The organism is Pseudomonas sp. RW409, from assembly GCF_003184125.1.
Taxonomy (GTDB): domain Bacteria; phylum Pseudomonadota; class Gammaproteobacteria; order Pseudomonadales; family Pseudomonadaceae; genus Aquipseudomonas; species Aquipseudomonas chlororaphis_I.
Map to the genome: position 1 here is coordinate 1,386,742 of NZ_QHHP01000041.1, position 57,671 is coordinate 1,444,412.

Annotated in this window: 47 protein-coding genes (1 of these 47 running past the window's edge); 14 read left to right on the forward strand and 33 right to left on the reverse strand. The window is 64.3% G+C overall.

The annotated features are described in order from the left end of the window. The 6 genes from DK261_RS26710 to DK261_RS26735 all read right to left on the reverse strand — a co-directional run. Positions 1-589, reverse strand: partial view of an HlyD family type I secretion periplasmic adaptor subunit gene (locus DK261_RS26710; protein ID WP_009049217.1) — the 5' portion only. The gene continues 728 nt to the left of window position 1, outside the view; only the first 589 of its 1,317 coding nucleotides appear in the window; it begins with the start codon at positions 587-589; the stop codon falls past the left edge of the window. Between the two features lie 14 nt (positions 590-603). Continuing rightward, a complete protein-coding gene (locus tag DK261_RS26715) occupies positions 604-2,421 on the reverse strand; it encodes a type I secretion system permease/ATPase (RefSeq protein ID WP_110176924.1) in 1,818 nt (605 codons plus the stop codon). A 238-nt stretch (positions 2,422-2,659) separates the two neighbouring features. Continuing rightward, entirely contained in the window at positions 2,660-3,043 is a 384-nt protein-coding gene (locus DK261_RS26720; protein ID WP_009049219.1) for an AprI/Inh family metalloprotease inhibitor, read from the reverse strand. A 105-nt stretch (positions 3,044-3,148) separates the two neighbouring features. Then, positions 3,149-4,597, reverse strand: a complete 1,449-nt coding sequence (locus tag DK261_RS26725) for a serralysin family metalloprotease (protein ID WP_009049220.1) — start codon at positions 4,595-4,597, stop codon at positions 3,149-3,151. Between the two features lie 299 nt (positions 4,598-4,896). Continuing rightward, positions 4,897-5,997, reverse strand: a complete 1,101-nt coding sequence (locus DK261_RS26730; protein WP_110176927.1) for a P1 family peptidase — start codon at positions 5,995-5,997, stop codon at positions 4,897-4,899. A 9-nt stretch (positions 5,998-6,006) separates the two neighbouring features. Then, positions 6,007-7,371, reverse strand: coding sequence for an APC family permease (locus tag DK261_RS26735; protein ID WP_016705116.1), 1,365 nt, complete (start codon positions 7,369-7,371; stop codon positions 6,007-6,009). 230 nt (positions 7,372-7,601) lie between these two features. Here DK261_RS26735 and DK261_RS26740 point away from each other — a divergent pair, with 230 nt between their 5' ends. Continuing rightward, positions 7,602-8,405, forward strand: a complete 804-nt coding sequence (locus DK261_RS26740) for a helix-turn-helix transcriptional regulator (RefSeq protein ID WP_009049223.1) — start codon at positions 7,602-7,604, stop codon at positions 8,403-8,405. Between the two features lie 169 nt (positions 8,406-8,574). Here DK261_RS26740 and feaR read toward each other — a convergent pair whose 3' ends face one another. From feaR to DK261_RS26760, 4 genes are all read right to left on the reverse strand, one after another. Continuing rightward, the gene (feaR, locus tag DK261_RS26745; RefSeq protein ID WP_041983590.1) at positions 8,575-9,513 is read right to left on the reverse strand and encodes a transcriptional regulator FeaR; all 939 of its coding nucleotides are present in this window, start codon (positions 9,511-9,513) and stop codon (positions 8,575-8,577) included. Positions 9,514-9,661: 148 nt separating this feature from the next. Beyond that, positions 9,662-10,183, reverse strand: coding sequence for a DUF3156 family protein (locus tag DK261_RS26750; RefSeq protein WP_110176928.1), 522 nt, complete (start codon positions 10,181-10,183; stop codon positions 9,662-9,664). A gap of 37 nt (positions 10,184-10,220) precedes the next feature. Further along, a complete protein-coding gene (locus DK261_RS26755) occupies positions 10,221-11,747 on the reverse strand; it encodes an APC family permease (protein WP_053269164.1) in 1,527 nt (508 codons plus the stop codon). A gap of 235 nt (positions 11,748-11,982) precedes the next feature. Beyond that, positions 11,983-13,470: an aldehyde dehydrogenase gene (locus DK261_RS26760; RefSeq protein ID WP_016703853.1), complete on the reverse strand. Its 1,488-nt coding sequence runs from the start codon at positions 13,468-13,470 to the stop codon at positions 11,983-11,985. Positions 13,471-14,061: 591 nt separating this feature from the next. Here DK261_RS26760 and DK261_RS26765 point away from each other — a divergent pair. The 6 genes from DK261_RS26765 to DK261_RS26790 all read left to right on the forward strand — a co-directional run bounded on the left by DK261_RS26765 (position 14,062) and on the right by DK261_RS26790 (position 20,967). Further along, positions 14,062-15,396 carry an aspartate aminotransferase family protein gene (locus DK261_RS26765; RefSeq protein ID WP_009049228.1) on the forward strand — a complete coding sequence of 445 codons (1,335 nt, stop codon included), beginning with the start codon at positions 14,062-14,064 and terminating at the stop codon, positions 15,394-15,396. Positions 15,397-15,557: 161 nt separating this feature from the next. Further along, positions 15,558-16,247 carry a LuxR C-terminal-related transcriptional regulator gene (locus DK261_RS26770; protein WP_016703851.1) on the forward strand — a complete coding sequence of 230 codons (690 nt, stop codon included), beginning with the start codon at positions 15,558-15,560 and terminating at the stop codon, positions 16,245-16,247. Positions 16,248-16,338: 91 nt separating this feature from the next. Then, positions 16,339-17,154: a molybdenum cofactor biosynthesis F family protein gene (locus DK261_RS26775; protein WP_110176930.1), complete on the forward strand. Its 816-nt coding sequence runs from the start codon at positions 16,339-16,341 to the stop codon at positions 17,152-17,154. A 225-nt stretch (positions 17,155-17,379) separates the two neighbouring features. Next, on the forward strand, positions 17,380-18,762 hold the full coding sequence (locus DK261_RS26780; protein ID WP_016703849.1) for an aspartate aminotransferase family protein: 1,383 nt from the start codon (positions 17,380-17,382) through the stop codon (positions 18,760-18,762). Further along, complete coding sequence (locus DK261_RS26785) at positions 18,759-19,523, forward strand: SDR family oxidoreductase (RefSeq protein WP_016703848.1); 765 nt, start codon at positions 18,759-18,761, stop codon at positions 19,521-19,523. The genes DK261_RS26780 and DK261_RS26785 overlap by 4 nt, the downstream gene beginning before the upstream one ends. Positions 19,524-19,764: 241 nt before the next feature. Continuing rightward, the gene (locus tag DK261_RS26790) at positions 19,765-20,967 is read left to right on the forward strand and encodes a CynX/NimT family MFS transporter (RefSeq protein ID WP_110177001.1); all 1,203 of its coding nucleotides are present in this window, start codon (positions 19,765-19,767) and stop codon (positions 20,965-20,967) included. A 44-nt stretch (positions 20,968-21,011) separates the two neighbouring features. On the opposite strand, the gene DK261_RS26795 is transcribed toward DK261_RS26790, so the two are convergent. Genes DK261_RS26795 through DK261_RS26810 form a run of 4 tightly spaced genes read right to left on the reverse strand, consistent with a single transcriptional unit; the run spans position 21,012 to position 24,811 of the window. After that, positions 21,012-22,106, reverse strand: a complete 1,095-nt coding sequence (locus DK261_RS26795; RefSeq protein WP_110176932.1) for a polyamine ABC transporter substrate-binding protein — start codon at positions 22,104-22,106, stop codon at positions 21,012-21,014. Between the two features lie 47 nt (positions 22,107-22,153). Further along, a complete protein-coding gene (locus DK261_RS26800) occupies positions 22,154-22,495 on the reverse strand; it encodes a cupin domain-containing protein (protein ID WP_096374420.1) in 342 nt (113 codons plus the stop codon). 42 nt (positions 22,496-22,537) lie between these two features. After that, positions 22,538-23,944, reverse strand: a complete 1,407-nt coding sequence (locus DK261_RS26805; RefSeq protein ID WP_101282586.1) for an FAD-binding oxidoreductase — start codon at positions 23,942-23,944, stop codon at positions 22,538-22,540. A 51-nt stretch (positions 23,945-23,995) separates the two neighbouring features. Next, the gene (locus DK261_RS26810) at positions 23,996-24,811 is read right to left on the reverse strand and encodes an AraC family transcriptional regulator (protein ID WP_110176934.1); all 816 of its coding nucleotides are present in this window, start codon (positions 24,809-24,811) and stop codon (positions 23,996-23,998) included. Positions 24,812-25,088: 277 nt separating this feature from the next. Between DK261_RS26810 and DK261_RS26815 the strand changes: the two genes are divergently transcribed. Continuing rightward, a complete protein-coding gene (locus DK261_RS26815; RefSeq protein ID WP_007924808.1) occupies positions 25,089-25,358 on the forward strand; it encodes a DUF1652 domain-containing protein in 270 nt (89 codons plus the stop codon). 61 nt (positions 25,359-25,419) lie between these two features. Here DK261_RS26815 and DK261_RS26820 read toward each other — a convergent pair whose 3' ends face one another. After that, positions 25,420-27,879, reverse strand: a complete 2,460-nt coding sequence (locus DK261_RS26820) for a UvrD-helicase domain-containing protein (RefSeq protein ID WP_110176936.1) — start codon at positions 27,877-27,879, stop codon at positions 25,420-25,422. 277 nt (positions 27,880-28,156) lie between these two features. Between DK261_RS26820 and DK261_RS26825 the strand changes: the two genes are divergently transcribed. Next, on the forward strand, positions 28,157-28,852 hold the full coding sequence (locus DK261_RS26825) for a pirin family protein (RefSeq protein WP_009049239.1): 696 nt from the start codon (positions 28,157-28,159) through the stop codon (positions 28,850-28,852). A gap of 204 nt (positions 28,853-29,056) precedes the next feature. On the opposite strand, the gene pgm is transcribed toward DK261_RS26825, so the two are convergent. Beyond that, complete coding sequence (gene pgm / locus DK261_RS26830; protein WP_110176938.1) at positions 29,057-30,700, reverse strand: phosphoglucomutase (alpha-D-glucose-1,6-bisphosphate-dependent); 1,644 nt, start codon at positions 30,698-30,700, stop codon at positions 29,057-29,059. 237 nt (positions 30,701-30,937) lie between these two features. Continuing rightward, positions 30,938-31,960, reverse strand: coding sequence for a zinc-dependent alcohol dehydrogenase family protein (locus DK261_RS26835; protein WP_016703842.1), 1,023 nt, complete (start codon positions 31,958-31,960; stop codon positions 30,938-30,940). Positions 31,961-32,229: 269 nt separating this feature from the next. Between DK261_RS26835 and DK261_RS26840 the strand changes: the two genes are divergently transcribed. Beyond that, positions 32,230-33,144, forward strand: a complete 915-nt coding sequence (locus tag DK261_RS26840; protein WP_038632710.1) for a LysR family transcriptional regulator — start codon at positions 32,230-32,232, stop codon at positions 33,142-33,144. 364 nt (positions 33,145-33,508) lie between these two features. Beyond that, complete coding sequence (locus DK261_RS26845; protein WP_053275419.1) at positions 33,509-34,669, forward strand: IS30 family transposase; 1,161 nt, start codon at positions 33,509-33,511, stop codon at positions 34,667-34,669. A gap of 56 nt (positions 34,670-34,725) precedes the next feature. Here the strand turns inward: DK261_RS26845 and DK261_RS26850 are convergent, their stop codons facing one another. The 12 genes from DK261_RS26850 to DK261_RS26905 form a co-directional block, all read right to left on the reverse strand. Further along, positions 34,726-35,148 (reverse strand): hypothetical protein, encoded by a 423-nt coding sequence (locus DK261_RS26850; RefSeq protein WP_053268915.1) that lies wholly within the window; start codon positions 35,146-35,148, stop codon positions 34,726-34,728. 123 nt (positions 35,149-35,271) lie between these two features. Beyond that, complete coding sequence (locus DK261_RS26855) at positions 35,272-36,921, reverse strand: BatD family protein (protein ID WP_101282350.1); 1,650 nt, start codon at positions 36,919-36,921, stop codon at positions 35,272-35,274. Then, positions 36,918-38,678 (reverse strand): VWA domain-containing protein, encoded by a 1,761-nt coding sequence (locus tag DK261_RS26860; protein WP_028682264.1) that lies wholly within the window; start codon positions 38,676-38,678, stop codon positions 36,918-36,920. The genes DK261_RS26855 and DK261_RS26860 overlap by 4 nt, the downstream gene beginning before the upstream one ends. After that, the gene (locus DK261_RS26865; protein WP_101282351.1) at positions 38,675-39,751 is read right to left on the reverse strand and encodes a VWA domain-containing protein; all 1,077 of its coding nucleotides are present in this window, start codon (positions 39,749-39,751) and stop codon (positions 38,675-38,677) included. Before DK261_RS26865 ends, DK261_RS26860 begins: the two co-directional genes overlap by 4 nt. Continuing rightward, a complete protein-coding gene (locus DK261_RS26870; protein ID WP_009048743.1) occupies positions 39,744-40,238 on the reverse strand; it encodes a DUF4381 domain-containing protein in 495 nt (164 codons plus the stop codon). Before DK261_RS26870 ends, DK261_RS26865 begins: the two co-directional genes overlap by 8 nt. After that, the gene (locus DK261_RS26875; protein WP_009048744.1) at positions 40,235-41,179 is read right to left on the reverse strand and encodes a DUF58 domain-containing protein; all 945 of its coding nucleotides are present in this window, start codon (positions 41,177-41,179) and stop codon (positions 40,235-40,237) included. The genes DK261_RS26870 and DK261_RS26875 overlap by 4 nt, the downstream gene beginning before the upstream one ends. 5 nt (positions 41,180-41,184) lie before the next feature. Then, a complete protein-coding gene (locus DK261_RS26880; RefSeq protein ID WP_009048745.1) occupies positions 41,185-42,144 on the reverse strand; it encodes a MoxR family ATPase in 960 nt (319 codons plus the stop codon). A gap of 221 nt (positions 42,145-42,365) precedes the next feature. Further along, positions 42,366-43,058 carry a formyl transferase gene (locus DK261_RS26885; protein ID WP_232788615.1) on the reverse strand — a complete coding sequence of 231 codons (693 nt, stop codon included), beginning with the start codon at positions 43,056-43,058 and terminating at the stop codon, positions 42,366-42,368. Between the two features lie 534 nt (positions 43,059-43,592). Continuing rightward, on the reverse strand, positions 43,593-44,933 hold the full coding sequence (locus DK261_RS26890; protein WP_028682262.1) for an MFS transporter: 1,341 nt from the start codon (positions 44,931-44,933) through the stop codon (positions 43,593-43,595). 63 nt (positions 44,934-44,996) lie between these two features. Beyond that, positions 44,997-46,190, reverse strand: coding sequence for an L-2-hydroxyglutarate oxidase (lhgO, locus tag DK261_RS26895; protein ID WP_101282353.1), 1,194 nt, complete (start codon positions 46,188-46,190; stop codon positions 44,997-44,999). Positions 46,191-46,304: 114 nt separating this feature from the next. After that, entirely contained in the window at positions 46,305-47,015 is a 711-nt protein-coding gene (locus tag DK261_RS26900) for a FadR/GntR family transcriptional regulator (protein ID WP_016704681.1), read from the reverse strand. A gap of 119 nt (positions 47,016-47,134) precedes the next feature. Next, positions 47,135-47,488: a hypothetical protein gene (locus DK261_RS26905; protein ID WP_016704682.1), complete on the reverse strand. Its 354-nt coding sequence runs from the start codon at positions 47,486-47,488 to the stop codon at positions 47,135-47,137. A gap of 507 nt (positions 47,489-47,995) precedes the next feature. Here DK261_RS26905 and DK261_RS26915 point away from each other — a divergent pair. Beyond that, entirely contained in the window at positions 47,996-52,867 is a 4,872-nt protein-coding gene (locus DK261_RS26915; RefSeq protein WP_028682258.1) for an NAD-glutamate dehydrogenase, read from the forward strand. Positions 52,868-53,162: 295 nt separating this feature from the next. On the opposite strand, the gene DK261_RS26920 is transcribed toward DK261_RS26915, so the two are convergent. The 3 genes from DK261_RS26920 to DK261_RS26930 form a co-directional block, all read right to left on the reverse strand. Further along, complete coding sequence (locus DK261_RS26920) at positions 53,163-53,585, reverse strand: cupin domain-containing protein (protein ID WP_016704684.1); 423 nt, start codon at positions 53,583-53,585, stop codon at positions 53,163-53,165. A 97-nt stretch (positions 53,586-53,682) separates the two neighbouring features. Next, on the reverse strand, positions 53,683-53,964 hold the full coding sequence (locus tag DK261_RS26925; protein WP_009048752.1) for a putative quinol monooxygenase: 282 nt from the start codon (positions 53,962-53,964) through the stop codon (positions 53,683-53,685). Between the two features lie 181 nt (positions 53,965-54,145). Next, a complete protein-coding gene (locus tag DK261_RS26930) occupies positions 54,146-55,579 on the reverse strand; it encodes a PLP-dependent aminotransferase family protein (RefSeq protein ID WP_009048753.1) in 1,434 nt (477 codons plus the stop codon). A 328-nt stretch (positions 55,580-55,907) separates the two neighbouring features. Between DK261_RS26930 and DK261_RS26935 the strand changes: the two genes are divergently transcribed. Then, on the forward strand, positions 55,908-56,348 hold the full coding sequence (locus tag DK261_RS26935; protein ID WP_038632106.1) for a carboxymuconolactone decarboxylase family protein: 441 nt from the start codon (positions 55,908-55,910) through the stop codon (positions 56,346-56,348). Positions 56,349-56,384: 36 nt separating this feature from the next. Continuing rightward, positions 56,385-57,014: an FMN-dependent NADH-azoreductase gene (locus DK261_RS26940; RefSeq protein ID WP_110176940.1), complete on the forward strand. Its 630-nt coding sequence runs from the start codon at positions 56,385-56,387 to the stop codon at positions 57,012-57,014. Between the two features lie 119 nt (positions 57,015-57,133). On the opposite strand, the gene DK261_RS26945 is transcribed toward DK261_RS26940, so the two are convergent. Beyond that, on the reverse strand, positions 57,134-57,481 hold the full coding sequence (locus tag DK261_RS26945; RefSeq protein ID WP_110176942.1) for a hypothetical protein: 348 nt from the start codon (positions 57,479-57,481) through the stop codon (positions 57,134-57,136). Between the last annotated feature and the right edge of the window lie 190 nt (positions 57,482-57,671).

Genomic DNA, 57,671 nt, shown 5'->3' on the forward strand with positions numbered 1-57,671 from the left:
GCTGTTGGCGCAGGGATTCGGCCTGGTTGTTGAGGTCGGTGCGCGCCCGGCGCATCCCGGCCAGTTGCGCAGTGGCGCCTTCGATACTGGCGCGGATCCCCGCCTGCTCGCGGGCGAAGGCCTCGCGCCGGCTGCTGAACAGTTGCCGCTGGCCTTCCAGGACCAGGGCCAGGCGTGGGTCGGGATCGGCGCTCAGGGCCTCGGGAAAGTTCACCTGCTTGAGGTTGTCACGCTCGCTCTGCCAGCGTGCCAGGCTGGCCCAGGCCATGCGGTACTGCGCTTGCAGCGACTGCACATCGGCCTCGACCTGGGTCTGGTCCAGGCGGAACAGCGGCTGGCCCTGTTTCACCGCCTCGCCTTCACGCACCAGGATCCGGCTGACCACGCCACCGCTCATGGATTGCACGGCCTTGCGCTTGCCCGAGACCACCACCGTGCCTTGCACCGGGATGCCCTGGTCCAGTGGCGCCAGGGCCGCCCAGAGGAAAAAGCTGCCGGCGCCGGCCAGCGCCAGCACCCAGCCCATACGCGCGAAAAACCGCGCATCGCGCTCGGGACGCTCCGGCGCATAACCTTGTTCGATCATCATTTCGCTGTCCTTGCTCATACGCCTGGGTTCCGTGTCGGGGCCTGATACTGGCGGCTCATGCTCAAGCCGCCCGGGGCCGTCGGGGCCGAGGTTTTTTCCCGCTGCTGCTGTTCCTGGGGCTGGGCCTGGTGTTGATTTTGTGCCTGAGCCTGGGCACCACTGGACAGCGCCTTGAGCACTTCCTGGCTCGGGCCGAAGGCCTGCAGGCGCCCTTCGTTGAGCACCAGCAGCTTGTCGGCCTGGGCCAGCGCCGAGGAACGATGGGTGACCAGGATCACGCTGGTGCCCTGGGCCTTCATCTGCGCAATGGCGGACGCCAGGGCGCTTTCGCCCACGGTGTCGAGGTTGGAGTTCGGCTCGTCGAGCACCACCAGCCGCGGCTGGCCATACAGCGCCCGGGCCAGGGCCACGCGCTGCTTCTGGCCGCCGGACAGGCCGCTGCCGTCATCGCCCAGCAAGGTGTCGTAGCCCTGGGGCAGGCGCAGGATCAGTTCGTGCACGCCAGCCTGTTGCGCGGCCTGCACCACCTTCTGCGGGTCGGCCTCCTGAAAGCGCGCGATGTTCTCGGCGATGCTCCCGGAAAACAGCTCGATGTCCTGGGGCAGGTAACCGATGTAGGGCCCCAGTTCGTTGCGGTTCCAGCGATGGATATCGGCGCCGTCCAGGCGCACCGTGCCGGCCAGGGTCGGCCATACGCCCACCAGCACCCGGGCCAGTGTGGATTTGCCGGAACCGGAAGCGCCGAGCACCCCCAGCACCTCCCCCGCCCCCAGGTTGAAGCTGACCTGCTGCAAGGTCGCCATGCGTTTGCCTGGCGGGCCGGCGCTGACCTGTTCGAAACTCACCTGGCCCTTGGGCGCGGGCAACGACATCGCCGTGTCGCTCGGCGGAAAGGCCTGCAGCAGCGAGTCCAGGCGCTGGTAGGCCAGCTTGGCGGAACTCCACTGCTTCCACACGGCGATCAACTGGTCGATCGGGCTCAGCACCCGGCCCATCAGGATCGAGCCGGCGATCATCATGCCGGCGGTCATGTCGCCCTTGATCACCAGCAAGGCGCCCAGGCCGAGCACCAGCGATTGCAGGCACAGGCGCAGGGTCTTGCTCAGCGAGCTGATGACCGCGCCGGTGTCGCTGGCCTGGTTCTGCAGGCCGAGAAAGCGCGAATGCACCTCGAACCAGCGCTTGCGCAGCGCGCCGAGCATGCCCATGGCCTGGATGGTCTCGGCGTTATGCAGGTGGCTGGTGGCCAGTTGCGTGGACTTCTGCGAATAGCCGCTGGCCTCGCCCAAGGGCTTCTTGGTCATGGCCTCGTTGAGGTACGCCAGGGCAATCAGCAAGACCGCGCCCGCAGTGGCGAACACCCCCAGCCAGGTATTGAACAGGAAGATCACGAACAGGTAGACGGGGAACCAGGGCGCGTCGAAGAAGGCGAACAACGCAGGTCCGGTGACGAACTGGCGGATATGGGTCAGGTCGCCCAGGGACTGCCCGGCATGCCCTTCGCCACGAAACAGGTTGCGCTCGAACGCCGCCTGGTAGACCCGCAGGTTGAAACGCCGCTCCAGCTGACTGCCGATGCGGATGACGATGAAGCTGCGCACCACCTCCAGCAGGCCGATGAACGCGAAGAACCCGACCACCATCAGCGACAGCATCGCCAGGGTGGTTTCGTTCTGCGAGGAAAGTACCCGGTCGTAGACCTGGAGCATGTAGATCGAGGGGACCAGCATCAGCACGTTGATCAGGGCGGTGAAACACCCGACGCTGATCAGAATGCCTTTGTAATCGCCCAGTGCCTTGAACAGCGGTGCAGTGGTCTTCGCCATCTTCATTGGTCTTTCCTGAGCTGTATATCCCGTGCCAGGGGCGCAGGACAAATAAACCGCCCGTACTTGAGTCGGGACATTATTGGATTATTGTGGCGGACAGGCGAAAGGACTCTACCGCCAGACGAAACGGAGTTCTAGTTATTTAGTTGTCTTTAATCGAACGAAGGACATCGCGTATATGGCACTGCCTTATACGCTTATCCATACAGATACATTTAAAGATGCATACAGCCGCGATTGTTCAGGGGGCTCGCTGCAATATAATCGTTATGCCTGATTTCAAAGTGCCTTGATATAAGCCTTCTTTCTGGCGACTTAAAAAGATGATCTTCGAGCCCTCTTTGCCGGTCACGGCAATACCGTCCGGCTCGGGAAACCAGCCGATGGCCGAATCGCCCAGCCAGGCGGAAAAACACTCGGCGCCGGCGCCCAGGGTGCCGTTCAGCTCGAGGTCCAGGGCACAGTGGCTGGCAGGTTGTGCCGGCTGCGACAGTTGCCAGTGTCCGGCCAGTTCCGCGGGGTCCGCCAATCTCAGGCTGCTTGCCATGCTTGTCTCTCCATAAAACATCATCAGCGTCGCGATCAGGTACGCGCCGGCCTTAGCGATCAAGGCAGTTCGAATCATAAGGGGGTCGCTCCGGGGCACAGCCTCAGGCAGTTCGCCAGTCAATGCAAGGTCGGAGGGCGACGCCTGGGCGCCACCCTCCTTCCTTTACTTTACCGCAATGACTCAGGCGACGATGTCGGTGTAGGCCGCCTGGCCGACGGTGCTGACCAGGAAGTCCGCCACGCCGTGCCCGGAGAAGTCCACCGACAAGGTGCTGTTGCCAGCCGAGGTGCTGAGGATCGCGTCGCCGGCATTACCGGTGAACGCGTTCACGAAGTGCAGCCCGGCGCCCTTGGTGATGCCGGTCAGATCGATCTTGTCCAGGCCGCTGACAAAATCCAGGATCTGGTCGGCGGCACCCGGAGCGGAGTCCGAGCTGGCACCGAAGACGAAGGTATCGGCACCCGAGCCACCCCAGAGTTTGTCCGCCCCACCACCGCCGTAGAGGATGTCGTTGCCGGCACCGCCCTTGAGCTCGTTGGCCACCTTGTTGCCGATCAGCAGATCGCTGCCGGAACCGCCGATGGCGTTCTCGACGGTGACGCCCTTGGCAATGGACACGTTGCCCACCAGGCCGCCAACGTCGGAGAACGAGGTTTCATTGAGGTTGATCTTCTGGTTCTGGGTAAAACCGGAGAAGTCCAGGGTGTCCTTGCCGCCCGCGTCCCATACCGAGAACACCAGCTTGTCCGCCGACGAGGTCGCGCTGAGGAAGTCGCGGCCGGTGTTGGAGTTGAAGCCGTAGGTGGTGTCGCCGGTACGGGTGGTGGTGTTGGCCCCGTAGAGCTTCTGGATCGCCGCGATATCGTCCATCAGCGGGCCGGACGAATAGGCTTCGACGCCGGCCTTGCTGAAGTTCTGGCTGGTATTGCTTTCGCTCCAGTAGCTCATGACGCTGTAACCGCGCGTGTCCTGTCCGTAGGTCGCGTCGTTATAGGTCGGGTTGCCATTCCCGGCGTTGTAGTCGCCAGGGTGAGCCAGGCCCAGGGTGTGACCGATCTCGTGGGTCAGCGTCTGCCGGCCGTAGTTGTTCAGATCGGGGTTCTTGTTCTGGGTGTAGCTGCTGTTGATCAGGTACCAGGACGTCCCGTCGTAGCCGGCACCGGTGCCCGGCAGGTAGGCGAAGGCCGCCGCGCCGTCCTGGCCGCCGCTGTAGTTGCCGAAGGTCATGTGACCGTCACCACCGGAAGCCTTTTCGGTGAAGGTGACATTGGCCACATCCGCCCAGGACTGCATGGACAGCACGGCCTGGGCCTTCTGCTGGGCGCTGAACTGGCTGAACCCGGAGATGCCATGTTTGTACAGGGTGCTCGAGGACGCCGAGGTCAGGAAGGTATAGGTCAGTTCGATCTTGCCGCTGCCGTTGAGGTCCTGGTACGCAGCACCGTCGCGCAGTATCTGGGTAGCGGCTTGATCGACCGTGTAGGAGGGTTTGCCATTGACCGTCAGATTGCCGCCCCGGTCATACTGATGGCTGAAGCTATTGATCTGGTTGTAAGCCGAACTTGCCGCGGCCAAAGGCACGAGTTCTTGTTCGGCGGTCACAATAGCTTTCGATTTAACTTTCGACATAAACACACTTCCTTGTAATCAATGGAACAGTTTTTGTCCGATAGCGACAATCCCTGGCGAGATCGTCCTATCACTCGCCCTATCCGGGCGTAAGCAACCTGACACAATTTGAAATCAGGCGTCCACTACTTTTTGACGCCTGATTTTCGCTGTTCCAGCAAACTCCCGAAAACAATGACTGGTGAGTCGAAATATTCTTTAAGCCTCAATACCCGTTGATAATTGTCCGACAATCTCGAATTTAAATATTAAATAACAGTACAGATAGTTTTGCCGACTACGTCGCAGTTTTTAGTTCATCAAAGTTTGTTCCATCCAGTTAGTTTCATGGCTTCCAACAAGGTTTCCCCGGTCAGTGCCGGAACGCTCGCGCCACTGTCCGCGGTCATCGGTTCGCCGGCCAGCAAGGCGTTGACGATGGCCTCCTCCACCGCTTCGGCGGCGGCGCTGAACAGCGCCGAGATGTAATCGTTGTTGAGCATCGCCAGGGGCGTGCTGAAGGGCACGCCCTCGCGCCCATAGGCAGAAGGCAGCAGGTCGCGGTTGCCGGTGGCGAAAGCCAGGAAGATATCGCCGCTGGAATCCTCGGTGCCGCCGCCGGTGCGGGCGATGCCGATCGACGCGCGCTGCGCCAGGCGCTGGCACTGGTGCGGCAACAAGGGCGCGTCGGTGGCCAGGATCACCACGATCGAGCCCATGCCCGGCGTACCGCGCTGGGCGAAGGGCGACGGAATGCCAGTCAATTGCCGCCCCACCGGATAACCGTCGACCCGCAACTCCTCGCGCTTGCCGTGGTTGGCCTGCACCAGCGCGCCGACCGTGTAGCCGCCCTGCTCCCCCGGCACCCGGCGCGAAGCCGTGCCGATCCCGCCCTTGAACTCATGGCAGATCATGCCGGTGCCGCCGCCCACCGCGCCCTCGCGCACCGGCCCGGACTCGGCATTGGCCAGGGCCTCGCGGACCTGCTGCGGGCCGACATGCTGGCCCCAGATGTCGTTGAGCAGGCCGTCGTAGGTCTCCATCACCACCGGCATGCACCAGTATTCCGAAGGGTCCGCCAGGCTTGCATGCTCCTCGGCGATCAGCGCGTCGCGCACCACGCCGACGCTGTGGGTGTTGGTGATGGCCAGCGGCGTGGTCAGCAGGCCCGCCTCGCGGATCCACTCCAGCCCGGTGGCATCGCCGTTGCCGTTGAGCACATGGCAGCCGGCGAAACAGGGTTGCAGCCGGGCAAAGCCTTCGCGGGGCTGGATCAGGGTCACCCCGGTACGCACCTGCTTGCCGTCGACCGTGGTCCTGAGGGTGCTGTGGCCTACCCGTACCCCCGGAACATCGGTGATGGCATTGAAGGGGCCGGGAGTACCCAGGCCCAGGCTGATCCCCAATTGACGTGCGCGCATGACTTCTCCTTAGAGTTTCTGGAACGCCGGGCTGAACCGGCCGTTGGTGCCATACAGGATCACCGACAGCGCCAGCAGGCCGACGATCACCATGATGTCCCTGAGCGAAGCGTCCAGGAACAGATTGAACAACAGATAACCGGCGCCGATCACCGCCAGCAGCGCCGGTAACGGCCACAGCGGCATGCGGTACGGGTGGGCGCGATCGCGCAGCAACACCCGGCTCATCAGCGCGCTGAGGGCGACGATCAGGTACACCAGCATGATCAGCAGCACGCTGAACGAGGTCAGGTCGGCCAGGTTCGAGCTGAAACTGAGCACCGCCGAGGGAACGGCCAGGAACAGCGTGGCCAGCCATGGCGAGTCCCAGCGCGGATGAATGCGCGTGAACAGGCGATTGATGCCCGGCGTCCACAAGGCATCGCGGCCACTGGAGAACACCACCCGGCCGATCTGGATCACGATGGCGACAATCGCATTGAACACCGACAGGAAGATCCCGGCGCTGACCACCCGCGACAGGGTTTCGTTGCCGTGGCTGGTGAGCAGATAGCCAATGGGATCGGGGCTGGCGAGCATGGCGCTGAGGGACGGCGCGCCGATCAGCAGCGCGGTCAGCGGCACCAGTTCGATGATCACCACCAGCGCCAGCGACCAGAGCACCGCCTTGTGCACGCCCTGCCCCTTGCATTTCATGTCTTCGGCCAGCAGCACCGCCGGGCCGTAGCCGTTGTAGGAAAACAGGCCGATGCCCACCGCGCCGATCACCAGGGCCCAGGGCGCCATGTGCAGCACGCCGTTCTCGACGATCTGCGGCTGCAGCAGGATGCTCGCCGGCTGCGAGGCGTTGCCGAAGCCCAGGAACACGATCACCAGCAGCGCAGCGATCTCCAGCAGCAGACAGGTGCCGGTGATCCACGCATTGAGCTTGATATTGAGGATGCCCAGCGCATAGCTGCAGATCACGATCACCAGGGCCACGGTCTGCGAATCGAAACGCGTGCCCAGGGCATTGTTCAGGTAAGTCGCCGCGCCGGTGGCCAGCACCGGCGGAATGAACAGCAGCATCACCAGCACCGTGAGAAAGGTCGCGTACCCGGCCATGCCGCCGAACACCCGCTTGGCGTACACATATTCGCCGCCGGCGCTGTTGTGGGCGCGGCCCAGTTCGGCGTAGCAGAAGGCGAACATCAAGGCCAGCAGCCCGGCCATGACAAAGGCCAGGAACACCCCGCTGCCGGCCTGGTGAATGGCGAACGGCGCGATGACGAAGACCGAACTGGCCGGGGTCACGCCCGACACGGTAATGGCCACCACATCGAACACGCTCAGCGTGGGTTTCAGGGCGCCTTGCGGCGCGCAGGGAGAGCTCATGTCGTTATCCTCGTGGTTATTTTTGGTTTGAGGCAGAAACGAAGAACGTCAGGCGGATGCGCTCTGGGTCGCACTTGATGGAGGCCACTTTAGGCAGCCGGGGGTACAGGGCCAATTCCCCTATTGGCGTACTCCCCCTTGACGTGGCCGGGCAAATCGCCGAAACCGTGCTTCCAGCTGGCGCAAAGCAGCACGCCAGGCCATAGCAGCATCGACGCGGAGCCACCTATTTGATCACTCTGTTCAGGGAAATCGGCATGCATGCCGGACTCGGGCGCACCCTCTCGCAGATCGGCGGCGAGCGCTTCTGGAAGCAACTGGTGCTGTTGCTGCACCAGGCCTTGCCGTTCGATAACGCCCTGGCGATCTTCTATCCCCACAACGGCCTGCCCATCGCCCTCGAGGAATACGATGCCGAGCCCTCGGACAAGCCAGCGTCGATGCTCACCTACCTCAACGGCCTGTACCTGCTGGACCCGTTTTTCCAGGCCTGCCGCGAGGGCTACCCCAACGGCCTGTACCGCCTGGAAGAAGTGGCGCCGGACCATTTCCGGCAGACCGAATATTTCTCCAGCTACTTCCACGACAACGTGCTGGAGGACGAGCTGCAGTTCATCCTGCAGATCCCGGAGGCCGGCACCCTGTCCCTGTCGCTGGGCATGCAGCGACCCTTCAGCGCCGAGGAAATCGGCCAGCTCACCACCTTCTCGGCCTGGGTCCTGCCGCTGATGCAGCAGCACTGGCAGCAAAGCAACCAGCGTCCGCCAGCGCCCGCCGCGGAAGAAATGGCCAGCCAGATCCGCGACGCCCTCAGTCATTTCGGCTGTGGCGTTTTGTCGGATCGGGAAGTGGAGATCGCCCGGCTGATCCTCCGCGGTTTTTCTTCCAAGGCCATGGCCGAGCGGCTGAAGATCTCGCCGGACACCATCAAGGTGCACCGGCGCCATCTCTACGCCAAGCTGGACATTTCTTCACAGCCGGAACTGTTCTCGCTGTTTATCCAGTCCCTGGGGCACGACTTGGAGAATCCGTAAGGCATCACCGGTTTTGTCGCGAGCAAGCTCGCTGGCTCCTACAGGCAAACCAGCCCAACTGTAGGAGCGAGCTTGCTCGCGATGGCAATCCTGCGGGCGACAACCCTGTTGAATGCACCGGCCCTATCGCGAGCAAGCTCGCTCCTACAGGATTGGGGTTGATCGGACCTCAGGCGTTCAGCGAACGGGCCCGGTAATCCCGTGGCGACTGCTCGAAATGCTTCTTGAAGGTGCGGCTGAAGTGCGCCGAGTCGGTGAACCCCCACTTGAAGGCAATGTCGGTGATCGACGCGTGGCGCAGGCGCGGGTTGCTCAGGTCCGCCGCGCTGCGGTCGAGGCGCGCGCGCTGGATGAACCGGCAGACGCTGTCGCCCTGCTCTTCGAACAGCCGGTACAACTGGCGCACCGAGATATTCATCTGGCTGGCCAGTGACACCGGGGTCAGGTTGGGCTCGGTGAGGGACTGGTTGATCAACTGCCGGGCCTGGCTGCGCAGGCAACCGCCGTGCTGGCTGTCGTAGCCGTCGAGGCTCGCGCCGGGCGTCTGACGCAGGGTCGGGCCGAGCAAGGCGATCAGCGCTTCCTGCAACGCCTGGCCTTCCTGCTGGGCGGCGCAACCTTGCAGTTCGTCGCCACAGATCTGCTCCACCAGCAGGCGCATCAAGCGGCCACTGGCGCAATTCTGCGAGAGCTTGCCGAACTTGCGCTGCTGCGCCGGCAGATGGCGATACACCTCGTCCCGGGACAAATGCAGCGAGGCATGTTCGATCAGGCCGTGAGGAACGATTTCACAGGCCCCGGCCGAATCCAGCAAGGCCATTTCCCCCGGCGCCAGCTCGATGCGCTCGCCGCCCTGGCTGATCTGGGCATGGCCGCTGCGCTGCATGATCAAGAAGCAGAAGCGGTCGTCTTCGTGATCGACGCTGGTGCTTTTGCGCGAGATCAGTCCGGCATTGGTGCGGATCTGCGCCACTTCGAGCCCGGCGTAGTCGCGCAAGCCGACTTCACCGATGAACAACGCCGAGTTCAACGCCTGGCGGGCGTCGAAGCGACCGCAAACCCCCTGCAATGCGTCAATCCAGGAACCGAAACTTTGCGAAGCAAGCACTGTGCACCTCCAGAAGCCGGCTGAAACCGCCTTTGTTGTTATGGCGATATCATTAACATGTTATCTATTTGCCGGGCAAGGAAGCGCGGCGCAATGGATAGTCTGTTATAGCCTAAGCACGGGCTGTGCCAGCACGGGTGGGCATGGTTCAGTGATTGCGCAACAGTGAATGCAGGCGCTTGAAAGCCGCCAGCAAGGCGCCACGCTGCTCGGCGCTCAGGCGGATATAACGGCGGAAACCGGGCAGCCGGTTGACCACCTCGCTGGCGCCGAAATGCTCCAGGCGCACCAGCCAGCCCTGCTCGTCGCGCTGCAGTTGCAGGCGCTTGAAGTCCAGCGGCAGCAACGCCGCTAGCAGTTGCGGATCGCTGTGCAACTGCTGCAACAGCCCCGCCCACTCTTGCTTCGCGCCCTGCTTCAGGCCTGCAGCGACGCCCTGGCGACGGATTGCGCCGGTATGGCGGATATCGATCCGCGCCTGCGGCCCCGGCGAACCGGGGACGCGCAGGCGAAATTCGCAGACCACCAGGTGCATCAGGAATTGCGCCTGTGGCAGCTCCTGGACCTCGAAGCCCAAGCCCTCCTCAGCCCAGGTGAAGTGCACCAGCCCGGGGGCCTGCGCGGCACAGTCGAGCCCTGGCAGGTCGCGGCGCAACTGGTTCAGGGTCACCCCCGGGCGATAACCCGAGGGTGGCCGCCGCCAGAACTCAGAGAGGTTTTGCCGCCAGCTTGTACTGCTCATCGGGCTTGGCTCCAGGCAGGGTCTGCGCTTGGGTTTCAGGGGATTGCAGGTTGAAGGCATTCTCCAGCACCTCCTCCACCGGCACCGGGCGGAACGGGTTGACCTTCTGCACGAAGACCGTCCAGACCAGCGCATAGATCGCCGTCAGGCCGAGCATGCTGCCAAAAGGCACGTAGATGTCCCGCGGGTTCATCCCCGGCGGCGTGATGAACCACATGCCCAGGAGGATGCCGATCGACGAGACGATCTGCGGCAGCGGGAACCAGGGCGACTTGTAGGCCCGCGGCAAATCCGGGCGGCGGATGCGCAGCACCACCACCGCCAGGGTCACCAGCAGGTAGGCGGTGCTCCAGGCACAGACCGCGGCCAGCACCAGGTGCATGATGTTGTCGGTGCTGCCGCCCAGCCACCAGGCGTGCAGGCACGGGATCAGCACCGCCACGGCGATGCACAGCAGCGGCGTCTTGAAGCGCGGGTGCAGGTAGGTGAAGGCCTTGGGCAGCGCGCCGTCCAGCGCCATGCCATAGAGGATGCGCGGCAGCCCGGCCATCAGCGTGTTGATGGTCGCCGCCCCGGCGAACAGCAGGCCGACGCCCAGCCAGATCCGCCCGTACGGCCCCATCACCTGCTCGGCGAACTGCGGGATGGCCATCGGCGTGTCCAGCAGGTGCACGCTGCCGTCTTCGCTCAGCGCACTGTTCGCCACCTGGCGCTTCATCGCCGCGCCGTAGATGAACATGCAGGTGGCCACGCCTACCAGGCCCAGGGCCATGGCCCGGGGGATGGTTTTCGCCGCCTTGCGCACCTCCGGCGTCAGCGGCGTGACGAATTCGCAACCGACGAACATGAACATGGCCATGCCCACCAGCGAAAGGATGGTGGTCAGGTCGGTGCCGACCATCGACTCGCCGAACCAGCCGTTCAGCTCCACCGCCGGCGCCTTGAACACCCCGACCACGCCGAAGATGATCAGGGTGGTCCACATGCCGAAGGTGAGGATCACCTCGGCGCGGCTGAACGCGGTGATGCCCACGGCGTTCAGCAGGCCGAAGAAGATCACCAGCCCGACACCCACCAGCCAGGCGCTGCCGCTCTGTTCCAGCAGGGTGTTGAGGGACTCGAAGTTCACCAGGGCCATGACGCCGCTGAGGATGGTTTCCGCCGTGCCGGCGAACACATGCACGATCAGGTAGGCGGAAATGGTCCCGGTGATCGCGAAGAAGCGCCCCAGGCCGCAGGCCAGGTAGTCATACACCGAGCCGGTGGTGGGAATCATGCAGGCCGCTTCGGCGAAGGTCGTCGATTGCGCGAGCATCATCAGCATGGCGATCAGCATGGCCGCGGCGAACGCCCCGCCGCCGATGCCGAAGCCGGTGGTGGCGGTGAGGATCACCGGGCTGGCCATGATCAGGCCGACGGCGCTGGCCAGGGCCGTGGGAAAGCCGACCACGCCCTGGTTCAGGTGGCGGGTGAGTCTGTCGTTGAAAGACATGGTGCTGGACCTCGAAAGCATGGGTGATGTTGTTGTTCTAGGCATTTCAAGGGCACGCCGGGCGGGCGTGTTTTACTTGGCTGTCTGCGCAGCCTGGAGTCGCCGGATGACTGCATCCGACTGTAGCCGCTGCCGCAGGCTGCGATAAGGCCGAAGGCCTTCGGCGATCTTGAGATCTTGCGCACCCTGCGGGCGCGATCGCAGCCTGCGGCAGCGGCTACAGGTCAGCTACAGGTCAATAGGCGATGCACACCGACTTGTTCTCGGTATACGCCTCGATCGCCGCATGGCCCATTTCGCGACCGATGCCCGATTGCTTGTAGCCGCCAAACGGCATCGACGGGTCGAGCATGTTGTGGGTATTGACCCAGACCGTGCCGGCCTTGATCCGCGGGATCAGGTCCATGACCTTGGCCAGGTCGTTGGACCAGATGCTCGCCCCCAGCCCGTACTGATTGTCGTTGGCCAGCGCCACCACCTCGTCGATAGCGTCGAAAGGCGTGGCCACCACCACCGGGCCGAAGATTTCCTCGCGCACCACCTGCATGCCCGCGTGCACGTCGGCCAGTACCGTCGGCCGCACATAGAAGCCCTGCTCGCCATAGGCGACCCCGCCGCACAGCACCCGGGCGCCGTCGGCCACGCCCTGGCCGATCATGTCCAGCACGCGCTTCTGCTGCTTGGCGGAAATCAGCGGGTTGATCTGCGCCTGTTCGTCCAGCCCGGGGCCGATGCTCAGGGAGCCGGCGATGGCCGCCAGGCGCTCCAGCACCTGGTCGAAGATCGCCCGCTGGATATACAGGCGCGAACCGGCGGTGCAGACCTGCCCCTGGTTGAAGAAGATCGCCCCGGCGGCGCCGGCGGCCGCGGCCTGGGGGTCGCAGTCATCGAGCACGATCACCGGCGACTTGCCGCCCAGCTCCAGGGAAAACCGGGTCATATTGTCCACCGCCGCATGGCCGATGACCTTGCCGATCTGGGTCGAACCGGTGAACGCCAGCTTGTCGATGCCCTTGTGCGCGGACAAGGCCGCGCCGGCCTGGGCGCCGCTGCCGGTGACCACATTAACCACCCCCGGGGCGATCCCGGCGTCCAGGCACAACTGGCCCAGGCGCAAGGCGGTCAGCGGGGTTTCGTCGGCCGGTTTGAGTACCACGGTGCAGCCGCAGGCCAGGGCCGGGACGATTTTCCAGATGGCCATCAGCAAGGGGAAATTCCACGGCACGATGGCCCCGACCACACCCACCGGCTCCGGCACCGTGTAGGCACGGTAGCGGGCGCCCGGGACGGCGGCGATGGACAGGTCGAGGCTCTTGCCTTCGATCTTGGTCGCCCAACCGGCCATGTAGCGGGTGAACTCGGCGGCGGCGCCAACTTCCAGGGCCCGGGCCAGGTGGATCGACTGGCCGTTGTTGAGGGTCTCCAACTGCGCCAGCTCCTCGCCGTGGGCTTCCAGCAGATCCGCCAGCTTCAGCAGCAGGCGCTCGCGATCCGCCGGACGCTGCGCCGCCCAGGGCCCCTCGAAGGCCCGCCGCGCGGCGGCCACGGCCAGGTCGATATCGGCGTCGGCGCCGGCGGCGACGCGGGTCAGCTCTTCGCCAGTGGCCGGGTTGAACACCGGCATCTGCGCGCCGGACAACGCCGGCTGGCTGCGCCCGTCGATCAACAGGCCGTGCTGGCTGTCGATAAAGGCGGCGACACGTGGGTCGATGGCAATACTCATGGGCAATCCTCGTTAGTTGGCCTCATGGATCGAACTCTGAGACCAACGCCGGCCAGCGTCTTGATCCTGGCTGCCGCGAAACTTGCCACTGGCTGCCAGGGAAACCGCGACACACGCTTTTGCCGCCACTGGCGTATCTATCCAGATAGACCGCGGACTCAGCATTTGCGATTGCTTCGCAACCGATCGCAGCCTCGCAGGCTCGGCAGCGGCTACACAAGCGCCGCGTACCCTGTAGCCGCTGGCGCAGCCTGCGATCGGCGGCGCAGCCGTCGCCAAACCTGCCAACGCGTTTTTCCAGACAGATTGCGGACTCAGGATTTACGGTTGCTCCGCAACCGTTCGCAGCCTCGCAAGCTCGGCAGCGGCTACACAAGCGCCGCGCACCCTGTAGCCGCTGGCGAAGCCTGCGCTCGGCCGCGCAGCGGTCGTAAATCCTGCCAACACGGTTTTCCAGGTGGATAGCGAAATCAGGGACAGCGGATCGATGGCAGTGGCGATCAAGTACCTGGCACACAGAGGCAAGCACGCATCCGGTAAAGGGCGCACTACTATGTCCCACGCTGTCCGTGCGTTTTCAGGAGACTCAACGTGAGCGAACCAAGCCGCTTCTGGCATCCCATGCTGCACCCCAACGAAATGCAACAACGCGAGCCGATTCGTATTGTCCGCGGCGATGGCTGCTATGTGTACGACGACCAGGGCCACCAACTGGTGGATGGCGTCGCCGGGTTGTGGAACGTCAACGTCGGCCACAACCGCAAGGAAGTGAAGGCGGCGATCACTGCCCAACTGGACGAACTGGAATACTTCCAGCTGTTCGACGGCGTCAGCCATCCGCGCGCCGAAGAGCTGTCGCGGGTGGTGATGAACCTGCTGGAACCCGAGGGCATGCGTCGCGTGGCCTTCAGCTCCGGCGGCTCGGACGCCATCGAGACCGCGCTGAAACTGGCCCGCCAGTACTGGAAACTCGAAGGCCAGGCCGATCGCACCAAGTTCATCTCGTTGCGCCAGGGCTACCACGGCACCCATTTCGGCGGCGCATCGGTCAACGGCAACACGGTGTTCCGGCGCAACTACGAGCCGCTGCTGCCCGGCTGCTTCCACGTCGACACCCCGTGGCTGTACCGCAACCCCTACAGCCAGGACCCGGAAGAACTCGGCAAGATCTGCGCCGACCTGCTCGAGCGGGAAATCCAGTTCCAGAGCCCCGACACCGTCGCGGCCTTTATCGCCGAGCCGATCCAGGGCGCCGGCGGCGTGATAGTGCCGCCGGCCAACTACTGGCCGCTGATCCGCGAGGTCTGCGACAAGTACGGCGTGCTGCTGATCGCCGACGAAGTGGTGACTGGTTTCGGCCGCAGCGGCTCGATGTTCGGCAGCCGCCTATGGGGCGTGAAACCCGACATCATGTGCCTGGCCAAGGGCATCACCTCCGGCTACATCCCGCTGGGCGCCACGGTGGTCAACGAGCGGATCGAGTCGGCGTTCAGCAAGAACGCCAACTTCACCGGCGCGATCATGCACGGCTACACCTACTCCGGGCACCCGGTGGCGTGCGCGGCGGCCCTGGCCAGCCTCGACATCGTGGTCAAGGAAGACCTGCCGGCCAACGCCGCGAAAATGGGCGATTACATGCTCAATAAGCTGCTGCCGTTCGCCGAACGCTTCGACAGCGTCGGTGAAGTGCGCGGCAAGGGCCTGATGATTGCCCTCGACCTGGTGGCCGACAAGAGCACCCGCGAGCCGATCGACCCCATGGGCGGTTATGCCAACCAGGTGGCGCAGATCGCTCGCGACAACGGGGTGATGGTGCGTCCGGTGGGGACCAAGATCATCCTGTCGCCGCCGCTGGTGATCCAGCCACCGCAGATCGACGCCATAGTCGCGGCCCTGGAGCTGGGCTTCACCCAGGCCCGCCGCTGAGGCCCTGATAGCCGCTGCCGTGTCCCTCGCCTCCCGGGCGTTGGAACCGGCAGCGTTTTTTTGCCCTCCGACATTCCCGACAATGTCCATACTGCATCGCGACCTGCCCGCTTCTTCTGCCCATTGACGCGAAGCCGTCAGTATCCGCCAGGAGCCCTTCGATGATCAGTACCCATAGCCTCAACAGCCCCCTGCCCAACGCCCATGAACTCGGCCAGCGCTGCATCGGCGCCTTTACCCGGGTGGTGCCGGCGACCCTGTGCGCCTTCTACCGCATCGACGCGCAGCTGCAGGCCGAGCATTTCTCGCTGTATCACATGAGCCAGCAGATGCATGAGGCCTACCTGCAACGCTACCGGCACTACGACCCACTGCGCCCGCGTAACTGCGTGGCGGCGGGCCGCCCGGTGCTGTCGCTGCACATGGGCATGGCCCAGCAGGGTCGGCATGAAACCGAGGTTTACCAGGGCTTCCTGCAACGCCATGGGGTGCTGGATGTGGTGGAGATCCTCGCACGCAATGCCAGCGGCAGCCCGATCGCCGGCCTGTCCCTGCTGCGCGACGCCAGCCTGGGCCCGTTCCAACCTGACGAACTGAGCACCCTGCATGTGCTGCAAGGCCTGCTGGAAATCGCCGCCCAGGCGCCCTATTCGCGCCACGACGAACGCCTGGAGGCCCTCACGCCCCGGGAGCGGCAGATCGCCTGGCTGCTGCGCGACGGCGCCTGCAACAAGACCATCGCCCAGCAACTGGCGCTGGGCCTGCCGACGGTCAAGACCCACCTGATCAACCTGTTCCGCAAGGTCGGGGTGAACAACCGCACCGAGCTGGTGAGCGCGCTGTTCCTGTAAAAAACCGTCGCGCCTCAACCATTCGGTTGATGGGCAACAAGGGCTTGCACGCTGAACATGAGGTTCTCCTTCATCGACAAGAACCGCCCTCATGAACCTGCAACCCGAATGGATTACCGTTGGCGCCCTGGCCGAAGGCTTTGCCGCCGACAACCATGTCCTGCCCAGCCTGGATGACCTCAACGGCCGCAGCCTGACCCTGCATTTCGCCAACGGCTGGCGCATCGAACACCTGTTCGGCTCACAGACGCTGCATTGGCGGGACACTGAAAGCCAAGCCTGCGGCGAGGCTATTTATCGAGCTACTTCAATACGTTCCGGAATTTACCTGGTGGACTTTCTCAAGTCGGAGAACGACCAGGTCCACTCGGTGAGCCTGATCCTCGACCTGGGCCGGAACCTCTTCACCGCGGTGATCGGGCTGCTGCCGAGCCAGGCCGAGACCCGGGTCGATCTGTTCAGCCGCGCCCTGTCCGGCCGCGAGCTGACCAGCGTCCAGGCCCAGTTCATCCATGGCAGCATCGACGCACCGCACAGCGCCAGCAACGCGCAACACGCGCAGACCGAAGAGCTGGTCGGCTTGCGCAACCAGTACATCTACAGCGCCACCGAGGCCTACGAGCACGTTTACCTGAACCGCAACTTCTACAGCTGGCAATGCCTCAAGGGCGTCGAGCAGGGCCTGGCGGACACCGATCGCTGCCATTGCTACAAGATCGCCGAACAGCTGTACCTGTTCGTCTGGCGCGAAAAGATCGTGCCGACCCTGGGCCTGGTGCTGATCGACCTACAAGCGGGCAGGACCGACGGCAAGATCTTCGGTTACCAGGGCAGCGACTTCGCCACCCCCAGCAACTTCCCGGTAGGCGCCCTCGCCCATGTGCTGAACCGCACCGATTACACCTGATGCCGACCTGTAGCCACCTGTAGCCGCTGCCGAGCTATAGCGAGGCTGCGATCGATCTGGGCGGCACTCCGACGCAGCGGGCGCAATCCGGGCAACGCGTTCCGCCTGACGCACCGCAAGCGCAGGTTTCGCGGCAACTGCGTTGCCGATCGCAGCCTCGCTATAGCTCGGCAGCGGCTACCCAGGCACCCGCCTTCCTCCTCTAAATCCCACAGGACTCCAATCATGACCCTCGGCCTCAACCTCGACCGCGTCGCCAGCCGTTACCAATCCGAGCTGCAGCTGTTCGCCGAACGCCACCCGCGTTCCGCCGGCTTCTACCGGGAAAACCTCAAGCACTGGCTGTACGGCGCGCCGCTGCACTGGATGCAGCAATGGCCGGGGCTGTACCCGATCCTGGTGGCCGACGCCCAGGGCGCGACGCTGACCGACTGCGACGGCAACCGCTACGTCGACTTCGCCCTGGGCGACACCGGCGCCATGTTCGGCCATGGCCAGCCCGCCGTGGCCGACGCCATCGCCCACCAGGCCCGGCACGGCTCGACCCTGATGCTGCCGACCGCCGACAGCCTGTGGGTCGGCCAGGAACTGGTGCGGCGCTTCGGCCTGCCGTTCTGGCAGGTCACCACCTCCGCCACCGACGCCAACCGTTTCGTGCTGCGCCTGTGCCGGATGATCACCGGCCGGGAGAAAGTGCTGGTGTTCAACTGCAACTACCACGGTAGCGTCGACGAGTCCCAGGTCGAGTTCGACGCCGACGGCCAGATGATTCCCCGCGAAGGCGTGCACGCCAATGGCCTGCGGCACGACGCCACCACCCGGCTGGTGGAGTTCAACGACCTGCCGGCGCTGGAGGCGGCACTGGCCCGTGGCGACGTGGCCGCGGTGCTGACCGAGCCCTTCATGACCAACGTCGGCATGGTCCCGCCCGCCCCCGGCTTCCACGATGGTTTGCGCGAGCTGACCCGGCGTTTCGATGTGCCGCTGATCATCGACGAAACCCACACCATCTCCTGCGGCCCGGCCGGCTACAGCGGCGAACACGGCCTGCAACCGGACTTCTTCGTGCTCGGCAAATGCATCGCCGGCGGCATCCCCACCGCCGTATGGGGCGCCAGCCAGGCCATGGCCGAGCGCATCTGGCAGGTGCTGCCGCACTTCCAGCCCGGGCAGGCGATCAATCACTTCGGCTTCGGCGGCACCCTGGCCGGCAACGCCCTGCAAATGGCGGCCATGCGCGCCACCTTCAGCGAGGTCATGAGCGCGGCCAACTACGCGCACATGATCACCCTGGCCGAGCGCCTGCGGGCCGGGGTCCAGGCGCTGATCGCCAAGCACCGCCTGCCCTGGCACGTGACGCGGATCGGCGCCCGGGTCGAATACCTGTTCATGGACCACGCGCCGCGCAACGGCGGCGAAGCCCACCATGCCCGTCATGGCCTGATCGAGGCCTACCTGCATCTCTACCTGCTCAACCGCGGGGTGTTGCTGACCCCGTTCCACAACATGGCGCTGCTGTGCCCGGCGGCCACCAGCGACGACGTCGACCTGCACAACCGTCTGCTGGACGAATGCCTGGGCACCGTCACTCAAGGAGAAAACCCATGATGCTCGACCTCACCGGCCGTATCGCCCTGGTCACCGGCTCCGGCCAAGGCATTGGCCGCGCCATCGCGCAAGTCTTCGCCGCCCAGGGCGCCAAGGTAATGCTCGCCACCCGCAGCGAAGCCTCGGGCACCGAGACCCTGCGCCTGATCCGCGAAGCCGGCGGCAGCGCCGAGCTGCTAACCGTGGACCTGAGCACCCGGGCCGCGGCCAACCAGGCGGTGGCCGCCACCCTCAGGACCTTTGGCGGGCTGGACCTGCTGGTGCACAACGCCGCGGTGTTTCCGATGGAGAACCTGCGCGACCTGAGGGACGAAATCCTCGAGTCGACCCTGGCGGTGAACCTCAAGAGCTGTTTCTGGCTGACCCAGGCGGCGCTGCCGGCGTTATGCCGGGCCGAACACCCGCGCATCGTCATCACCTCTTCGGTGACCGGGCCGCGCACGGCGATTCCCGGGCTGTCCCACTACGCCGCGTCCAAGGCCGGGGTCAACGGCTTCATCCGCGCGGCGGCCCTGGAACTGGCCGAACACCGGATCACCGTCAATGGCGTCGAACCCGGCCTGATCGCCACCCAGGCCATGGCCAACCTTGGCGATTGCGCGGCCCTGGCCAGGGGCATCCCGCTCAAGCGCCTGGGCAGCCCGCAGGACATCGCCCACGCCATGCTGTTCCTCGCGTCCGAACAGGCCGGCTATATCACCGGGCAGACCCTGATCGTCGATGGCGGCGCCCTGCTGCCGGAAAACACCCAGTTCACCTGAAGCCTGACGCCTCACCCACGGCGCCCGACCGGGCGCCGGCACTATCACCGCCCCGCTTCTGGCACCGTTCCGCCCGGGCATTGCGCCCGGCGGGACCGGCCGCCGAATGACGTCATGGACAGAACGCAACATCCCGTTTTTGTCGATTGACTTGAAGTCAACTTTAACTTTTACAGTCAGCTCCGACCCAGTGGCGCGCCGCACCCCGACCATCCTCGCGCGCCTGCCTTCGGAGAAGCCCATGACCTCAACCAAGCCAGACACCCTCAGCTACGCCGTCGCCGATACCGCCTATTGGCCCGCGGTGTTCAATGTGCTGTTTGCCGGCATTGCCGCGGCGCTGCATATCGGCAAGGCCACCATCGCCTTGCCCGAGTTGCAGCAGGAATTCGGTCGCTCCCTGGAGTCCCTGAGCTGGATCATGTCGGCCTTCCCCTTGGTCGGGGTGTTTGGCGGCATCGCCGCCGGCATCCTTGTGCAGCGCTGGGGCGACCGTTATCTGCTGGCCCTCGGCCTGCTGATCATGTGCGCCGCCAGCGCATTGGGTGCCAGCCTGCATGACTTCCACGGGCTGCTGGCCACGCGTTTTGTCGAAGGCCTGGGGTTCGTCATGGTGGTGGTCGCGGCACCGGCGGTGCTCAACCGCCTGGTCCCGGCGCACAAACGCAATCTGGTGTTCGGCATCTGGAGCACCTTCATGGCGTTCGGTATCGGCACCTCGATGCTTATCGGGCCATTGCTGGGGGGCTGGCAACAGGGCTGGATCGCGAGCGCGGCCCTGACCCTGCTGGCGGCCCTGCTGTTGCCGCTGACCACACCCAGGGACTCGCTGGCGCTGCGCCACCAACCGCAATCCGGCTTGCGCCACTCCCTGAGCAGCGTGCTGCGCGCCCGCCAGCCGCTGCTGATGGCGCTGATGTTCACCGCCTACAACCTGCAGTTCTTCGCGGTGATGGCCTTCCTGCCGGTGTTCCTCATGCAGCGCGTCGGGCTGTCGATCACCAGCGCCGGGCTGGTCAGCGCCGCGGTGGTGGCGGTCAATATCATCGGCAACATCGGCGCCGGCCTGCTGCTGTCACGCGGCGTCCGCCCACAAGTCCTGCTTGCCGGCACCAGTATCGTCATGGGGCTTTCCGGGATGGGCATCTTCCTCTCGGCCACGCCGACCGATCTGGTGATCCCCTTGTGTTTCTTCTTTTGCGCGGTGGCCGGCATGCTCCCCGCCACTATCCTCGCCAGCACCTCGCTGACTTCGCCACAGCCCGCGCTGGTCCCGCTGTGCCTGGGCCTGGTGATGCAAGGCAACTACCTGGGCCAGGTGCTCGCGCCCATCGCCCTGAGTGCCGCCGTCGCCTACGCCGGCTGGTCCGCCCCGGCGGCGCTGGTGCTGGCGGCCGCGCTGCTGGGCGTGCTGCTGGCGATGCGACTGAAGATAACGCAATAAAGGCAGCGCTCCCCGGTCGCCAGATCGGGGAGCGGCGCAATGTCTCAGCTACCGGTACGGATCTTGTTCCACACCCGGGTGCGGATCCGGTCGATATTCAGCGGCATGGCTTCCAGGGCGAACAGCTTGCCCATCATGTCCGGGCTCGGGTAGACCTTGGTGTCGCTCTTGATGGCCGGGTCGACCAGGCTGTCGGCCTGCTCGTTGCCGTTGGCGTAGTGCACATGGTTGGTGATCTCGGCCATCACCTCCGGGCGCAGCAGGTAGTTCATGTAGGCATACCCGGCCTTTTCGTCCGGCGCGTCGTTGGGCATGGCCACCATGTCGAACCAGATCGGCGCGCCTTCCTTGGGAATCGCATAACCGATTTCCACGCCGTTCTTGGCTTCCTTGGCCCGGCTATCGGCTTGCAGCACGTCGCCGGAGAACCCTACCGCCACGCAGATATCGCCGTTGGCCAGGTCGCCGGTGTACTTGGAGGAATGGAAGTAGGCGACATAAGGCCGGATCTTCAGCAACAGCGCTTCGGCCTTCTTGTAGTCCTCCGGATTCTTGCTGTGGTGCGGCAGACCCAGGTAATTCAGCGCCGCCGGCAGCAGTTCGGGGCCGTTGTCGAGGATCGCCACCCCGCATTTCTGCAGCTTCTGCATGTATTCGGGCTTGAAGATCAGGTCCCAGGAATCCACCGGCGCGTTGTCCCCCAGCACCGCCTTGACCTTGGCGACGTTGTAGCCGATCCCGGTGCTGCCCCACAGGTACGGGAAGCCATGCTCGTTGCCCGGGTCGTTGGTCTGCAAGGCCTCGAGCAGCACCGGGTTGAGGTTCTTCCAGTTCGGCAGCTGGCTCTTGTCGAGCTTCTTCAGCGCCCCGCCCTCGATCTGCCGGGCCATGAAGTGGTTGGAGGGAAACACCACGTCATAACCGGAGCGGCCGGTCATCAGCTTGCCGTCCAGGGTTTCGTTGCTGTCGTAGACGTCGTAGCTGAAACCGATGCCGGTTTCCTTCTGGAAGTTCTTCAGGGTGTCCGGGGCGATGTAGCTCGACCAGTTGTAGATCTTCACGGTCTCGGCCGCCTGGCTGAATGACGCAACCAGCAGCAACGGCGCGCACAGCGATAAAGCCGGTTTTTTACGGATCATGGGGCGATTCCTGTGTGGGTTGTTTTTATTGGCAGGCAATCAAAGGATCAGAAAATCAACACGTAGGTCTTGCGCACGGTTTCCTGGATGTCCCAGGTCCCGGTGCTGTTGGCCGGCAACATCAGTGCATCGCCGGCTTCTATAAGCAGGGGTTCGCCGTTGTCCGGGGTGAAGGTGCAACGCCCCTGGATGAAATGGCAGAACTCCTGCGCAACGATCTGCCGCCGCCAGCGCCCGGGCGTGCACTCCCAGATGCCGGTTTCGACGCCGTCGTTGCGCTCGACACAGGTCACCGAAGTCACGGCGACCGGGCTGCCCAGGGGCACGGCCACCGGAGTCGATTGCTCCAGGGTGGCGTGGGCGGTGTTCTTGAATTGAGTGATGCTCATGGCGCTACCTGTCGATGGAAAAACCGCTGTAAAAAACCTGGCTCAGTGCATCAGCCCTTCCATGAAACCCGCCACCCGGCTGGCCAGCCGGCGGCGCCAGGGCGGCGTGGCCGGGTTGGCCAGGGTCTGGTCTTCATGGACGAAGCTGCGAATGATCGCGTTGTAGCCCAGCCAGCGGCACGGCTCCGGTTCCCAGGCGCGCAAGGCGTCGAGGCCACCCTCGGGGATCACCCAGGGCTGGCGGGTCAGCTCACTGTCGCGCTCGAGGATCAGCTCGGCCAGGGTCCGCCCGCCCAGGTTGCTGGCGCCCACGCCTTCGCCGCCATAGCCGCCGGACAAGGCGATGCCGTGCCGACGGTCGCAGAGCATGTGCGGCCGGAAGTGCCGCGACATGCCCAGGTTGCCGCCCCAGGAATGGGTGATCCGCACGTTTTTCAGCTGCGGGAAAAGCTCGCTGAACAGGTAGCGCCGCAGCTCGACTTCGCTGCGGGTCAGGTCGAAGTCGTGGCGCAGCTTGCCGGCGAACTGGTAGCCGCCGCGGGCGCCGAACACCAGGCGGTTGTCCGCGGTGCGCTGGCCGTAGGTGACCTGGCGGCTACTTTCGCTGAACGCCTGGCCCTGGCTCAGGCCGATCTCGTCCCAGGTCGCGGCCGACAAGGGCTCGGTGGCCACCAGCAGGCTTTGCACCGGCAACTGGTAACGGCCCAGGGGCGGCAGGGTCACCGAGTAGCCCTCCACCGCCGGCACTATCCAGCGGCAACGCACGCTGGCCCTGGCGGTTTGCAGGCTGCCGGACTGCCAGTGGCTGACCGGGCTGTTTTCGTAGATGGGCACGCCCAGGCGCTCCACGGCCCGCGCCAGGCCACGCACCAGCTTGGCCGGCTGGATGGTCGCGCAATGGGGCGCGTAGATGCCGCCGTAGGCCTTGGCCACGCGGATCTGCCGGGCCAGTTGCTCGGGGCTCAGCCAGCGGTAGTCGCGCTCGTCGAGGCCCTGGCGGTAGAGCTTGTCCAGGTAGCGGCGCTGGGTGATTTCCTGCTCGGGATAACGCGCGGCGCAGTACAGCACCCCGCCCTTGCGATAGTCGCAGTCGATGCCTTCACGCTCGAGGACGCTGGCCACTTCATCGGGAATGCCGTGCAGCAGGTCGAAGGAGGCGCGGCGCTGCTGCGCGCCGAGCCCGGCCAGCAGCCGGTCCTCCCCCAGCAGGTTGCCCATCAGCCAGCCGCCGTTGCGCCCGGAGGCACCGAAGCCGGCGGTCTGCGCCTCGACGATGGCGATGTTCAGGGTCGGCGCCAGGCGCTTGAGGTAGTAGGCGGTCCACAGCCCGGTATAACCGGCGCCGATGATCGCCACGTCGACATCCAGGTCCTGCTCCAGCGACGGCCGGGCCAGCAGCGGCTCGTCTAGCTGATCCATCCATAAACTGATGTTGCGCCACGCTGGCATACACGCACTCCGCCACCCGAACTTCGAATGCGGCGATCCTAGTGCCTGGGCTCAGGGGCTGTCTTGCGCGCGTGCACGCAAAGAAATTTGCTTGGCATAAGCCTTGGGCGAGAGGCCGGTGTGCTGGCGGAAACAGCTGTAGAACGCCGACAGCGAATTGAAGCCGGCGGCGAATGCCAGCTCATCGATACGCACCGGCGGCGCGGCCTGGTCCAGCGCCGTCAGCAAATGCTGCAGGCGGGCCTGGTTCACATAGCGGTAGAAACTCTGCCCCAGCACCTGGTTGAGCAGGTAGGAGATCTGGTTGCGACTGTAGCCGCACTCCTTCGCCACCCGCTGCAGGTCCAGCTCCGGGTCGAGGTACGGCTGCTGGCGCTCGAAGTACTGCTGCAGGTCCTCGGCCATGAAGCTCAACTGGCGCGGCGACAGCCCCAGACGGCTGGCCGCCGGCCGCGCGCCACCACCGGCCTTGCTCGGCGCCGCCTCGCGCACCAGGGAAGCGTATTCATTGACCCGCCAGATCAGGCCGTCGCGCACGGTGATCGCCTCGCTGGCGCGAAACGACACCAGGCCCTGCCCGCCGCGCAGGGTCACCTGGTATTGAATGAACGCGGTATTGCCGTCCAGGCGGATGCGGTCGCTGTGCTCCAGGGCTTCGTCGGGCGCGCGCGGCATGCTGTTGCGCACGTATTCACGCAACTCGTCCAGGCCCAGGGTGCGGTTCTGGAAAAAGTCGTTGTATTGGATTTCCGGGTGATACAGCGCCATGACGCCATCGAGGTCGCGGTGCTTCCAGCACAGGTGATAGCGCAGCACCGTCTCGCCGGTGGCCTGGGTTTGCGCCGGGCCATCATCAAGGGCAGACATTAAGGTACTCGGGGGACGGAAAGGCGCAGCTTGCCGAAGTTCCTCCAGCGCTTCAATGGCCAATGCATGGCCCCTGGATACTGGCGTTTTGCCTAAACCGCTAGCGGAAATGACCTGCATCAAAAAAGTGCAAGGCAATTGCCAAACGGCCTGAAAAAAAGCCGTTGAATGTCATATCCCGGTGCTATTTTTAAAAGCTCCACGGTTGGTCCATTGACGGTCCTTCCATACCTACCGCGAGCACAAGGAAGCGCTCAATGAACAAGGTGGGCAATCCATGAATAGAGTCTCCGCCAGCAAAGTCACCTTTCCCAACGCCTGCCAGCTGATGCGCTGGCATTTTCACCCCATGGGCTTCGAGGCCAGCATGGATGCGCCCGGCAGCATGATCGCCCGGCTCTTCGATCGTGCCAGCGGCGAGACCATGATCGCCATTGCCGGCATCCCCTGCGCCACCGTGATGAACGCCACCGATGTCGAACGAATAATCGAGGCGGTGGAAGACGAGCTGGAGGCCTTCATGCCGCCACTCGCCTTGAAAGCCTAGGGCCGCTCCTTTTCTTGACCCGCCCCAGGTTGTCCTCAAGCCCGCCGTTGCGCGGGCTTTTTCATGCCCGCAGGTCGGCGAAGAACGGCTTGCCCTGGGGAATCCGGTCCGACGCCTTGGGCGCATTGGCCGCCTGGGTGTCCGGGCTGTCCACATACCAGTAGCAATGTTTCACCGCCCGGGTGATGCCGACATAGGCCAGGCGCAGGGTCTCGTCCTTCTGCGCATTGTCGTAGGGCTCACTGTCGCCATCCTTACCCAGGCCGGCCATGCGATAGACCTGGTTCTTGTAGGGCGAACTGGTCAGGTGCTGGCAGTCGCCGAGCAGGAACACCGCATCCGCCTGCAAGCCCTTGGAACTGTGGTAGGTCAGTTGCTTGAGGCGGCGCTCCTCCGTCGGCAATCTAGAATCAACATTAACTATTGGTAAAATATGCTCTTCTATCAATAACTTATCGCTACTTTTTCGAAACAGCATCAAGATTGAATCACCGTTGCGATAGTGCTCCGCCAGCCGCGCTGCCAGCCCCTGGTCGTCGCGGTCCAGCACATTCACCGGCAACACTTCCTTGGGTTCGCCGCTGGCCTTGGCCTTCTTCCCGGCAATCGCCGGCGCCGCGCGAACGATATGTTCCGCCGCGTCGATGATGTGCTGATGGCTGCGATAGTTCTCACTGAGCATCACCCGGCTGGTGGCCGGCGACGGGAATTCCTTGTTGAACTCCATGAAGTACTTCGGCGAACTGCCACGCCAGCCGTAGATCGACTGCCAGTCGTCCCCTACGCAGAGCAACGACGAGCGCTGCGCCCCACGCCCGACATGCATCGCCGGCCCGCGACTGCGGATCTCGCGCAGGCTGGCGCGAATCCACGAGACGATCTGCGGCGAGACGTCCTGGAATTCGTCGATCATCAGGTGCGACATCGGCCGCAGCCGCTCATCGCTGAGCAGCTTGAAGTTCTCCGGGGTGTTCTCGCCGAACAGCGAGAACATGCGGTTGTAGCTCATGATCGGCGGCGACTGGTCGAGCAGATGGTCGTCCAGCGCCCGCCAGAACAGGCTCAAGGCCTCGAAGAAGTAGCGATCCGGGTCGTCCTGGGGGAAAACCATCTGGCCTACGGCCACCGACACATCCAGCCCGAGGTTCTCGATAAACCCGGCCGCGGCGACAAAACAGTCCAGCAGCGGCGCCGAAGCCAGCTCGCCCTTGACCTTGTAATCGAAGCCCGGCCCGGCCGTGGCGTCGCCGGCCAGAGACGACAAAACCCGCTTTGCTGAATCGTAACTATCCAGCCAAATCATAGATTTACGACAGAAAGCTTGAAACAGGGTGCGCTTTACCGCCCACTCCGCACGTACCGAAAGCTTCGATCCGGGGCGACTCAGCTGCGGGTTTTCCCGAGGATCGAACCCCAGCACCACCCAGGCATCCAGCTCGGCGATGTAGCCATGGCAGTGGAACTGCGAGCCGTTGATCTCCACCGTCTGCCGGTTCGGCTCGATGCCCTTGATCGGCCAGGCCCCGGCGCGAAACCACAGGTCTTCGAGGGTGTCGCACAGCTCTTCATCGCGCTTGGCCGCCAGCTCGGTCACGGCCATGCGTTTTTGCACATCCGGGTGATCGCGCTCCAACTCCTTGAGCTGCAGGGCGTGGCGCAGCAACGGCTTGATCGCCTCGCGGAAACGCCCGTCGCGCCGGTGCAAGGCGTGATAACAGGCATTCAGGTGCTTGCGCTGGGCGTCGTTGATCCGCAGGTCGAAGGGATTGCTGTCGACCTCCAGATCCCCCGCCGCCGGGCGATCGCTGAGGTTCTCGAACGCCTGCAGGCGCTCGAAGCCCGGCAGGCTGCGGACCATCGGCAGGATGCGCGAGTGGAAGGTGCGCACCAGTTCCCGCGCCTCCTTGAGCCCCAGGGGCCGGCCCCAGAGCGCGAACACCTCCATCAACTTGTTGATGAAGTCCTTGCGCGACTCGCGGGTGAAGGTCACCACGGTCATCGAGTCGAGCTCGAAGCCCAGGTAATGATTGAGCAGCAGGATGCGCAGGACCAGAGAGGTCGACTTGCCCGCACCAGCGCCGGCAATCACCGAGGTCGACGGGGTTTCACTGAAGATCATCTTCCATTGCGCGCTGCTGGGCTGGGCATGGGCCGGCAGCAGGCGGCCAACGTCGGCCTTGATGCGTTTCTTCAGCTCGGCGCTCAGCGGCAGGCGCCAGTCGTCGAACAGATGATCGTCGACGCCGGGGGCCGGATGCTCGGTGGAGCGGCTGTCGCGAATCAGCAGGACCTGACGGCCCTGCTCCAGGCCTTCGGCCTTGCCCTCCTGGTAACCGTACTCCACCCCGGCGGTGTGCCCGCTGCGAAAGCCATCCGCCTGGCCGTGCAACCAGGACGCGCGATGCTGGGCGCGCAGGCGGCTGAGGCCGTGACCGAAGAACCTGGCCGCCAAGCGCTTGAGCAGCGGCATTTCGGCCAGGGGCAAGAGTTCGGGAGGAAGATCGGGGGTGTGTTGCGGCACGCTGACTCCAGGGTGTGAGGCTGTGTGGGGCGGTATGGTCGCTTCATTCGTCGATGACTTCTAGTGAAATGCTTACAGGTCATTCACTTAAGCCATCAATTGAATGTTTGAAAGCAAAAGAAAGGCTACAAAATATATCTACTTATTAGATCGGATTACGGCATTTTTTGCGCTTTTTATCGATGTTTGGCTGATGGATGATGGGCGCCATCAATCACCGGTCTCGTTCTGCGGCTCTACCAAGACGCCCCATGACGAACCCTGACAGGAGACGATCATGCTTGAACTCAGACCCTTCAAATCCCTGGGCGGCGCCCATCATGGCTGGTTGGATGCCCACCACCACTTTTCGTTCGCCGAGTACTACGACCCCAAACGCATGAACTGGGGCAACCTGCGCGTGTGGAACGACGACGTGATCGCCCCCGGCAGCGGTTTCCCGCAACACCCGCACCGCGACATGGAGATCATCACCTACGTCCGTGAAGGCGCCATTACCCACCAGGACAACCTGGGCAACAAGGGCCGTACCGAGGCTGGCGACGTGCAGGTGATGAGCGCCGGCACCGGGATCGCCCACAGCGAATACAACCTGGAAGCCGGCGCAACCAAGATCTTCCAGATCTGGATCATCCCCAACGAGGCCGGCTCCGCGCCGTCCTGGGGCGCCAAGCCGTTCCCCAAAGGCCAGCGCGAGGGTTTCGTGACCCTGGCCAGCGGCAAGCAAGGCGATGACCAGAGCCTGCGGATCCGTGCCGATGCGCGGCTGGTGGCCGCCAACCTGAAGGCCGGCGAGTCTGCCGAGTACTCGCTGGACAACGGGCGCCGGGCCTACCTGGTACCGGCGACCGGGGTGATTGAAGTCAACGGCTTGCGCGCCGAAGCTCGAGACGGTGTCGCGGTCGAGGATGAACGCCTGCTGCGGGTCACCGCCATCGAGGACAGCGAAATCGTCCTGGTGGACCTGGCTTGAGACAGCGAAGAAACGGTCGGCTTCTGTAGGAACGAAGCTTGCTCGCGATGGGCGGCAAAGCAGCCCTTTCCGTTCTAGCTGAAGATCGTTGTCGCTCAAACGGCAGCCATCGCGGGCAAGCCTCGCGCCTACAAGACGCGGCAGCAATAAAAAGGGGCGACCGCTTGGTCGCCCCTTTTTTGTCTGCCGCGAAATGCCGCTGGATCAACCGCTGATCGCGCCGTCCACCAGGGTCTGGGCTTCCTGCACCAGCTGCTTCAGGTGCTCGTCGCCGATAAAGCTCTCGGCGTAGATCTTGTAGATGTCTTCGGTGCCCGATGGACGCGCGGCGAACCAGCCGTTCTCGGTCATGACCTTGAGCCCGCCGATCGCCTGGTCGTTGCCCGACGCATGGCTGAGGATCTGCTGGATGCTTTCGCCGGCCAGTTGAGTCGAGGTCACCTGCTCCGGCGACAGCTTGCTCAGCAGCGCTTTCTGCTGCGGGTTGGCCTTGGCATCGACGCGCACCGAGAACGGTTCGCCCAGCTCGTCGCACAAGGCGCGGTAGGCCTGGTTCGGGTCACGACCGGTGCGGGCGGTCATTTCCGCGGCCAGCAAGGCCGGGATCAGGCCATCCTTGTCGGTGCTCCAGACGCCGCCGTCCTTGCGCAGGAACGAAGCACCGGCGCTCTCTTCACCGCCAAAACCCAGGGAGCCGTCGAACAGGCCGTCGGCGAACCATTTGAAGCCCACCGGCACTTCGTACAGGCGACGGCCCAGGCGCGCGGCCACGCGGTCGATCAGGCCACTGCTGACCACGGTCTTGCCCACGGCCGCATCGGCGCGCCATTGCGGGCGGTTCTGGAACAGGTAGTCGATGGCCACCGCCAGGTAATTGTTCGGCGCCAGCAGGCCGCCAGTCGGGGTCACGATACCGTGGCGGTCGTGATCCGGGTCGCAGCCGAAAGCCACGTCGAAACGATTCTTCAGGCCGATCAGGCCTTGCATCGCATAGCTGGACGACGGGTCCATGCGGATCTGGCCATCCCAGTCGACGGACATGAAACGGAAAGTCGCATCGACTTCCTTGTTGACCACCTCCAGGTCCAGGCGATAGTGCTCGGCAATCGCCGACCAGTAGCGCACCCCTGCTCCGCCCAGCGGATCGACGCCCAGGCGCAGCTTGGCGTTGCGGATGGCATCCAGGTCGATGACGTTGATCAGGTCGGCGACGTAGCTGTTGACGTAGTCATGACGATGGGTGGTGTCGGCTTTCAGCGCCTGCTCGTAGCTGATGCGCTTCACGCCGGCCAGTTTGTTGGCCAGCAGTTCGTTGGCCTTGGCTTCGATCCACTTGGTGATGTGGGTGTCGGCCGGGCCGCCGTTGGTAGGGTTGTACTTGTAGCCACCGCTTTGTGGCGGGTTGTGCGACGGGGTGATCACGATGCCGTCGGCCAGGCCGCTGGTGCGACCACGGTTGTAGCAGAGAATCGCGTGGGACACCGCCGGCGTCGGGGTGTACTCGTCGCCCGCAGCGATCATCACGGTCACGCCGTTGGCGGCCAGCACTTCCAGGGCGCTGGCGCCGGCCGGGGTGGACAGCGCGTGAGTGTCGATGCCGACAAACAGCGGGCCATCGATGCCCTGGGCCTGGCGATACAGGCAGATCGCCTGGCTGATGGCCAGGACGTGCCATTCGTTGAAACTCAGATCGAACGAGCTGCCACGATGCCCCGAGGTGCCGAAGGCGACCCGCTGGGTAGGGATGGCGGCATCGGGCTGGCCGGTGTAGTAGGCCGTTACCAGTCGCGGAAGATCGACCAGCAATTCTGTCGGTGCCGGTTTGCCCGCAAAAGGACTGAGTGTCATGCAAAACCTCGGGAAATGGATGGTTCGGTGAGTGCTGCGCAGTTTACTGGCAGTTTGACCGCAACGCGACGGGATCTATCCGTGGCGGCTCGCACAATAGGCAGCTATGGCCAGCTTGATACAGGCCATGGTCGGCAGCTGCGCGCAAGCCTCTCAGGATCGAGGCAGGAATAAAGAAGGGAGTGACCGCAAAGACAGAAACGCCAGAGTGCGCGATGGCGAACCCTGGCGTCAGGATCAGGCCGGTTCGACCTGCAGTGCGACCCGTTCGCGACAAGGACATTCATCCATGTAGCGGTGGGCTTCGACGAACTCGTTGAACGGGAAGACCCGGGTCTTCAGCGGCAGCAGCACACGGTCCGCCGTCAGCTGGTTGATGTCGCGCAAGGCGCGCTGCAAGGCCACCTGGTCCTGGATGATGCCCAGCTCGGGCTTGCCGGTGAAGTTGCCGATGCAGTGCACGAAGAACTGGATGTTCTTCTGGAACGCCGCGCAGGCCGGGAACGGTGTCTGGTTGCCGCCTTGCAGGCCATACAGCACCAGGCTGCCGCGCGGCGCCAGGACGTCGCCGAGCATCGACATCTGCGGACCGCCCAGGCCATCGAACACCACGTCGACGCCACGGTTGTCGGTGTATTTGTTGATCTGCATGAGCAGGTCCTGCTCTTCGGTGACGATGACTTTCTCGGCACCCAGGGACAGCAGGTACTCACGCTCTTCAGCGGTCTTGGTCGCGGCAATCACCCGCACGCCAAGTGCCTTGCCCAGCTGGACAAAGGACGGACCGGCGCAGTGGCTGGCATCGGTGACCAGGGCGAACTGCCCGGGCTTGACCCGCGCCAGGTCGACATAAGCGAAGTAGGCCACCAGCAGCGGCGTGTAATGCACCGCGGCTTCGGTCGGGCTGAGCACATCGGGATAGCGGGTCAGCGCCGAGCGTGGCAGGACAATCAGCTCGCCGTAGACCGGATAATCGTTCGGGCTTTCGGCCGGGAAGCTGGCCACCTTGTCGCCCACGGCCAGGTCGTCGACGCCTTCGCCGACCGCAGTCACCACGCCGGCCATCTCATGGCCAAGGCCGGAAGGCAGGCGGGCATGGGAGGACGCCAGGTTCTGGCGCCAGAGCACGTCGTACCAACTGATGCCGATCGCTTCGACACGCACCTGCACTTCGCCTGGCGCAGGCAGAGCGGCCGCATGCTCTTCGCACTTGAGCACCTCGGCCGGACCAAACTTGTGAAAACGGATCGTGCGGGACATCGCAAACCTCGTCAAAGTAACCTCTAATGCCCTGAACTCTATCTGGGCTTTCTGGCCAAGACCATCAGTGGCTATTAATAGTCGACATGCCTGTCATTGATTCCGCGGCACCTGCAACAACGATAAACAGCGTGCCAGAGCGCAGGCTTCCTTACAGGAAAAAACAATTAGCCGGTGCAGAGTAGCAGCCTTTCCCCGTAAGATTCATGCCGGCCATTGTTCTCATATGGCCGCTCTCGTCAAGTTTGCTGACTCTGCCAGGACTCAAGATGAATCGTAATGACCTGCGTCGTGTCGACCTGAACCTGTTGATCGTGTTTGAAACATTAATGCATGAACGCAGTGTGACCCGGGCGGCGGAGAAACTCTTCCTCGGCCAGCCGGCCATCAGTGCGGCGCTGTCGCGCCTGCGCAGCCTGTTCGACGACCCGCTGTTCGTCCGCACCGGGCGCAGCATGGAGCCGTCGGCCCGGGCGGTGGAAATCTTCGCCCTGCTCTCGCCCGCCCTCGACTCGATCTCCACCGCGGTCAGCCGCGCCGCCGAATTCGACCCGGCGACCAGTACCGCGGTGTTCCGCATCGGCCTGTCCGACGACGTCGAATTCGCCCTGCTGCCGATGCTGCTCAAGCGCCTGCGCGCCGAAGCGCCGGGGATCGTGCTGGTGGTGCGCCGCGCCAACTACCTGCTGATGCCGGCCCTGCTGGCCTCCGGCGAAATATCCATTGGTGTCAGCTACACCCAGGACCTGCCGGCCAACGCCAAGCGCAAGGTGCTGCGTCGCAGCCTGCCCAAGCTGCTGCGGGCCGACAGCATGCCCGGCGCCCTGAGCCTCGACGACTTCTGCGCCCGCCCCCACGCCCTGGTGTCATTCGCCGGCGACCTCAGTGGCTTTATCGATGAAGAGCTGGAAAAACTCGGGCGCAAGCGTCACGTGGTGCTCGCGGTGCCGCAGTTCAACGGCCTGAGCACCCTGCTCAGCGGCACCGACATAGTCGCCACCGTGCCGGACTACACCGCCGACGCCCTGACCGCCGCCGGCGGCGTGCGCGCCGAAGACCTGCCCCTGCCGGCGCGCACCTTCGACCTGCACATGGCCTGGCGCGGCTCCCAGGACAACGACCCGGGCGAACGCTGGTTGCGCTCGCGGATCCAGATGTTCTTCGGCGATCCTGAGAGTCTTTAGGCGTCGTCTGGCAGGCTGTTCATCTGATCATTTTTGCCTTTCCACCAACCATGGAGCTCCATTCACTTCCGGTGGATTGCTAAATTGGGGGCACATCTGAGGGCATGCTTTGGATGGTTTGAAAAGGATGCCCCCGGCCCGAGGTCCAACAGCCCTTTTTCGGAAAAGTCATACGCTACTGCTCGCAAACCACCATCGCACCAACTGTTTTGATCATTAGCAATAGAGTGTAGGCTCTACTCTACTAGTCTCGATGTCTGTTCTAAACCGATTGTCGTAACCAGTGATGGGCAGCTTTGGGTTGTGGATTCAACCGGTCGATGCAACACAACTAAATTCTGTGTAAGCAGAAGGAGTGTTGCAGATGAAGCAGAGACCTCGGATCTATTACACCGAAAGCCAGAAGAAACTGATGTGGGATCACTGGCAGAAAGGCGACTCTCTCCAGCAGATCGCCCAACTATTTGATCGAAACCACTCATCGGTACAGCGCATCCTGGCGGAAACAGGGGGTATTAGACCCGCTGTACGGCGCAGGTCCAGATTGGCCCTGACGTTGGCTGAACGCGAAGAGATTTCGCGGGCAGTGGTGGCAGGTAACTCGATCCGTTCCATAGCCGCGCTGCTAGGGCGAGCAGCCTCTACGATCAGTCGTGAGATCAGACGCAACGGTGGCCAAGGAGGCTACCGGGCTAATCGAGCTGATCAGGCGGCCTGGGATCGCGCCCATCGACCCAAGGTCTGCAAGCTTGTTGAGAACCGAGCGGTGGCGCAAATTGTTGCAGACAAGCTTCAATTGCAGTGGTCACCGGAACAAATTGCCGGCTGGCTGAAGCGCACCTACCCGGATGATACGAGCTATCAGGTGTCACACGAGACGATCTATCGCACCCTCTTCATACAGGCTCGCGGGGCCCTGAAGAAGGAGTTGCTTGAGCATTTACGGCGCACGAGAGCCATGCGTCGCTCGCGACATCACACGCAGAAGAAAGAAAATCACGGCCGAATCACAGACGCGGTATCCATCCGCGAACGCCCGGCCACGGCTAAGGATCGGGCGGTGCCTGGTCACTGGGAAGGTGACCTGCTGTGCGGCAGCAGGAACAGCCAGATCGCCACTCTTGTTGAGCGAAATACCCGCTACGTGATGCTGGTGAAGTTGGCCGGTAAGGATACCGAGACGGTCATCAGCGCCCTGATCGAAAACGCCCGCGAACTCCCCGAGGAACTCTACCAATCGCTGACGTGGGATCGCGGCAAAGAGATGGCTGACCATAAGCGTTTTACGGTGGCGACCGACATCAAGGTCTACTTCTGCGACCCCCATCGTCCCTGGCAACGGGGATCGAATGAGAACACCAACGGGTTGTTAAGGCAGTACTTCCCGAAAGGGACCGACCTGGCGGAGCACTCGCAAGCCACGCTCAATGAAGTGGCAAGGCAGTTGAACAGTCGTCCTCGGAAAACACTAAACTACGAAACGCCCGCTGAACGATTTAGCCAATCTGTTGCATCGACCGGTTGAATCCACATCCGAATGCTGCAAGTCGCGGATGGCAGCTAATGCCGAAAGCAGATACGTCAGCGAAGTGTCGATTTCCCATCGTCAGGCTTACCCGATATCGGGTAAGCCCGCGCCAGCCATCTCAGGTACATCTTTTCAACCAGGCTCCCGCACCACAGCCAGGCGGCACCCAATCCGCGTTGTTCATACTGTTCGAACAGTTCAAAGCGCTCCAGACGCAACCCAGTAGTGCGCAGCGCTGGGGAGTCGGGCAGGGCCAGGCGGGACAGCCTGGCATCGAGCTCTCGATAGGGCTGACCCGACTGAATAAGCCATCCCAACTCAGTCTGCTCGGCATTGCAGAACAACAACTGGCAATCAGCCTTCAGTTCATGATCGAGAATCGAGTTCAGCTGCTCTCGCAGGTGAGTGGTTGGCTGGAGGGTGCCGCCACTCAAGTGGGTGACGAGCAGAAATCGGGCGCTGGAGGTGATGATCAAAATTCGTGGCCTGCCTCGGCGGGGGAGAGTGGGGATTAGCTCACTCTCGGCCCGTGCTGAGGAATGGGAGAATTCTGAAATGGGGTGCAGAAACCGCAGCGCAAGGCTGTGCGGTTTCCTCGGTTATTTCGGGTACAGCGGCGGCAGGCTGCTGGTGTCGGCCAGCGGGGTCTGTACGTGTTCGGCGATCGGGATGGTGCGGATTGCGCGCCACAGTTCTTCGCCTTGCCAGTAGTGGCCGGTTTCGCTGTAGAGCGCGCCGTTGAGGCCGTCCAGGGCATCGGACAGGGGTACGAAGCGCGCGGCCATGTCGGCCAGGGTTTCCGGTTGCTGGCGGGCCCAGGCGTCCAGGGCCTGGCGGGTGGCCTGCGGGTCGTTGGCCAGGCTGGCGCGCTTGAGGTCGTCGAGCAGGGTGCGCGGGCTGGGGCCGGTCTGCGCGGCACGCAGGATCGCCGGCTGCCAGCGCGCCCGCCACCAGAGGCCGAAGCCCAGCAGAGTGGTGCAGGCGAGGAGCAGGGTGCTGAGTTTCCAGGCCCAGAGCGTGGTGCTGTCGTCACTGACGCCGGCTGGCGTCGCGCCGGCCGGGGTGTCCACCACCAGGCTTGGGTTGTTCGCCACTTGCAGGGTACGCGCCGGCAGGCTGCTGCGTTCCAGGTGGTCCTCATGGGTGTTCCACCAGACCACTTCCAGCGCCGGCAGGTCGATGCTGCCGCTGCGGTTCGGCACCAGGGCCTGGCTGTCTTCGCGGCTGCCGATCAGCCCGCGGTCGCTGACCTGATTGCTCAGTTGCGGCTGGTCCGGATAGCTGCGCAGGCCATTGGCCTCGGTCACCGGCAAGGGTGGCAGCTGCGAGCTGGACAGGCCTTCGGCCTTGAGGGTCAGGCTGCGGGTCAGCGAGTCGCCGACCTGGCTGTGATCCGGCTCGGGGTTCCAGCTTTCGCTCAGGCTCAGGCTGCGGGCCGGCAGCCAGGGCGCGTCGGCCGGGTATTCGACCGGCTTGGCCTTGACCGTCAACGGCATCTGCGCCGAGCTCACGTGCACCAGCTTGCCCGGTTTCAGGCCCTGGGGCGCCGGGGCCTGGGTGTTCGCGGCATCGGCCAGGGTGGCGCTGAAGATCAGCTCGGGAATATTCAGCACGCCGCTGTGCTGGGGAAAGATCGCGTAGCGGATCTCGATCACGCCGTGGCGCACGCCGTTGATGACTTTTTCATAGGTGCGCGACTCGCCGAGCTGTTCGACCCGGGCATCGTCGATCTGCAACGGCGTCAGGCTGCTGTCGTCGTACAGCGACACCGAGTGATAGATGTGCAGGGTCAGCACCGCCTGGGCCTGCACGTAGACGCTGTCCTGATCGAGGCTGGCGTCGATGAACACCGGCTCCAGCGGCGCGCTGTCGCTGCGGCTTGCGCTTTGCAGCACCTGCAGGGTGATCGGCTGGCTCTGTACTTCGCCCAGTTGCAGGGCCGGGATCACCACGGTGCCGGTGGTCTTGGGCAGCAGGGTGATGATCCAGCGGGTGATGGCGCGGTTTTCGCCGTTGAGGCTGGTCAACTGGTTGACCTGGCGCGTGCCCTGGACCTCGAACTGCGCTTGCAGCGGCGTCAGGTCGGGTTTGCCGAACAGCGTGACATTGTTGGATTCCAGGGTCAGCTCGACGGTTTCCCCGGAGTTCACGCGGCTGCGGTCGACACTGGCGACCAGCCCCTCGGCCCGGACCGCGAAGGCGCCGAGCGTCAATACCAGCGTGAGTAGGAGGGTGGTGAAGCGGGTCATCGAATTTTTCCCTGATCCTGATGTTGTTGCTGTTCGTACCAGAACTTGCGGCGCAGCAGCTCGCCCGGATCGTCCGGAATCTGCCGCAGCCATTGTTCCAATGCCTGACGGTGTTCACCGTCGAAATTGTCCTGGGCATCGCGCAGCGGCGGCGTGGTGGTCTGTTCGTCGCCCAGCTCGCTGCCGGGAATCGCATCGTTGCCCGGGGTGGCGACCTCGTCGTCCGTCGACTCGTCGGCGGTGGTCGGGTGGCTGTTCTCCGGTGGCTGCTGGCCCGGGGTGACCGGTGCCTGGGTCGCCGCGCCGGCTTGTGGCGGCTGATGGGTTTCGTCGTTGTCCTGGCTTTCGCCCTTGGCCGGTTCTTCCGCGGGTGCGGGCTCGGTTTCCTGCAACAGGCGTTCGACCAGGGCCTTGTTCTTTTGCGCGGCCGAAAGCTCCGGTTGCAGCTCCAGGGCCTGCTCGTAGGCATCCAGCGCGGCTTCCAGCTCGCCGCTCTTGGCCAGGGCGTTGCCACGATTGTAGTGGGCGCGGGCGTCGTTGCCTTCGGCAAAGCGCTGAGCGGCAGCGGCGTAGTTGCCGGCCTCGTACAGCGCCACCCCTTGCCACTGCGGGTCCTCGAAATGCTGCGCCGCCTCGCCGGGCCGCTTCTGCTCCAGCAGGCGCTGGCCCTGCTGGTCGGGGCGCAGCCACAGGTCGTTGAACTCGAAGGCGTAGCTGGGCTGCGGCACGGCGAACAGCAGCAGCGGCAGGCAGAACAGCCAGCCGCGGCGTCCGGCGCAGGCGGCCAGCAGCAACAAGGGCAGCAGCAGCCAGTAACCCTGGTCGGCCCAGGTGTCCAGGCGCAGGGTCTGGCCGTCGCTGCGCAGGTTCTGCGGGCCGCTGAGCAGGCCCAGGCCGCGCAGGTCGTTATCGTCCAGGCGTGCCGGGCGATAACGGCCGCCGACCTCGCCGATAAAGCGCTTCAGGCTCGGGCTGTCGAGGCGCGACATGAGAATCGCCCCCTGTTCGTCCTTGAGAAAGCTGCCGTCTTCCTGGGCCACCGGCGAGCCCTGGCGGCTGCCGACACCCAGCATCAACAGTTGCGGCGCCTGGCCGCCGAGGGCCTGGCGGATGCCTTGGCGTTCCTGTTCGCTCAGGGACGAGCCGATCAGCAGGATCCGGCCCTGGCCTAGCGCGCCCTGGTCCAGCAGCTTCAAGGCCTTGAGCAGCGCCAGGTCGGCGCGGTGCCCGGGTTGGGGCATGATCGATGGCTTGAGGGCTTCCAGCAGGTTGCGGCTGGTGGCCAGGTCATCCGACAGCGGCACCAGGGTGTGGGCGCTGCCGGCATAGACCACGATTGCCGTCTGCGCATCGCTGCGCACCTGCAACAGGTCCAGCAGCTTGCGCCGGGCCTGCTCCAGGCGATTGGGCGGGACGTCGCCGGCGAGCATTTCCGGGGTCAGTTCCAGCAACACCACCAGCGGGTCGGCCGGCTTCTGGCTGGTCTGTTCCACCCGTTGCCAGCCGGGGCCGAGCAGGGCCAGCACGGCGAGGATCCAGGCCAGGCCGAGGGCGACCCACGGCAGCTTGCTTTCGCGGCCGTTGCCACCGCTGAGCAGGGCGGCGTGAAAGGCCGGCGGCAGGATCATCTGCCAGCGCCCGGCGCGTTTCTGCCGGTGCCAGAGTTGCCACAGCAGCCAGCCGAGCAGCGGCAACAGCAGCAGCCACCAGGGACGGAACCAGTGGGGCCAGAGTTCGGCCCAGAACGGCGCGCTCATCGACGCCTCCGCAGGCGCAGGCGTTTGAGCCGTTCGCGCCAGTCTGGCAAAGGTTGCAGAAAACGCTCGCGAGTGAAGAAACGGTGCAGCGGATGGTCCGGCCAGCGCTCGCGCACCACCAGCAGGATGCTCAGCAACAGCGCCCCGGCCAGTGGCCAGCTGTACAGCGCTTGCGCCGAACGGGCCTGGGTCGGTTGCTGGGTCACCGGTTCCAGTTGGTCGAGGGTGTCCTTGATCGCTTGCAGTTCCTGGCCGTCACGGGCGCGGAAGTAGCGCCCGCCGGTGGCAGCAGCGATGGCCTTGAGCGCCGGTTCGTCCAGGTCCAGGCTCGGGTTGAGGCCGAGGAAACCCAGGGTAGCGCTTTGCTCCGGGTCGGCGCCGATGCCGATCGGGTAGATCTTCACGCCTTCTTCGGCGGCCAGGCGGGCGGCGGTCAGCGGGTCGATTTCGCCGCCGTTGTTGGCGCCGTCGGTGACCAGGATCAGCACCCGGCTCTGCGCCGGCCGCTGGCGCAGGCGCTTGAGCGCCAGGCCGATGGCGTCGCCGATGGCGGTGTTCTTGCCGGCGATGCCGATCTTCGCTTCGTCCAGCCACACGCGCACGGTGTGTCGGTCGAAGGTCAGCGGCGCTTGCAGGTAGGCCTTGCTGCCGAACAGGATCAGCCCGACGCGGTCGCCTTCGCGGCTTTCCAGGAAGTCGCCGAGCAGGTGCTGGACCAGGTTCAGGCGGCTGACGTCTTCGTCCTGCCACTGCATGTCGGGGAAGTCCATGGAGCCGGAGACATCCACCGCCACCAGCAGGTCGCGGCCGCTGGCGGCCACGGGCAGCGGCTCGCCCAGCCACTGCGGGCGAGCGGCGGCCACCAGCAGCAACAGCCACAACAGGATGAAGGGGGCCTGCTGGCGCCAGGTCGGCAGGTTGGCCCGGGCGCGGCGCTTGGCCAGGCCTTCCAGGTCGCTGAGGAAGCTGACCTTGAGCGCCGGTTCGCCGCTATCGGCCACCGGCAGCAGCACCCGCAGCAGCCAGGGCAGCGGCAGCAGGGCGAAGATCCACGGCCAGGCGAACTCAAACATGTTTGCGAATCCAGATTTCCACCGCCTGGGTCAGGCCGGCGATGGCCTTGTCGTCGAGCTTGCACTCGGGCTTGTAGGCGCCTTCCACCAGGACCATCCAGCGCGTGAGGCCGGCCGCCGGGCAGCGGTTGTCGAGGAACGCCAGCCACTTGCGGCCGTTGAGGGTGTGGCTCTGGCTGTAGGGGTAATGGTTGCGGCACAGGCGCTTGAGCAAACCGTTGAGCTGTTGCAGCCAGGCACCGGCGGGCGCGCCGTCGTAGGGCTTGGGCAGCAGCGCCAGTTCGGCGAGGGCGGCCAGGCGCACCGGGTCCAGCGGTTGTTCGGTGCGGGGCAGGGCGGGCTGGCGTGGCCAGAAGCGCTTGAGCCGCCACAGTCCGAAACCGAGCAACGGCAGCAACACCAGCAACAGCCACCAGCCCGGCGCCGGCGGCCACAGGCCGATGGCGGGCGGGGCGATCAAGGGTTGCAACTGGTCGAGGCTGCTCATCGGGTTTTCCCCGGGCGTTGCGGGTTCAGGTACTCGCGCAGTTGCTCGACCATTTCGCTCTGGGTGCTCAGGGGCATCAGCAGCACCCGCAGCTTCTGCGCCAGCAGTTCCCAGCGGGCGATGCGCGCTTCGCCCTGCGCCCGATAGGCCTGGCGCAGTTCGTAGTTGAGGGTGTCCAGCTCCAGCTGCGCGCCACGCTCGGCAAAGCGCAGCAAGCCGGCGGCGGGCAGGGCGTGGTCCAGCGGGTCGGACAGCGGCATCAACAGCAGGTCGCAATGCCGCGACAGCAGGCTCAGTTGCTGCTCGGCGGCGTCGCTCAGGGCGCGCTCGTCGCAGATCACGATCACCAGGCTGCCCGGGCGCAGCACTTCGCGGCCACGGCGCAGGGCGGTGCCGAGGGCGTCGCGCTCGGGTTCGGTTTCGCTGTGCAGCGACTGGTTGACCCGCACCAGGCGGTTGAGCAGTTGCAGCAGGCTCTGTTTGCTGCGCCGTGGCTTGATCTCGTAGTGGTCGTCGTCGCCGAACACCAGGCCGCCGACCCGGTCGTTGTGGCCCAGGGCGGCCCAGCCGATCAGGCTCGCGGCCTGGGCGGCGAGCACCGACTTGAACATCAGCCCGGAACCGAAGAACAGCCGCCGGCTCTGCTCGACCATGATGAAGATCGGCCGTTCGCGTTCTTCGTGGAACAGCTTGGTGTGCGGCTCCTGGGTGCGCGCGGTGACGCGCCAGTCGATGGTGCGCACGTCGTCGCCGGCCTGATAGACCCGCACCTGGTCGAAGTCGACGCCGCGGCCGCGCAGCTTGGAGTGGTGCAGGCCGACCAGCGGGCTGCGCTGGCTCGGCGTGGAAAACAGCTGCACCTCGCGCACGCGATGGCGCATCTCGATCAGCTCGGCGAGGCTGACGCGGATGCCCGGGGCATCGACTGAGCTGGCGTTCATCGGGGTCAAGCGACGGCTACGACGTCGAGAATCCGCTGGACCACCCGGTCCTGATCGATGCCGGCGGCTTCTGCTTCGAAGGACAGAATGATGCGGTGGCGCAACACGTCGAACAGCACCGCCTGGATGTCCTCGGGGCTGACGAAGTCGCGCCCGGCCAGCCAGGCGTGGGCCCGGGCGCAGCGGTCGAGGGCGATGGAACCCCGCGGGCTGGCGCCATAGGCGATCCATTCGGCCATCTCCGGGTCGAACTTGGCCGGGGTGCGGGTGGCCATCACCAGCTGCACCAGGTATTCCTCCACGGCGTCGGCCATGTACAGGCCGAGGATTTCCTTGCGCGCGGCGAAGATCGCCTGCTGGCTGATGCGGCGCTCGGGCTTGGTTTCGCCGTTCAGCGCTTCGCCACGGGCCTGTTGCAGGATGCGCCGTTCGACGGTGGCGTCGGGGAAGCCGATCTTCACGTGCATCAGGAAACGGTCGAGCTGGGCTTCGGGCAGCGGGTAGGTGCCTTCCTGTTCGATCGGGTTCTGCGTGGCCATCACCAGGAACAGCGGCGACAACTCATAAGTGCTGCGGCCGACACTGACCTGGCGCTCGCCCATGGCTTCGAGCAAGGCCGACTGGACCTTGGCCGGGGCGCGGTTGATTTCGTCGGCCAGCACCAGGTTGTGGAAGATCGGCCCTTGCTGGAACACGAAGCTGCCGGTTTCCGGGCGATAGATTTCGGTGCCGGTGATGTCGGCCGGCAGCAGGTCGGGGGTGAACTGGATGCGATGGAACTGCGCTTCGATGCCTTCCGCCAACTCTTTGATGGCCTTGGTCTTGGCCAGGCCCGGGGCGCCCTCGACCAACATGTGGCCGTCGGCGAGCAGGGCGATGAGCAAGCGCTCGATGAGTTTTTCCTGGCCGAGAATCTGCGTTGAAAGAAAGGTTCGCAGCGCGAGTAGCGCTTCACGATGTTCCATCGATGACTGTTCCTGCAGAGGGTGACCGAAGGCGTTCGAATAACGCCAGGGCTGGGGGCGTTACTTTAATCTATCCGGGCCCCTGGCGACTAACGGCACCTGGCAAATTTCTGTAAATAATGGGTAATTGCGTTGAGCGACGCCAACCTTTTGCGGCGTCGTTTTGAGCTTTTCAATGCCCCAGCAACAAGGCCTCGGTAAGCCTTGCCGCCGTTCAGCGCTCAAGGAGCGCTTATGCGCAACGGAAATCCGTACGATTCGAAAAGATCCCAGACGTCCTCGCGATCGAAGAGCCGCCACCCCTGTGTCGTGAACTGCATCAGGTCATCCTCGTCGGGAAAGGAGTAGTAGGCCCCGGCAGATGGATCCTGGGACGTCCCCGTCATGGGCTCACCGCGCTCCAAGCGCCTGATTGCGTTCATGATGAGACCCGCGCCTGGTTGATAAAGTGAAAGGATGTGCCACAGCAAGGAGCGCTCCTTTTCGACGGCCACACGCGCAGTCTCAATGATGCGACCCACATCGATACCGGGACTGTCGATCCAATGGAGGGTACAACCGATCTCCGGGTCCCCGTTCAGCAGCGCCCGGAAGGTCGCGAGGACACCTCGATATTGAGGCAAGAGGCCAGAGTGAAGATTGAGGACGCCGCGTGGCGCAATGGCCAAGGCTTCATTCTTCAGGATTTGACCAAAGCGGATGGAGATGAACAGATCCGCTCCCGCATCCTGCAGCATTTGCAGGCCCGCAGGATCCCTCAAGCTGGGCAATACCCGCACAGGAACCCCAAAGCGTTGCTGCAGTTCTGCAAAACCGAATCGATGCCCGCTGCTGACCGGGTCGCTCGATCCGCTTAACCCAGGGGCCAAGGCATTGAAGAGGTCCTGCTCGATCAATGCCAGTTGTCCGAGCATGGGTGGCACCTTCCTGCCCGATCCCACTCTCTCCGAGAGGAATATTCCCACTGTGCTCTCATGAATCTCGGGCAACAGGAAATTGAGCGTGAGATTGCTCTCCACGTCCCGGTTCACCAGAAAAGCGATTCGCAACTTCAGACCTCCTCTGTCAGACCTGCCTTGAGAGGCAGCAACGGCCGATCCAACACAAGCGGATCGATCCCATTCCCATTGTTTTGCCACGGCGTATGGACGCAAGGCCCGATCTGCTCGATCAATTCCGGCATCAGGCCTAGCATAGTTGCTCTTTCGTCATTGCTACGTCCCCCAGCGGCTCCTGGCCGTTCTCTGCCGATCATGGTTACAACGCGTGCTGGTGAAATCCGATGCAAATGACCGGTCAGGTCGGATGCAAATGGTGGTCAAGTGGCGTGCAATTGCGCAAATAACCGGTAAGGGTCCGCAACGCCGGGACCTGTTGTGAGGATCGGGGGAAGGGGATGGCAGCGGGTGCCTGACGCGCCGCCAGCACGGCGCGTCAGTGGGTTGTGCTCAGTTCTTGAAGCTGGAGTGCTTGCGGCCCTGGTCGCACAGGGCGAAGACCACCACCATCACCGCCGAGACCGCCAGGATCAGCGCCACGCCGTCGGTCGAGTGAGTGGCCGAGTTGGCGACCAGGGCCAGCCCGCCGAGGGGGGCCAGGCCGCCGGCGATGGCAGTGCCGATTTCCCGGCCGGTACCGAAGCCGGAGGAGCGGGTCTGGGTCGGGAACTGGCGGCTGAGGAACGAGCCCTGGGGGGCGAACATCATCGGCGCCAATACCCCGGTGCCGATGGCGATGGCCAGGTAGATCATCAGCGGCTCGCCGGTATTGAGCAGGCTCAGGAAGGGATAGGCGAACAGCACCGAGCACAGGCCGCCGAGCATCAGCACCTTCTTGCTGCTCCACTTGTCGCAGAGCCAGCCGAAGCAGGGCACGGCAACGATCGCCACCAGGCTGGCGATGGTCACCGACAGTGAAGTGACATGGGCTTCGACGCCTTTGTACTGGGTCAGGTAGGCCAGGGAAAAGGTCTTGAAGATGTAGCTCAGGGCGTTGTAGCCGATGGCCACGAACAGCACCACGGCCAGGCCTTTGAGGTCGTTCTTGAACAGCAGCTTGAGGGGCGAGGCCTGGACTTTGGCGCTGTCCTTGTCGAGTGCTTTATCGAGCTTCTCGAACTGCGGGGTTTCCGGAATGCTGCGGCGTACCCACAGGCCGACGCCGACCAGGGCGATGCTGCAGACGAACGGAATGCGCCAGCCGCCGGAGAGCAGGAACTCGTTGCCGTTCATGGTCAGCAGGTAGACGGTCAGCGACGACAGCAGCAGGCCCAGGTTCAGGCCCAGCGCTGGCCAGGCACCCTGGCTGCCGCGCTTGCCTTCGCTGGCGTGCTCGTAGGAGGTCACCGCCGCCCCGGACAGCTCGGCGCCAGCACCGAGGCCCTGGATGATCCGTACCAGCACCAGGATGATCGGCGCCCAGATGCCGATCGAGGCATAGCTGGGAATCAGGCCGATCAGGGTGGTGCACACGCCCATCATGCAGAAGGTGATCACCAATACCTGTTTGCGCCCGAACCTGTCGCCCAGGTAGCCGAACAGGATGCCGCCGAAGGGCCGGGCGATAAAACCGATGGCAAAGGTGGAGAAGGCCAGCAGCGAGGCGACTTTCGGGTTGCTGGGGTCGAAGAAGATTTTCGAGAAGACGATGGCCGCCATGGTGGCGTACAGATAGAAGTCGTACCACTCCAGCATCGAGCCGAAGATGGTCGCCGCCGCCACCTTGCGCAGGCGTTTCTGTTTCTGTTGCGGCGTTTCGCATGCGGCCGGGGCCGCCTCATGTACTGACATCTGAGGATTCCTTGTTGTTTGTAGTTATTTTCAAGCGGGCGCCAGGCACCCGTGCAGCGGGGATCAACGGGCTTTGCGGATTCTCTCGGCAATCATCTGGCCAATGGGGATGGCCGAGGTCGCGGCCGGCGAGGGGGCGTTGCAGACGTGGACCATGCGCGGGGTTTCGGCGAACAGGAAGTCGTGCACCAGGGTGCCGTCGCGCATCACCGCCTGGGCGCGAATCCCGGCCTCATAAGGCAGCAGGTCGTCGACTTCCAGGGACGGGCAGTATTTGCGGCACTGCTCCAGGTAGCCGCGCTTGAACAGCGAGTTCTTCATCTCCGTGGTGCCGGAACCGAGATTGTTCCAGATGGTTTTCCAGAAGCCGGGGAAGGTCGCGTACTCGGCCACGTCGCGCCAGTTGATGGAGAACTTGCGATAGTTCTCGCGGCCCAGGCCGAGCACGGCGTTGGGGCCGACGGTGACGCTGCCGTCGATCATCCGGGTCAGGTGCACGCCGAGAAACGGCAGCTCCGGATCGGGGATCGGGTAGATCAGATGATTGACGATGTTGTTCTTCGCCGCCGGCAGGCGGAAGTACTCGCCACGGAACGGGACTATCTGGTGGTCGATTTTGACCCCGGCCAGGGCCGCCAGGCGATCCGATTGCAGGCCGGCGCAGGCCACCAGCTGGCGGGCGCTCCAGACCTTGTCGTCGCTGCTGATGGTGACTTTGTCGGCGGTTTCGACGACGGCGCGCACCCTGGTCTGCAGCTGCACTTCGCCGCCGGCCTTCTGGATGACCCGGGCCATGGCTTCGCACACCTGCTTGTAGTCGACGATGCCGGTGGCATCGAGGAACAGGCCGCCGAGGCCGACGATGTTCGGTTCGCGCCGCTGCAGCTCTTTCGCATCCAGCTGTTCGACCTTCAGGCCGTTCTGCTGCGAGCGCTCGTACAAGGCGTGCATGCGCTCGACTTCCAGCGGCGTGGAGGCCACCAGCAGCTTGCCGCAGACCTCGAACTTGATCTGGTGCTGGGTGCAGAAATCCTTGGTCGCCTGGGCGCCGCGCTTGCACAGGTCGGCCTTGAGGCTGCCCGGGGCATAGTAGATGCCGGCGTGGATCACCCCGCTGTTGTGGCCTGTCTGGTGCCGGGCCAGGACGTTTTCCTTTTCCAGGATCAGCAGCGAGGCGCCGGGCTGGCGTTCGAGCAGCGCCATGGCGGTGGCGAGGCCAACGATGCCGCCGCCGATGATGCAGTAGTCGTAGATCATGCAGATGTCACCTTGGTTATTCTTGTTTGAGTCTGATCATCAGGTTGTCAGACAAAGATAGGCAAACAAAAGACGCCGCACGGCAGCGTCCGCCAGACAGTGGGTTTCAGGGATTCAATCGATACTTGGCAGGTCGATTTTCAAGCGTTTGGCCGCGGCCCGCAGGTGCGCTTCGGCGCAGGCGGCGGCCTGCTGCCGGTCACCGGCGGCGATGGCTTCGTACAATGCCTGGTGTTCGCGGCCGGCATCGGCGGAACCGCCGACCGAATGGGCCGCCGAGTTTTCCCAGGCGGTGCGCCGCGCTTCGGCCAACTGGCCACGGAGAAAATCATGGAAGGCGACGAAGTAGTGGTTCTTGCTGGCGTCGGCGATGGCCCGGTGGAACTCCACGTCGGCCAGGGCGGCCGCGGCCAGATCGCTGCGCTGGTCGTGCATCTCTTGCAGGGCCGTGCGCATACGCTTCAGGTCGGCGTCGTCGCGACGCTGGGCGGCGATGGACGCGGCCTGGGTCTCGATCCACAGGCGCATTTCGAACATCTGCACCAGGTCGGGCTTGCGGCCCTTCTGGCTGGGGAAACGGAACACGCTGCCGCTGGGGTTCTGCGAAATGAACGAGCCCAGCCCGCGGCGGCTGACCAGGATGCCGTCGGCCTTGAGCTGCGCCACGGCCTCGCGCACCACCGAGCGGCTGACGTTCAGTTGCTCGGTCAATTGCTGTTCGGTCGGCAGGCGCGATTCGGCGGTCAGGCGACCGGCGTCGATTTCCTTGCGGATGGCGTTGACCACTCGTTCGACCAGGGTGTCGGGGCGCTGGAGCTGAAGCATGGAGGAGGCGGCTCTTAAGTCAGGTTGTCAGACAATGCCGGGGCGCCGGTTTCTTGTCAAGAAACCAGTCGCTTGCTCACAGCGGGTTGAATCAGGGCTGGTAGATCAAAGCTCGTAGATCAAAGCTCGCTGATATAGGTGCCGGTGCCCTTGAGGATGTTCTGCAGGGTTTGCTCGACTTCCGCCAGGTCCGCCGCCGCGGTGTTGTGCTTGATCTCCAGGTGATCGCTGCCATTGAGCGCATCGGCGTCGGCCGCGGCGATTTCGATCAGCAGGCGGGTCGGGCCCAGGGTGACTTTTACCCCGTCCAGGGTCGAGGGTTCGCCGTCCAGGGTGATCTCCAGTTCGTCCTCGTCCGGGTAGCGGGTCATCAGGAACATCTCGCCCTGGTTGCTGTGGCAGCAGAGCATGGCCATGTTGTCTTCTTCGTCGTCGCACGGGTTGGCGATCAGGTGGGCGGTGGTCATTTGCATGGGGCGAGTCCTGGGTCTGGCTCCGACGGGGGAGCGGGGCGAACAAAGTGCAATTCTGCCAGCCCGGGGGAATTTCTGCTGCTTTGTGTGTCAGAGAACAGGTCACGCTGGCGTCGCTGCAACTGCCCGCTTCTGGTACGACAGTCCCGTAAAACCGCGCTGCGGCCGCTGTTTTGTCCAGTGGCTGCTAGTGTTGTTCAAGGCCTGGCCCGCCAGTTGCCTGCCAATGACCGAATATGTCGCAGCACCGCAAGCAGCGGGCTTGCCGCACTCGTTAAGCTGCGCAACGGATGAGCACCTGTAAAGGCATTGCCCGGCGCACCTGGGCAGTCGTTTTTGCAGATGCCCCTCCGGGAACGGTGAATGTGACCTGAGCGTCTCGTACAGCTTCACCACCCTGTCATCCTGCAACCTCTGCCCGAGATCCAGGAGCAGGATGACCGACACCCCCAAAGGGGATTGCATGCGACGCTTTCATCAATAACAAGCCCAAGCGGAGTACCACAGATGGCGTTCTTCACCGCAGCCAGCAAGGCCGACTTCCAGCACCAACTGCAAGCGGCACTGGCGCAGCACATCAGTGAACAGGCACTGCCACAAGTGGCGCTGTTCGCTGAACAATTCTTCGGCATCATTTCTCTGGACGAACTCACCCAGCGTCGGCTGTCCGACCTGGCGGGCTGCACCCTTTCTGCCTGGCGCCTGCTTGAGCGCTTCGACCACGCGCAATCGCAAGTGCGTGTCTACAACCCCGATTACGAACGTCATGGCTGGCAGTCGACCCACACCGCGGTCGAAGTGCTGCACCATGACCTGCCGTTCCTGGTGGACTCGGTCCGCACCGAGCTGAACCGTCGCGGCTACAGCATCCACACCCTGCAGACCACCGTGCTGAGCGTGCGTCGCGGGAGCAAGAACGAGCTGCTGGAAATCCTGCCCAAAGGCACCCAGGGCGAAGGCATCCTGCAAGAATCGCTGATGTACCTGGAGATCGACCGCTGCGCCAACACCGCCGAGCTCAATGTGCTGAGCAAGGAACTGGAGCAGGTGCTCGGCGAAGTCCGCGTCGCTGTCGCCGATTTCGAGCCGATGAAAGCCAAGGTCCAGGAACTGATCGATGGCATCGGCAACAGCCAGTTCGAGATCGACGCCGATGAGAAGGGCGAGATCAAGAGCTTCCTGGAATGGCTGGTGGGCAACCACTTCACCTTCCTCGGCTACGAAGAGTTCGTGGTGCGCGAAGACCAGCACGGCGGCCATATCGAGTACGACCAGGACTCCTTCCTCGGCCTGACCAAGCTGCTGCGCGCCGGCCTCACCGTCGACGACCTGCGCATCGAAGACTACGCCGTGAACTACCTGCGCGAACCGACGCCGCTGTCGTTCGCCAAGGCCGCGCACCCAAGCCGCGTGCACCGTCCGGCCTACCCGGACTACGTGTCGATCCGCCAGATTGATGCCGACGGCAATGTGATCAAGGAATGCCGCTTCATGGGCCTGTACACCTCGTCGGTGTACGGCGAAAGCGTGCGGGTGATTCCTTATATCCGCCGCAAGGTGGAAATCATCGAACAGCGTTCCGGCTTCCAGGCCAAGGCGCACCTGGGCAAGGAACTGGCCCAGGTCCTCGAAGTGCTGCCCCGCGACGACCTGTTCCAGACCCCGGTCGACGAGCTGTTCAACACCGTGATGTCGATCGTGCAGATCCAGGAACGCAACAAGATCCGCGTGTTCCTGCGCAAGGACCCGTACGGTCGTTTCTGCTACTGCCTGGCCTATGTGCCGCGCGACATCTATTCCACCGAAGTGCGGCAGAAGATCCAGCAGGTGCTGATGGATCGCCTGAAGGCCACCGACTGCGAGTTCTGGACCTTCTTCTCCGAGTCCGTGCTGGCGCGCGTGCAACTGATCCTGCGGGTCGACCCGAAGAACCGCATCGACATCGACCCGCTGCTGCTGGAAAAAGAAGTGGTGCAGGCCTGCCGCAGCTGGCAGGACGATTACGCTGCCCTGACCGTCGAAAGCTTCGGCGAAGCCCACGGCACCAACGTCCTGGCCGACTTCCCGAAGGGTTTCCCGGCCGGCTACCGCGAGCGCTTCGCCGCGCATTCGGCGGTGGTCGACATGCAGCACCTGTTGAGCCTGTCCGAGGCCAACCCGCTGGTGATGAGCTTCTACCAGCCGCTGACCCAGTCCACCAGCCAGCCGCTGCTGCACTGCAAGCTGTACCACGCCGACACCCCTCTGGCGCTGTCCGACGTGCTGCCGATCCTGGAAAACCTCGGCCTGCGCGTGCTCGGCGAGTTCCCGTATCGCCTGCGTCACGCCAGCGGCCGTGAGTTCTGGATCCACGACTTCGCCTTCACCGCGGCCGAAGGCCTGAACCTGGATATCCAGCAGCTCAACGACACGCTGCAGGACGCCTTCGTCCACATCGTCCGTGGCGATGCCGAGAACGATGCGTTCAACCGTCTGGTGCTGACCGCCGGCCTGCCATGGCGCGACGTCGCGCTGCTGCGTGCCTACGCCCGTTACCTGAAGCAGATCCGCCTGGGCTTCGACCTGGGTTACATCGCCAGCACCCTGAACAACCACACCGATATCGCCCGCGAGCTGACCCGGTTGTTCAAGACCCGCTTCTACCTGGCGCGCAAGCTCACCGGTGATGACCTGGAAGACAAGCAGCAACGCCTGGAGCACGCGATCCTCACCGCCCTGGACGATGTCCAGGTGCTCAACGAAGACCGCATCCTGCGTCGCTACCTGGACCTGATCAAGGCCACCCTGCGGACCAACTTCTACCAGACCGACGCCAACGGCCATAACAAGTCGTACTTCAGCTTCAAGTTCAACCCGCACCTGATTCCCGAGCTGCCCAAGCCGGTGCCGAAGTTCGAGATCTTCGTCTACTCGCCGCGCGTCGAAGGCGTGCACCTGCGTTTCGGCAACGTCGCTCGCGGCGGCCTGCGCTGGTCCGACCGTGAAGAAGACTTCCGTACCGAAGTCCTGGGCCTGGTAAAAGCCCAGCAAGTGAAGAACTCGGTGATCGTGCCGGTGGGCGCCAAGGGCGGCTTCCTGCCGCGTCGCCTGCCGCTGGGCGGCAGCCGGGACGAGATCGCGGCCGAGGGCATCGCCTGCTACCGCATCTTCATCTCCGGCCTGCTGGACATCACCGACAACCTCAAGGACGGCGCCCTGGTGCCACCGGCCAACGTGGTGCGTCACGACGACGATGACCCGTACCTGGTGGTGGCGGCGGACAAGGGCACCGCGACCTTCTCCGACATCGCCAACGGCATCGCCATCGACTACGGCTTCTGGCTGGGTGATGCGTTCGCTTCCGGCGGTTCCGCCGGCTACGACCACAAGAAGATGGGTATCACCGCCAAGGGCGCGTGGGTCGGCGTGCAGCGCCACTTCCGCGAGCGCGGCATCAATGTCCAGCAAGACAGCATCACCGTGGTGGGCGTCGGCGACATGGCCGGCGACGTGTTCGGCAACGGCTTGCTGATGTCCGACAAGCTGCAACTGGTCGCGGCCTTCAACCACCTGCACATCTTCATCGACCCGAACCCGGATCCGGCCACCAGCTTCGCTGAACGCCAGCGCCTGTTCGACCTGCCGCGCTCGGCCTGGAGCGACTACGACACCAGCATCATGTCCGAAGGCGGCGGCATCTTCTCGCGCAGCGCGAAGAGCATCGCCATCTCGCCGCAGATGAAAGAACGCTTCGACATCCAGGCCGACAAGCTGACCCCGACCGAGCTGCTCAACGCCTTGCTCAAGGCGCCGGTGGACCTGTTGTGGAACGGCGGTATCGGTACTTATGTGAAAGCCAGCAGCGAAAGCCACGCCGATGTCGGCGACAAGGCCAACGATGCACTGCGGGTCAACGGCAACGAGCTGCGCTGCAAGGTGGTGGGCGAGGGCGGCAACCTCGGCATGACCCAGCTGGGTCGTGTGGAGTTCGGCCTCAATGGCGGCGGTTCCAACACCGACTTCATCGACAACGCCGGTGGCGTGGACTGCTCCGACCACGAAGTGAACATCAAGATCCTGCTCAACGAAGTGGTGCATGCCGGCGACATGACCGACAAGCAACGCAACCAGTTGCTGGCGAGCATGACCGACGAAGTCGGTGGCCTGGTGTTGGGCAACAACTACAAGCAGACCCAGGCCCTGTCCCTGGCGGCCCGTCGCGCCTTTGCGCGGATCGCCGAGTACAAGCGCCTGATGAGCGACCTGGAAGGCCGTGGCAAGCTGGATCGCGCCATCGAGTTCCTGCCGTCGGAAGAGCAGCTCAACGAGCGCGTCGCCGCCGGCCACGGGTTGACCCGTCCGGAACTGTCGGTGCTGATCTCCTACAGCAAGATCGACCTCAAGGAACAGCTGCTCAACTCCCTGGTACCGGACGACGACTACCTGACCCGCGACATGGAAACCGCGTTCCCGCCGACCCTGGTCAGCAAGTTCGCCGAAGCCATGCGCCGTCACCGCCTCAAGCGCGAGATCGTCAGCACCCAGATCGCCAACGACCTGGTCAACCACATGGGCATCACCTTCGTGCAGCGCCTGAAGGAGTCCACTGGCATGAGCCCGGCCAACGTGGCGGGCGCCTATGTGATCGTGCGTGACATCTTCCATCTCCCGCACTGGTTCCGCCAGATCGAAGCCCTGGACCACCAGGTCTCGGCCCAGGTGCAGCTGGAGCTGATGGACGAGCTGATGCGCCTTGGCCGTCGCGCCACCCGCTGGTTCCTGCGCAGCCGTCGCAACGAGCAGGATGCCGCGCGTGACGTCGCGCACTTCGGCCCGCACCTGGCGGCGTTGGGCCTCAAGCTCGACGAACTGCTGGAAGGCCCGACCCGCGAAGGCTGGCAGACCCGCTACACCGCCTACGTCGAAGCCGGCGTGCCCGAGCTGTTGGCGCGCATGGTGGCAGGTACCACCCACCTGTACACCCTGTTGCCGATCATCGAGGCCGCGGATGTCACCGGGCACGACGCCGCCGATGTGGCCAAGGCCTACTTCGCCGTGGGCAGCGCCCTGGACCTGCCGTGGTACCTGCAGCAGATCAGCGATCTGCCGGTGGCCAACAACTGGCAGGCCCAGGCACGCGAAGCCTTCCGCGACGACGTGGACTGGCAGCAGCGGGCGATCACCATCTCGGTCCTGCAAATGGCCGACGCGCCAGAAGACATGGAAGCCCGCGTGGCCCTGTGGCTGGAGCAGAACCAGAGCATGGTCGAGCGCTGGCGCGCGATGCTGGTGGAAATCCGTGCCGCCAGCGGCACCGACTACGCCATGTACGCGGTGGCCAACCGCGAATTGCTGGACCTGGCCATGAGCGGTCAATCGGGCCTTGTAGCGGCGGCCTGATCGAGCGCTAAATGAAAAAGCCCCGTATCGCGAGATACGGGGCTTTTTTATGGTCTCGCGAAATGTTGTAGCCGCTGCCGCAGGCTAGGATCGAGCGGAACGCTCGCAAGGGGCTCAAGGTCCTGCAGCAGCGGCTACAAAAAAACGCGGCTTCTGTAGGAGCGAAGCTTGCTCGCGATCCGCGCAGCGGCCAGACGCCTTTTTATCGGCTTGGCCTTGTGCTGTTTGTACTGACGTCATCGCGGGCAAGCCTCGCTCCTACAGAAAAAATGTACTCCGCGCAGCGGCCAGGCGCTTACTGCTTCAACGGCGTCAGCACCTCATCCTTGGTGTCCTTGAGCACGAACACCAGCAGCCTGGCTGGTTTGCTGGTGCTGGCGTTGGCCGACACCGGGTGCTGCGAGCCGGCCGGTTCGTACCAGGATTCGCCCGCCTTGTAGGTGATGGCCGGCTCGTCGTTGACCCGCGAGGTGATCTCGCCTTCGAGCACATAGGCCAGGGCCGCGCCCTTGTGCATGTGTGGCACCGTGGCCTGGCCCGGCGCGTAGTCGACGGTGAGCATCAGCGCGGTCTTGCCCGGCAGGTTGCTCAGGGCATGTTCCTGGAGGATCTTGAGTTTCTCCTGGCCGTACTCCGGGTCATGGGCGGCGGCGCCCAGGGAGGTGAGCAGGGTCAGGCCGGCGAGGGCGCAGGTCAGGGCAGCGAGGGTCTTCTTCATGGTCGGTTTCTCCGGTGCGAAAGGGGCCGACTCAAGGTAAGCCCGCTGGCGCGACCGGCCTATAACCAATCCCGGCAAAGAAGCGCAGACCAATGCCTCAGTGTTCGAAGTCGAGGGCGCAGGCCAGGCGGCTGGCCAGCAGGTCGATGAAGCCCTGGGCCGCCGGCAGATGGAAATGCGCCTGCATCTCGGCCACCGAGCGCCACTGGCCGCGCACGGTCCAATGCCGGGGATCCTCGACGCTGCGGCGAGCGGTGTACTCCAGGCAACCGGGGGCCTCGCGCAGGGCGGCGAGGAGTGTTGTCAAATGCTGGTCAAGTTCATCCGAACGGCCTTGGGCGGCTCGGATCTGCACGATATTGATGGCTGGACTGGACATCTCGAACCCCCCACGACCTGTAGCCGCTGCCGCAGGCTGCGATCGGCTTGGGCGGCACTGCGACGTAGCAGGTGCAGGGGCTCAAGATCGCAGTTGCAGTCACGGCGTTTGCTGGAGGCTCAGAATAAGGCCAGGAGATTGCAAGGAAAATAACCAATCCCCGGGAAAAGCCCGGGGCCAATCAGGCAATCTGTTGCAGGATGTCACGGACCTTGTCCAGGGCCGGGTCGATGTCCAGGGTCTCGATGGCGCCAAAGCCGATGAACAGCCCGTCCCTGGCCGGCTCCTGATCATAGAAGCCGTGCAGCGGGTAGAGCCCGACCTCGACCTTCTTCGCCAGCTCCAGCAGCAGCGGGATGTTCACCGGCACCTTGCACAGTGCCGCCATGTGGAAGCCGGCGGTGGACGGCACCGCTTGCAGCCAGGGCGAGAGGTCGCCGTTCAGGCGCCGCAGGATGCGCTCGCGGCGCCCGGCGTACACCGTGTGGCAGCGGCGGATGTGCTTGAGCAGGTAACCCTCGGCGATGAACTTGGCCAGCGCCCATTGCGGCAGGGTCGAGGTGTGGCAGTCGGTGAGGCGCTTGGCCTTGATCACCGCGCCGAGAATTGCCGGCGGCAGTACCGCGTAGCCCAGGCGCAGCTGCGGCAGCATGGTCTTGGAGAAGGTCCCGACATAGGCCACCACGCCACGTTTATCCAGGCTTTGCAGGGAGTCGGTGGGCCGCCCCTCGTAGCGGAACTCGCTGTCGTAATCGTCCTCGATGACAATCGCCCCCAGCTGCCGCGCCCGCTCCAGCAGGGCCTCGCGGCGGGCCTGGCTCATGGGCATGCCCAGCGGGAACTGGTGGGACGGGGTGACGTAGATCAGCCGCACGCCGTCGGGAATCCGCTCGACCTGGATGCCTTCATCATCCACCGGCACGCCGATCACCGTCGCGCCCTGGGCGCTGAACAGCAGGCGCGCCGGGGTGTAGCCGGGGTCTTCCATGGCCACCAGGCTGCCGGGTTCCAGCACCACCCGGGCGATCAGGTCCAGGGCCTGTTGCGCGCCGTTGCAGACCACGATGTCGGCGTCGCTGCAAACCACGCCGCGGGAGAACGACACATGCCCGGCAATCGCGCTGCGCAGCGCCGGCAGGCCTTCCGGCTGGCTGTAGAAACCGCCGCTCTGGGCGATCCGCCGCAAAGCGTCCTGGGTGCAGCGCCGCCATTCTTCCTGGGGGAACTGATTGCGGCTGGTGGCGCCGCCGATGAACTCGTAGCGCGAGGTGCCTTCCAGGGTCGGATGGCGCAGGGGCGAGGGCAGCTCGCGCCATTTTTCCAGGCTCTGCGCGCAGGCCAGGTCGGCGGCGCTCTGCTTGGCTTCGGCTTTCACCGGCCGGGCATTGACGAAGGTGCCGCGGCCGATCCTGCCGATCAGGAAGTTCTCGTAGGTCAGCAGGCTGTAGGTGTCCGACACCGTCTTGCGCGAGATTCCCAGTTGCTCGGCCAGCAGGCGGCTCGGCGGCAACTGGGCGCCCGCCGCCAGTCGCCCGGATTCGATGGCGTCGCGCAGTTGCCGATACAGCTGGTCGGCCAGGTCCTTGCGCCCGTTGATGACGACATGCAGTTCCATCGATGACATTCCAAAACGATCAGTGCCCGCCAGATTACCCGCCCGGCCGGGTTTGGTGTAGCAGCCTGGTATCGGGATTGGCCTGAGATCCTGGCGCGTACTGCGTACGCGATCGCAGCCTTCGGCAGCGGCTACAGGGTGCGACGCTGCCTTCGGACCGGGCGGTGTAGCCGCTGCCGCAGGCTGCGATAAGCCCGCAGGGCTTCGGCGGGATCAAGTCCGACACAGGTCCGGTGGACTGCCGATAAACCCGCGGATTGGCTATAGGGACAGCCCAGCACGGCCCTTAGGCTAGGAAGAACACAAACGCACGCTTACGGTGACCCCGATGGAACCCCGCCTGGACTACTACAGCGCCTCGCCGGAAGCCCTCAAGGGCCTGTTGATGCTCGAGGCAGAAACCTTCGGCCTGTCCATCGAGAAGCCGCTGCTGGAGCTGATCAAAATCCGCGTCTCGCAACTCAACCACTGCGCGTTCTGCACCGACATGCACGCGGTGCAGGCGCGCCAGAACGGCGAGAGCGAGCGGCGCCTGTACGCCCTGAGCGTATGGCGCGACTCGGGGTTGTTCAGCCCGCGGGAACGCTCGGCCCTGGCCTGGAGCGAGTCGGTGACCCTGTTGGCCGACCCTGCGGTGCCGGATGAATTGTTCCAGGCGGTGCGCGGCGAATTCAGCGAGCGCGAGCTGGTCGACCTGACCGTCGCGGTGGCCGCCATCAACTGCTGGAACCGCCTCGCCGTGGCGTTCCGCCAACAGCCCAGCGTTTAGCCCAGATATCTTTCAACCCAAGCAAGGTAATGCTCAATGAAACTGCTGCACGTCGATGCCAGCTCCAAAGGCGAACGTTCCAACTCCCGGGCCCTGGGCCGCTACTTTATTGAGCGGCTGCAAGGCCAGGGCGTCGACCTGGAGATCGACTACCTGGACCTGACGGTGGATACGCCGCCCCACGTCAGCGAGGCCTTCGCCATCGCCACCTACACCGCTCCCGAGGCCCGCACGCCGCAGATGCGCCAGACCCTGGCGGCCTCGGATGCCCTGTGCCAGCGGGTGATGGACGCCGATGCCTGCCTGTTCGCCATGCCGATGTACAACTGGTCGATGCCCTCGACCTTCAAGGCCTTTATCGACAGCATCACCCGCACCGAGCTGACCTACCTCAATACCCCGGACGGCATCGTCGGCCAGCTGACCCGGCAGAAGGTGCTGTTCCTCACCAGCCGTGGCGCCGACCTGCGCCCGGGCAATCCCATGGCCTGGATGGACGCGTTGACCCCGGCGCTGAAGGCCGCCTTTGCCTTTATCGGTGTGCAGAACCCAGTGTTCGTCGATGCCCAGCCGCTGCAATTCGCCAACCCCGAAGCCCGCGAGCAAGCCCTGGAACGGGCAAGGGCGGAGCTGCAAGTGGTGGCGCGGCAGTGGGCGGGGGTGTAACCGCAGCAACGACGGCTGCGCCGTCTATCGCGAGCAAGCTTCGCTCCTACAGAGGCTGATGGTGCCCCCGTAGGAGCGAGGCTTGCCCGCGATGGGGCCCGAACAGACAACACGCAACCTCAAGGCCGTTGCGGCTTCACCGAATTGCCGAAGGTATTGCCCATCCGCGTGCTGGTGGCCGCCGGGGTGGACAGGCCCATCTGGTTTGGCGGGCGCTTGTGGATCGGCACCTGCATGGCTTCCTGGTTCTTCTGCTCGGCCCTGGCGCCGTCGGGGTTGTTGCCCATCTGCTTGCTCAGGCAGCCGTAGTCCGGGGCCTTGTAGCCCCCCACGCTGACGTCGATGCAACCCTCTGTGGGCGCTTTGCCAGGCGCCGCGGCGGGCGCCTCGACCGGCGTGGCGGCGTGGCCGGCCAGGGGCAGGGTGCCGAGCATCAGGCTGGCGACAAGGGTGCAAAGCTGTTTCATCGGGGGCCTCCTGGCGGGCCCGGGAGGGGCCGTTGCGGTCCTTGAGTGTAGAGCAAGGCGGGTGGCGAAAAAGTGATGGTTTTTTTGCGGGCGCCGTAACACCAGATTCATAAACTGGCCTCAGGATGACGGTTTTCAGGGACAGGTCAGCCGTGCAGCGACGCCGAGCAAAGGTCGGGTATCGGTCTTT

Coding starts and splice junctions, on each gene's coding strand:
- DK261_RS26715 (WP_110176924.1), bottom strand. CDS start 2,421: ATGAAGATGGCGAAGACCACTGCACCGCTGTTCAAGGCACTGGGCGAT.
- DK261_RS26720 (WP_009049219.1), bottom strand. CDS start 3,043: ATGATTCGAACTGCCTTGATCGCTAAGGCCGGCGCGTACCTGATCGCG.
- DK261_RS26725 (WP_009049220.1), bottom strand. CDS start 4,597: ATGTCGAAAGTTAAATCGAAAGCTATTGTGACCGCCGAACAAGAACTC.
- DK261_RS26730 (WP_110176927.1), bottom strand. CDS start 5,997: ATGCGCGCACGTCAATTGGGGATCAGCCTGGGCCTGGGTACTCCCGGC.
- DK261_RS26735 (WP_016705116.1), bottom strand. CDS start 7,371: ATGAGCTCTCCCTGCGCGCCGCAAGGCGCCCTGAAACCCACGCTGAGC.
- DK261_RS26755 (WP_053269164.1), bottom strand. CDS start 11,747: ATGTCTTTCAACGACAGACTCACCCGCCACCTGAACCAGGGCGTGGTC.
- DK261_RS26760 (WP_016703853.1), bottom strand. CDS start 13,470: ATGAGTATTGCCATCGACCCACGTGTCGCCGCCTTTATCGACAGCCAG.
- DK261_RS26770 (WP_016703851.1), top strand. CDS start 15,558: ATGATCAGTACCCATAGCCTCAACAGCCCCCTGCCCAACGCCCATGAA.
- DK261_RS26775 (WP_110176930.1), top strand. CDS start 16,339: ATGAACCTGCAACCCGAATGGATTACCGTTGGCGCCCTGGCCGAAGGC.
- DK261_RS26780 (WP_016703849.1), top strand. CDS start 17,380: ATGACCCTCGGCCTCAACCTCGACCGCGTCGCCAGCCGTTACCAATCC.
- DK261_RS26785 (WP_016703848.1), top strand. CDS start 18,759: ATGATGCTCGACCTCACCGGCCGTATCGCCCTGGTCACCGGCTCCGGC.
- DK261_RS26790 (WP_110177001.1), top strand. CDS start 19,765: ATGACCTCAACCAAGCCAGACACCCTCAGCTACGCCGTCGCCGATACC.
- DK261_RS26795 (WP_110176932.1), bottom strand. CDS start 22,106: ATGATCCGTAAAAAACCGGCTTTATCGCTGTGCGCGCCGTTGCTGCTG.
- DK261_RS26800 (WP_096374420.1), bottom strand. CDS start 22,495: ATGAGCATCACTCAATTCAAGAACACCGCCCACGCCACCCTGGAGCAA.
- DK261_RS26805 (WP_101282586.1), bottom strand. CDS start 23,944: ATGCCAGCGTGGCGCAACATCAGTTTATGGATGGATCAGCTAGACGAG.
- DK261_RS26810 (WP_110176934.1), bottom strand. CDS start 24,811: ATGTCTGCCCTTGATGATGGCCCGGCGCAAACCCAGGCCACCGGCGAG.
- DK261_RS26815 (WP_007924808.1), top strand. CDS start 25,089: ATGAATAGAGTCTCCGCCAGCAAAGTCACCTTTCCCAACGCCTGCCAG.
- DK261_RS26825 (WP_009049239.1), top strand. CDS start 28,157: ATGCTTGAACTCAGACCCTTCAAATCCCTGGGCGGCGCCCATCATGGC.
- pgm (WP_110176938.1), bottom strand. CDS start 30,700: ATGACACTCAGTCCTTTTGCGGGCAAACCGGCACCGACAGAATTGCTG.
- DK261_RS26835 (WP_016703842.1), bottom strand. CDS start 31,960: ATGTCCCGCACGATCCGTTTTCACAAGTTTGGTCCGGCCGAGGTGCTC.
- DK261_RS26840 (WP_038632710.1), top strand. CDS start 32,230: ATGAATCGTAATGACCTGCGTCGTGTCGACCTGAACCTGTTGATCGTG.
- DK261_RS26845 (WP_053275419.1), top strand. CDS start 33,509: ATGAAGCAGAGACCTCGGATCTATTACACCGAAAGCCAGAAGAAACTG.
- DK261_RS26855 (WP_101282350.1), bottom strand. CDS start 36,921: ATGACCCGCTTCACCACCCTCCTACTCACGCTGGTATTGACGCTCGGC.
- DK261_RS26860 (WP_028682264.1), bottom strand. CDS start 38,678: ATGAGCGCGCCGTTCTGGGCCGAACTCTGGCCCCACTGGTTCCGTCCC.
- DK261_RS26865 (WP_101282351.1), bottom strand. CDS start 39,751: ATGTTTGAGTTCGCCTGGCCGTGGATCTTCGCCCTGCTGCCGCTGCCC.
- DK261_RS26870 (WP_009048743.1), bottom strand. CDS start 40,238: ATGAGCAGCCTCGACCAGTTGCAACCCTTGATCGCCCCGCCCGCCATC.
- DK261_RS26875 (WP_009048744.1), bottom strand. CDS start 41,179: ATGAACGCCAGCTCAGTCGATGCCCCGGGCATCCGCGTCAGCCTCGCC.
- DK261_RS26880 (WP_009048745.1), bottom strand. CDS start 42,144: ATGGAACATCGTGAAGCGCTACTCGCGCTGCGAACCTTTCTTTCAACG.
- DK261_RS26885 (WP_232788615.1), bottom strand. CDS start 43,058: ATGCTCGGACAACTGGCATTGATCGAGCAGGACCTCTTCAATGCCTTG.
- DK261_RS26890 (WP_028682262.1), bottom strand. CDS start 44,933: ATGTCAGTACATGAGGCGGCCCCGGCCGCATGCGAAACGCCGCAACAG.
- lhgO (WP_101282353.1), bottom strand. CDS start 46,190: ATGATCTACGACTACTGCATCATCGGCGGCGGCATCGTTGGCCTCGCC.
- DK261_RS26900 (WP_016704681.1), bottom strand. CDS start 47,015: ATGCTTCAGCTCCAGCGCCCCGACACCCTGGTCGAACGAGTGGTCAAC.
- DK261_RS26905 (WP_016704682.1), bottom strand. CDS start 47,488: ATGCAAATGACCACCGCCCACCTGATCGCCAACCCGTGCGACGACGAA.
- DK261_RS26915 (WP_028682258.1), top strand. CDS start 47,996: ATGGCGTTCTTCACCGCAGCCAGCAAGGCCGACTTCCAGCACCAACTG.
- DK261_RS26920 (WP_016704684.1), bottom strand. CDS start 53,585: ATGAAGAAGACCCTCGCTGCCCTGACCTGCGCCCTCGCCGGCCTGACC.
- DK261_RS26925 (WP_009048752.1), bottom strand. CDS start 53,964: ATGTCCAGTCCAGCCATCAATATCGTGCAGATCCGAGCCGCCCAAGGC.
- DK261_RS26930 (WP_009048753.1), bottom strand. CDS start 55,579: ATGGAACTGCATGTCGTCATCAACGGGCGCAAGGACCTGGCCGACCAG.
- DK261_RS26935 (WP_038632106.1), top strand. CDS start 55,908: ATGGAACCCCGCCTGGACTACTACAGCGCCTCGCCGGAAGCCCTCAAG.
- DK261_RS26940 (WP_110176940.1), top strand. CDS start 56,385: ATGAAACTGCTGCACGTCGATGCCAGCTCCAAAGGCGAACGTTCCAAC.
- DK261_RS26945 (WP_110176942.1), bottom strand. CDS start 57,481: ATGAAACAGCTTTGCACCCTTGTCGCCAGCCTGATGCTCGGCACCCTG.